We start from the raw sequence: 57,671 nt of genomic DNA on the forward strand, positions 1-57,671 counted from the left end.
AGGGTAAAATCATCCGGCCAGATGCAAACGGCTATCCTGTTGCTGTGACTCCCCCCCCACCGCCTGCCCCTACCCGTGCGGAGTTGTACACGGCAAAGCAGGCGGAAATACGCGACGGGGCAGAAACAATCCTGACCCGACTGGCTACCGAATACGGCGCGCTGGAGCGCCAGACATGGGATCAGCAGGCGGCGGAAGCCGATGCCCTGCAGGCGAATCCGGACGCACCCGCACCGCTGGTGCGTGCCATTGCCACCGCGCGTGGCATGCCACTGGCAGACCTTGCCTCTCGCATCCTCGCCAACCGTACGGCATGGGTGGCTGTGTCGGGCCATGTGGTAGGCCAGCGGCTGGCTTATCAGGATGCGCTGGAAGCGACCAAAAACATGGATGATGCTCAAGCGGTGGAAGCAATTACAACTCTTAATCCGGTGTTTTTGTTGCCTGAGCCTCAAGGCTCGGTTGCGACGTAATCCACGGCATCGGTATTGCCGATGCTCACCGTTCTTTCACAATCAAATAGCGAAGATAAAAGAAAACCGGCTGCGCATACTGCACAGCCGGAATCACCATAAGGAACAGGCGGGGGTGCACCAACACCCCCACTGGCGCGATGTTAGCCCATCGCACCACGGCCCCCTGAATGGCTGTAACCATTCAGAAAGATAACCCGCTGCTCCAGTCGTCTGATCAGACTAAGCAGGGTTGTACCCAAGGGCCAAGCCAACTGACAAGAAAAAATGAGAAAAGAAATTCGCTGTGAATGTTGTAATCGGCTGTTAGCGAAAGGTACGGCTGCTGACCTTGAAACTGTTTGCCCACGTTGTGGAGCTGTTTTGGTTATCACGATGCAGAAAGTGGTAGTCCGCCGTCCTTCCCAAAAGAGTAGCTGGCGTAAGTAATACACCTATTGAGCGCCCAGAGCGCCAGCATAAGAAAGCCATGAGCTTCAGAAATAGCTTATGGCAAAAGCATACCATCCGCCTAAGTTAAGCGCGTATTTGCCGCCGCAGACACTTAACCCAGGATATATTCTAGGCAAAACAGGCCCGCAGGGCTTTGGGTGCAGCTCTTTTTATGTCGCACAGCTTCCAAGCAAAGATGCAAGGTCAATAATCACCCAATTTCATTACTCACATAGAGTTGTGAATAACTCATACCTGCATTTGGGGGTATATTTAGAGGGAGCACTGGAAGGGGTTTTGCAACTTGGTTACGCCTTACAGCCGGCCCGCGCCGGAGCCATTGTACAGGGCACTGTGCAAGGGCAATACATGGAGTTGAACCGTATGTGGTTAAGCGACCATGCCCCACGAAACAGCGAAAGCCGAGCGCTTAGTTACACAATTAAATATATACGGCGAGCTTGCCCTAGTGTTGCTTGGATACAAAGCTTTGCGGATGAACGCTGCAAAGGGCTAGGAGTAGTCTATCAGGCCGCAAACTTTTTATATTGCGGATGCCACACCACAGACTTTTACGAACTGGATGGGGAATTTTACCATAACATGTTGGTAACACGAAAAGACGTAAAGCGGGGGCTGCACTTGCAAGCGAACCTGCACCGGGCTGCTAAGCACAGCTACCGTCAATTCCGCTATATTTACTTTCTGAAACGTGACTGGATGAAACGCCTAAATAAGACCATTCAGCCTTACCCCAAACCAGCCTCTCAATAAAATGTAAATAAGGCAGCTTTTTCGATCTGGAGAAGCTGCCTTTTTAGTGCCAAGCTACATGCTACGGAATGCCAAATCGCGCGCCGCCTTACATGGGGTATTCCTGCCGGTATGACGGCTGGTTTTGACCCACCAGTTTGACCCAGTTGACGCGGATAGGGCTTCTGGTGGTCATATTGACCCGAAACAGCAAGAAATATATTTTAAAAAACAAAAGGATTACAGCGTGTTAGCTGCAACCCATTCATTTTTTCTGGTACCGAGGGCGAGACTCGAACTCGCAAGGGATTGCTCCCGGCGGATTTTGAGTCCGCTGCGTCTACCAATTCCACCACCCCGGCATTTGCGAGATGGTTCTAATAGGATGGACAGGGGGGAGCTGTCAACAATTTGATGGAAAAAAGCGTGATAAAACGAAGAACGCTGTTGGGCACAAATAGAAACTTGCCAAAACAGGAGATTGCAACGTTGGGGGAGAGGCTTTTCGGGCATCCTTTAGCATTTTTATGTTTACATAATTGTTTATTTTCAAGCCGCAGTGCGCTAGTAGACACTTTTCCATTATGCAGCGCGTCCGGCACAAGTGCCGGAGTGTATCTTTCTGGCGTTTTTTAGTGAGGTTTGTGCTGTGGTTTTTCCTACCGGTTCGCTTGTTAACCTGATTGCCATTGTGGTTGGTAGCCTTGCTGGTATTTTGCTGGGTAACAGGCTTCCTGAGCGTGTGCGCGCGATTGTATTTTCCGGCCTTGGGTTGGCTACCATGGTAATCGGTATGCAGATGGCGCTGAAAACACAGAATCCGCTTATTCTGGTGTTCAGTATTTTGCTAGGCGGTATTACAGGAGAACTGCTCCAGCTTGAGGCAGGGCTGAATAAACTGGGTGAAAAGCTGAAAGTACGCCTGAAATCAAACAATGCCCGCTTTGTGGATGGTTTTGTTTCTGCCACACTGTTGTTTGTCATCGGGTCCATGGCAATTCTTGGACCTTTTGATGAAGCTCTGCGCGGGGATAAAACGCTTTTATTCACCAAGTCTATTCTTGATGGTTTTGCCTCTGTCCCGCTTGCGGCAAGCTTTGGTTCGGGGGTTATTTTTTCTGCTGTGCCAGTATTTTTGTATCAGGGGGCATTGACTATTTTTGCAGGTTTTCTGCAGCCACTGCTTACCCCTGCGATGATGAATGAAATTATCGCCACGGGCGGACTGATGATTTTGGGAATTTCGCTGGCTCTTCTTGATATCAAGCGCATTCCGCTTTCCAACCTGTTGCCTTCGCTTGTGTATGCAGGTGTGCTTGCATACTTTTTTATGTAACCTGCAAGTTTCAGCGTTATTGAAAAACACCCGCGGCAAGGCCATTGCCGCGGGTGTTTTTTGTGGTTTTCAAGCACGGGACAGCCGCAAGGGCTTAAACCACGCTGTGTTGCATATTTATTTGCAGTTTTTTTTTCATTCCCTTGCACTTCTGATGGGAGACATTATCATTAAACGTCCGGCAGATAATTGCAGCATGCCATTCAGCCTGCCAACACGGAGTAATAATGAGCAAACCCTGCATTCATATAGAAGGCGCCCGTCAGCACAATCTTAAAGACCTGACGCTTGATATCCCCAGAGATGAGCTTGTGGTTGTGTGCGGACCATCCGGTTCCGGCAAGTCCACCCTTGCTTTTGACCTTGTATACGCAGAAGGGCAGCGGCGTTATGTCGAGTCACTGTCAGCTTATGCCCGTCAGTTTTTGCCGCAGATGGATAAGCCGGATGTGGATAAGATAGAGGGGCTTTCTCCCGCCATTTCGCTGGAACAGCAGTCCACCACCCGCAATCCGCGTTCTACAGTGGGTACCGTTACAGAAGTATATGACTTCCTGCGTGTTTTTTATGCTCGTCTGGGCACTATGTATTGCCCTAAATGTGGCAAGCCTATTGCGGCTCGTGCTGCGGATGAAATCATCGCTGATATTCTGGCCATGGAGCAGGGCACCAAGTTTATGGTCATGGCTCCGCTTGTGGAACATCAGAAGGGCACCCATGCTGACCGCCTGAAAAAACTGAAAGCTCAGGGTTTTGTGCGTATCCGGCTGAACGGTGAAATAATGACTCTGGATGAAGTGCCGCAGCTGGAAAAAAACAAAAAACATAATATTGATCTGGTGGTTGACCGACTTGTTCAAAAAGATGGAATTCGCGGTCGCCTTGCCGATTCTGTCGAGCTGGCACTGAAGTTCGGTGAAGGTCGTCTTATTATCAGCGTCATTGGCGGAGAAGAGCAGATTCACAGTACAGAATCTGTCTGTCCTACCTGCAAAATCAGTCTGCCTCCGCTCAGCCCGCAGCTTTTTTCCTTCAACAGTCCGCAGGGCGCCTGCCAGCGATGCTCCGGTATCGGTAGTGTGGATTACTTTGAATCCAATCTGCTGGCCCCGAACAAAGGACTTTCACTCGCCAAAGGGGGCTTGTTGCCGTGGAAAAATCCCAAGGTGCTGGAACGCTACGAAAGTGCGTTGAAAACATTGGGAAAAGCGCATGGTTTTACGTTGGATACCCCGTTTCGCGAGTATAGCGAAAAAGCATGGGATGCGCTTTTCAGCGGTGATAAAGGTGCCGAGTGGCCGGGTGCTGTTACTTTGCTTGAACGTGGCATGCACCTTGGCCAACAGTGGCGTGATGAGCTTTCGCGCTATCGCCAGTCCCGTCCGTGTCCGGCCTGCGAAGGAGCCCGCCTCAAGCCGGAGTCGCTTGCTGTACGCGTGGATGATCTGAATATTTTTGAATTTTGTTCTTTGTCCATTTCCCGCGCACTGGAATGGCTGGGGCAGCGTAGTTTTGCAAAGTCGCAAGCCATCATTGCCGAGCCTTTGCTGAAAGAACTGACTCACCGCCTTGGCTTTATGGAGAATGTAGGTCTCGACTACATTTCTCTGGGGCGGAACATGTCCACGCTTTCAGGTGGTGAGGCGCAGCGTATCAGGTTGGCGTCACAGCTTGGTTCTGGTCTTGTGGGCGTAACGTACGTTCTGGACGAACCCTCGATAGGGCTGCATCCCAAAGATAACGAACGCCTTATCCGTACGCTGCGAAATCTGCAGAAGCGCGGCAACACCGTGCTGGTTGTGGAGCATGATGAAGCCACAATTCTTGAAGCAGACACCGTGGTTGAGCTGGGCCCCGGCAGTGGTATGCTGGGAGGCGAGATTGTTTTCAATGGTACGGTAAAGCAGTTGCTTAGCGAATCTGACTCGCTTACCGCCCGTTATCTGCGCGGTGAAATGTCCATTCCGCTGCCGGAAAAACGGCGTACGGGAACAGGGAACATCGTGTTGCGAGGTGTAACCACAAACAACTTGCAGGATATCGATTGTGAAATTCCGCTTGGAGCGCTTACCTGCGTTACCGGCCCTTCCGGCTCAGGTAAAAGCTCTCTTGTGGTGGACTCGCTGTACAAGCACATTGCGCTGCACCAGTCCATTAAAGTCGATAGCCCGGGGCAGATTCGCGGCATTGACGGGCTTGATAGTATTGAACGCCTTGTCGCTATTGATCAGACACCTATCGGGCGTACCCCGCGTTCAAACCCCGCAACGTATACAAAAATATTTGATGAAATCCGTAATATTTTTGCCATGACGCCTGATGCCCGCAAGCGCGGATACAAGCCGGGCCGTTTCAGTTTTAACGTACGCGGCGGACGTTGCGAGGCTTGCGGCGGTGACGGGCAGATTCGTGTGGAAATGCACTTTTTGCCTGATATTTATGTCACCTGCGACGTATGCGGTGGCAAACGGTATAACCACGAAACCCTTGAAGTGCGCTATAAGGGGCTTAATATTGCCGATGTGCTGGGCATGACCGTCCGTCAGGCAAAGGCGTTTTTTGAAAACTATCCGGCGCTTGAACGACGCCTTGCCGTGCTGGAAGACGTGGGACTTGAATATCTTCGTCTTGGTCAGCCCGCGACAACGCTTTCCGGCGGTGAAGCACAGCGTATCAAGATTTCGCGTGAACTTGGAAAGCGCAGCCTTCCGGGTACGCTGTACATTCTGGATGAACCTACAACGGGCCTGCATATGCACGAAGTGGGTAAGCTTATCAGGGTGCTGCACCAACTGGTGGACAAGGGTGCTACCGTGGTAGTCATTGAGCATAACACCGATGTGATTATGGCGGCTGACCATGTGATCGACCTTGGGCCCGGCGGTGGAGAATACGGCGGGCGCATTGTTTCCAGTGGTACGCCGGAAGCAATTATGAAAGACCCTGAGTCTGTAACCGGAAGCTTTTTGCAGCATGAAGCTGCGGTAACGGTCGACAAGAAAAAAGTATAACGCCGCGTATCGTACTGCCGGCAAGGCTGGCTGCATGACGTTTGTCGCCCGCAACGGACTTTGGTTCGTTGCGGGCGTTTTTATATACTTTTAAAAATGCTTATTTATTATTTATTTTATATATTGTTAGGGCTATGTAGGGGGCGTGCTTTTGATGCGTATATGGGTATTATTACTATTAATTATTTTGTAATTATCAGAGAGCAAGCGATCGCCACGATATAGATATGTCAACAGAAATGGACTATTATGTGTTAGATATGTTGCACGGTGATCAAGCATGCTGCAATAGCCTGAGTGCTTTCCGGCAGAGCCATAGATAGAGGTCTTAGTTTCGGCGGAATAATATAGTCAAACGCCATGTTGTCGTGATGGTTTGTGATGAATGACAAATAATGTTATATCTGGTCTTTAGTTTCGTGCTTGCGGGGTACATATGCTTTGATATAAGCATACCCTCTTTGTTTATTGTTTTGTAACATTAGATTTTTTTGTTGTTGCGGGGTGACGATGAGAACTTCCGGTTCTATTAAAGAAGTGTATAGTGCACTGTTTGTAGACTTTGACAATATCTATACAAGGCTGGCTGAACAGGACCCTCAGTATGCCTATCTGTTTGCCACAGACCCTCAACGCTGGCTGCGCTGGCTGGAGTTTCATGCTTTGCGTATGTTGCATGGCGACGGGGTAAGGCGACGGATTCTAAAACGCTGCTGTTATCTTAATCCGCAAATTTTTCAGGAATTCAGACCGCACTTTGTAAGAACAGCATTCAGTGTGACTGACTGTCCTCCGCTTACCAAACAAGGCAAGACCAGTGCAGATATACATCTTGTAATTGATGCTCTGGATGCGTTGTCTCACCCGACCTATTTTGACGAGTTCATCATCCTTTCAGGAGATGCGGATTTTACGCCGCTGCTTATCCGCCTGCGGGAACATGCCCGTAAGACACTGATACTTTCTGTCGGCTTTACCTCGCCTGCATATGCGGCTGCCAGTGCATGGCGCATTCGCGAAGATATGTTTATCGGTGAAGCCTTAAGAGATCAGGAGGTCGAGCAACCCGTAGCCAAGGTTGTCAAACCCGCAGAGGATGATATTGATGAGATGGCCCGACGGGGTGCGCAGCTCGTACGGGAGTACATGCAGAAGCAGCCCAAACCTGTTCCGCTTGCAGTACTTGCCTATATGGTGCGCAAAGAGCTGGGGCTAGATCAGGACTGGATGGGCGAAGGCAAGTTCATGCCGTTTCTGGAGCGTATGAATCTTACCGAGTTTACGCATTCGCAGCAGGTACCCGGATACTTGTATGATCCCATCCGCCACGAACCGCCCAGAGAAGATGAAAATATCGTGGCTTTCAGGAATAAATATCCTGAAATGTTCGAATTTGCGCAAAGGGTACACCGTAAGACAGATCATCCTGTGCTAATGCCGGAACATTTTATCGGTCTGCTGCACTGTATTGCCGATGAGCTGGAGGAGAATGAATTTTCTTTAACGCAGACCTCGCGTAACGTGCGTGATCGTTGTTCATCCAAGGGCTTGCCTGTTGCGCGTTCGCATGTAAACTGGCTGTTGGTAGGCATTGCCCGCGGGGGGTACAAATACGGCCAGCTCCACCGTGAAAACGTGAAGGAAATGGCAAAAGCGGCAATAAAAAATGCGCATGATATGCTTATGCTGGGCAATTGGCATCTGACCAGAGAAGAAGAGTATATGCTTATGTCCTGGTTGTATCCGAAGTGTGCTGGTCAGCAGGAAGAGGGATCTTCCGGTGATTGCTGTATCGACGAAGATGCAGAACGATAAGTTGTAATCGGGCTGTTGCTTGGTCAAAAGAAATTGTTCAGGCCGGAGGGTGTTCTCTCCGGCCTGTTTTTTGTGTTAGTGAGGAGCCTCGCCCCATACTTCCTTCAGCCGGGCATCGCGTCCGCAATTGTACCGGTAGAATTTATACCGCAGCGGATTTTTGGTGTAATAGTCCTGATGATACTCTTCAGCAGGCCAGAAGGTCTGCGCTTCCAGCAGCTCTGTGGCAGGTTTCTGTGTCAGCCTTTTAGTATACAGCAAATCTTTGATAGATGCTTCTGCATCTGCTTTCTGGCTGGGAGTATGCCAGAATATTGCGGCACGGTACTGCTCGCCCTTGTCGCAAAACTGGCCGCTGCTGTCGTATGGATCAACATTTCGCCAGAAGATGTCTACCAGTTTGCGGTAGCTGACTTTTTGGGGGTCATACACCACCCTGAGAGCTTCATAATGACCTGTTGAGCCTGCGGAAACCTGTTTATATGTAGGGCTGTTTACATGTCCGCCGGTATATCCGGCTATGGTTTCCACGACACCTTCTGTTTTGTCATAGGGGGATTCCATGCACCAGAAACATCCCCCTGCAAAGGTTGCATAAGCAAGCCCCGGCGGGGGGCTTTCCGGTAGAGCCTGTCCAGCTACTGCGAGGGAGGCAATGCAAAGTTGCAGTGCAAATGCTGCTGTAATTACTGATAGAGTCGTGCTGTATTTCATAACTGAGTCCTTTAGCTGAAGCGCCTGCTGCTTTTACAAAAGCACGGCATGGATGCCTCCATTCCGCAGCTCCGATTCAAAAAGGCATGGGTAGTTGCGGTAAACCGAGGGTACGTTCACTATAGCATGATTCAGCAGTAAAGAAAGCTGCAGCTATTGGCTGCTCCAGAGCATAGCCAGACGGTCCGTCTGTTGCAGCAATATGTGTATGTATTCGATCTCCATTTCAAGCATCTCGTCGTCGTTACGGCGCAGCCACTCGCTGACCCAGGCAAACCGTAGTGCGGCAATGCGTAGCGGCAATGCTTTGACCTCCTGCGCTGTCAGCACGCCATCCCGCAAAAGATCGGCAGTCAGCGCCAGTACAAAGTCTTTTTCCAGTGCGCTGGGATGCTCGAAGCCTGCGCAGCCGATGCAGTTAGCCGCATCGTACAATACATCTTTCACCCCGCAGAATTCCCAGTCGATAATGCCGGCCAGGCCTTTTTCACATGGCTCGTCAGGGGTGGGTGCTTGTCCCCATATAATATTGATCGGGTGCAGGTCGCCGTGTGCCAGAGCCTCGCGGTGTGTGGTTGTCGCAGCAACCTGTGTGGCACCTGCCAGAGGCTTCAGTCGGGCGTATACGTGCGGTCTGCGGGATTCGATAACGTGCATGAGGGAGGCGATATACCTGTCCAGCGGCGGAGTGGGAGCCTGCATTACTCCGTTTGTTACACTGCGTGCCTGTTGCAGAAGGTTGATGAACGAGGCTACCGCATGTCCGCGCCATCCGTCGGCTATATAGTCAGGGCGCGGTAGCTCTGTGCCCAGAATAAACGGCGTAAGCTGCCACGCCGCACCTTTTATGCGGGCAATAAAAGCCTGATGTTCAGGATTTCGGGCTGTTCCTTCCAAAGCGGCAGGTGCCGCAACAGCTGGTACTCCCGCAAGTTCAAGGCCGGAGAGCATACGGGCTATTTCTTCGCGGCGGCGAGCCTGAGATGCGGCAAGCCTTTCAAGCATCCACAGTTTTCCGTTCACGTCTTCTATAACTGTGCGCTCTATGCAGCGCTCAGGGCTGCCGGGGATGGCGTATTCTGCGGCGACCCTTGCAAAAGATATATTCCATTGAGTCAGAATCTCGTTCATAGTGTATCCTTCACTGGTTGTTCCAGCGTGCACACATTGCCTTGATGCTTTGTTTGTTGTCCAGACAAAAAACTGGAGAATCGCTCCGGCTGTTGCACTATGCACCGCGTTGATTCCTGCAGGCTGTCGGGGTATGTTCTTTGCCCGTCAGTACAGGATGCTATCTGCCAACACAGGAGTTGTTGTGAGTTTTTCCCGTTTCCAACTTCATACCAGCCTGCTGGAAGCCATTGATGCACGTGGTTTTGTTCAGCCTACCCCCATTCAGAAACAGGCAATTCCTCCGGCTTTGGCCGGAAAGGATGTTCTGGGCCTGGCTGCCACAGGCACAGGGAAAACTGCGGCTTTTATGGTGCCTTTGCTGAACAGGCTGATGTGCCAGCCGGAATCGGAGCGGGGAACGTTGCGTGCTTTAGTGGTCGGCCCCACGCGTGAACTTGTCGCACAGATTTATAATGAAGCCAGAATGCTGGGCAGGCATTCGCGGTTGCGTTTTGCCACCGTGTACGGCGGCGTGGGCATGCATGCCCAGACGTTGCAACTGCGTGCCGGTGTGGATGTGCTGTTTGCCTGCCCCGGCAGGTTGCTGGATCATGTGCGGCGCGGCCATGCCGACTTGTCGCAGGTCGATGTGCTGGTGCTGGATGAGGCGGATATGATGTTCGACATGGGTTTTTTAACCGATGTGCGCGAAATTTTACGTCTCACCCGCCAGCGTTCGCAGACTATGCTGTTTTCCGCCACCATGCCGCAGCCACTGCGCGAACTGGCAGAGGAGAGCATGACCCGCCCTGTTACGCTTGAAGCAGACAAGCAGGCTGTGGCTTCAACGGTTGATCATTATCTGTGCCCTGTGTCCCAGCATCTTAAAACTCCGCTTTTGAAGTACGTTGTACGACAGTTTGCTAACCAGTCCATGCTTGTATTTGTGCGCACGCGTCATGGCGCGCGGCGTTTATGGCAGCAGCTGAGTAAATCCGGCATTGCCGCCACATGCCTGCAGGGCAACCTGTCACAGGGGCGCAGGCAGGCTGCGCTGGATGGCTTCCGGCGCGGAACCTTTCGCGTAATGGTGGCAACGGATATCGCCGCCCGCGGCATCGATGTCTCGCAGGTCGGCTATGTGATTAATTATGATTTTCCTCCTTCTGTGGAGGCATGCGTGCATCGTGCGGGGAGGACAGGCAGGGCGGACCATTCAGGTGTGGCCCTGACTTTTGTGACGGAAGAAGACGAACCGCTGGTGCGTACGCTTGAACGCGTTCTGGACGACAGGCTGGAACGCTGGTGGATTGAAGGGTTTGACTATACTGCATTGCAGAGAACTCCTTCTGCCCGTCCTGCAAAACTGCGCCGCGAACCTCGTCCCCCCCGTGTGCAACGTGCCCGTAAGCAGATGGAAGATGCCGCCAGAGAGCAGATGGCTGCTGCCAGAAAGGTTGCGCCTCATGCCGGTCAGGTGCCGGAAGGACAACCAGACCCCAATGCGGCAAAGCCCGCTTTCCGCATCGTGCCCAAGGATGCACCGGCTCCGCTGAAACCAAGGCCGGGGCAATATGTGATGAATCCGGAGCTGCTGGCACCGCAGCGAAAGCGTCGGGGCAATTCTTGAGGCTGCCTTACGCATTTGGTATAGCCAGTCGTAATATGACAACATCGCTGACGGAGCCGGTTTTCAGAAGCTCTGAAACAAGCTGGCCGGATGCAGTGACAAAATAACCATGGGAGGTACGCCATGCCGTCTTTTGACGTAGTGAGCAAAGTTGACCTGCAGGAAGTGGATAACGTGGTCAACAACGTGAAGAAGGAAGTTGATACCCGCTACGACTTTCGCGGATCAAATACCGAATTGAATTTTGACAAGGGCGCTACAAATATCAGCATCGTATCATCTGACGATATGAAAATGCGGGCTATTCAGGAAATGCTGCTGGCGAACTGCGTTCGTCGTAAAGTGGACCCCAAATTTCTGGACTTTGAAAAGATCGAACCGACCTCAAAGGGGATGGTAAAACGGGTGGTTGCGGTGCGTGACGGCATTTCCAAGGAAATTGCCCAGAAGATCGTTAAAAAGATCAAAGCGTCCAAGCTGAAGGTTCAGGCTGCCATTCAGGATGAGCAGGTCCGCGTGACGGGCAAAAAGATTGACGACCTGCAAAGTGTTATTCAGTTACTGCGTGAAGATGATTGCGGCGTACCTTTGCAGTTTATCAATATGCGTTCCTAACCGCAGGCTTTCGGGCAACGGCAGCGTTGCCGGTTATGCATAAAAGAAAACAGCGCGGCTCTTTTTGTAACAGGAAGACCGCGCTGTTTTTTTGTATCTGATTAATAGCGGATGTCGCGCACCTCATCAGCGTATAGTTCGAGGTCGTTTTTCGCACCCTGCTTGTGATCCTCCGGATACAGCAGGGCGGACATATAAAAAATGGAACCGATGCGCAGTGCATTCGATGCACTTAGGGCGAAGCGGTTCAGCCGCTCCTGTACGGATCTGGCAATGGCGTCCGGTAATGCGGTTACGTAATGTTCCGCATCATCAGGCAGCGCTGCGAGCAGTTCCGCCTTTTGACTCAGCAAAGCTCTATAGCCAGCCTGATCGTTTTGTTCGTGCAGAACCTCGTTGGCATGTTGCTCGATGGTGCGTATATGGCGGGCTTTGTCTTCTAAAAAAGTAGCCAGAGCATCCACAGGGTGGCGCTGGCGTTCGGAACCGGCTTCGTGTGTGGTCATTGCAAGCCTTCCTTGATTAAATGATTTACCCGTTGATCCTAATCGGTTGACGGTGTTGCGGCAAGAGTAAAGCGCTTTATAGCGGGTAGTTCTTGCCGTACTACCTTGATACAGGCTACAACCGCCCCCGCCGGACAAAAGCGTTTCGAGGCAGAAAAGGAGTTTTTATGGCGCTTATCAGCGTACGCGATGTTTTATTGAATTTATATGGTCCGCAATTGCTGGACGCAGTGACCGTGCAGGTAGAGCAGGGGGAACGGGTTTGCCTTATGGGCCGTAACGGGCAGGGCAAATCGACGTTTCTCAAGCTGCTTGCAAGAGAGATTCAGGCAGACTCCGGTCAGATAATCCGCGGGCAGGGCGTACGCATAGGTTTTCTTGCTCAGGACGTTCCGCAAGGCATTACCGGTGATGTATACACCGTAGCGTGCGGAGGATTGGGCAAAGCAGGAGAAGCGCTTGCAGCCTATCATGAGGCCATGCGTTCATCTTGCAGCGATAGCAGCCAGACAGCCTTAGAGGCGGCTCAGATTGCCATGGATGCAGCCGAAGGCTGGGAGCGGCATGGTGATATTTTGAGCGCACTTAACCATCTGCAACTCGACCCTGATGCCGACTTTGCCCAATTGTCCGGCGGTATGAAGCGCCGCGCCATGCTGGCCCGTGCTCTTGTCAGTGACCCTGACCTGTTGTTGCTGGACGAACCTACCAACCATCTGGATATCAAGTCCATTGCATGGCTTGAAGAATACCTGCTGCGCCGTTCCCGTGCGCTGGTGTTCATTACGCACGACAGATCATTCCTGCGTCGTGTTGCTACCCGTATTATCGAGTTGGACCGCGGTAAGATGGCCGACTGGAGTTGTGATTACGATACGTTCCTTGATCGTAAACAGGCCCAGCTGGAAATCGAAGAAAAAGAATGGGCGAATTTTGACAAGAAACTTGCTCAGGAAGAGGTCTGGATTCGTCAGGGAATCAAAGCCCGCCGTACACGCAATATGGGCCGCGTTCGCGCATTGATTGCTATGCGTGATGAACGCAGAAAGCGCCGCGAACGGCAGGGCTCTGTCAGTATGCAGGTGCAGGAGGCCGAGCGCAGCGGCAAGCTGGTTATTGAAGCGAAGAGTATTTCCTATACATGGCCTGATGCCGTAGCAGCGACTCCGCCTACTATTAAAGATGCCTCAGTTCTTGTGACCCGCGGGGACAAAGTAGGCATTATCGGGCCCAATGGTGCGGGCAAGACAACGTTGCTGCGCCTTTTGTTGGGCGATCTGCAGGCGGATAACGGTACAGTCCGACACGGTACACGACTGGAGGTTGCCTACTTTGACCAGTTGCGTAACGTGCTGGATGATGAAGCAAGCGTGCGGGAAAACGTGGCCGAAGGCAATGACACGCTGGAGATCGGCGGCGTGCGTAAGCATGTGGTCGGCTATCTGAAAGATTTTCTGTTTGAGCCGGACAGAACCATGATGCCTGTAAAGGTGCTTTCCGGCGGAGAGCGCAACAGGCTGCTGCTGGCAAAATTGTTTGCGCGGCCTTCCAACGTTCTGGTCATGGACGAACCCACAAACGACCTTGACCTTGAAACGCTGGAACTGCTTGAAGAATTGCTGGGAGAATATTCCGGTACCGTTCTTATCGTCAGCCACGACAGAGCCTTTTTGAACAATGTGGTCACGTCTACCATTGCTTTTGAAGGTGGAGGCGTGGTGAACGAATATGTCGGCGGCTACGATGACTGGCTGCGTCAGCGCCCTCAACCGGTTGAGGACGATTCTACCAGAAAAGCAGACCCCGAAGCCCGTAGGCAGGCTGCCAAGGAGCGTCAGGCGGGTAAGCCCCGTAAGTTGACCTTTAACGAGCAGCGCGAACTGAAGGCATTGCAGGATGAGCTGGCGGCATTGCCGCAACGGATAGAAGCTCTTGAAGCAGAGCAGGCAGAAGCGGAAAATGTTTTGGCAGACCCCGCATTGTACACAAGCAATCCTGATAAGTTTAATGAACTGACAAGCAGGCTGCCCGACATTGAAGAAGAACAGCTGGAATTGTTGGCGCGCTGGGAAGAGGTGGAAAACCGCATTGCAGAGTTGAACGAACAGGCCGGATAGTTTTTTTCCTGATGCTGTTGTTACGGCGACGGCCTGCCGGTCATGGTAACTGCGTTATGCCAAAAGTATATTTGCTTTTGGTAATATGAGCTTTCGTATCTGCGCTACGAAAATGGGTAATGAAGCCGCACTTGTAAATACGAGTGCGGCTTTTTGTTGACAGGTGCAAAAGACTCGTTTATCAATTTATCAACTTAGCTTGATATAGTGATTTACGGCGTGTGACATTAAATGCAGTGTTCCGGCGGCGTCGACCGGAAGGTAAGAGGTGAAGGGATTACCACACTGCACCTTCTACGGGGAGGAAACCACCTTGAATAAGCCATCCGCAGTGGCACTTTTGCCACTACTATTTTTCCTTGCATTATTTATAGGCACCGGTGCCGTGCTGACCGCCAATGGCACCAATATGGCATTTTACCAGCTCTCGGCAGCTGTCGCCATTCTGCCTGCCATTGCCATCAGCCTGATACTGGGCAAAGTGCGTAACGGTCAGCGTCTGGAAAAGCAGCTTGCCGTGTTTATCGAAGGGGTGGGCGACAGCAACATCATCACCATGTGTATTATCTACCTGCTCGCGGGTGGGTTTGCTTCTGTCGCAACTGCCATCGGCGGCGTCAGCTCTACTGTAAATCTGGGGCTGGACCTTGTACCTGCTTCATTTGTTTTGCCCGGTCTTTTTCTTATCGGCGCATTTGTTTCCACTGCCATGGGTACGTCGATGGGAACCATCGCCGCTATTGCTCCCATTGCAGTCGGCGTTGGCGAGCAGACAACTATCGGTCTGCCGCTTCTTATGGGGGCTGTGCTTGGTGGAGCGATGTTCGGCGACAACCTTTCCATGATTTCTGACACTACCATTGCCGCAACCCGTACTCAGGGTTGCGAAATGAAAGATAAGTTTCGTGTGAACCTGTATATCGCGCTGCCTGCTGCAGTGCTGGCGGTAGTCGCCTTTGCGGTGCTGGGTGCTGATGGCGCGGTAAAGACGGCTGGCGACTATAGCATCCTTAAGGCTCTGCCGTACCTTATCATCCTCGGCATGGCTGTTGCCGGTGTGAACGTGTTCGTGGTGCTTGCTTCAGGTATTGTGTTTACCGGCGCAGTAGGTCTGCTGACTCTGCCCGAGTATTCACTGCTCACGTTCTCGCAGGATATTTTCAACGGCTTTAAGGGCATGCAGGAAATCATGGTTCTTTCCATGCTTATCGGCGGGCTGGGTGAACTTATCCGCACTCAAGGTGGTATCAAGTGGCTGCTGGAACGTATCGATGCTTTGACAAAAGGCTCAAAGAGCAATCCGCAACGTACCGGCGAGCTGAGTATTGCCGGCCTTGTTTCGGTGGCGGACGCCTGTACCGCAAACAACACCGTTGCCATTATTCTTACCGGCGGCCTTGCTAAAGACATTGCAGACAAGAATAACATCGACCCGCGCCGCAGTGCGAGCATTCTGGACATATTCTCCTGTGTATTTCAGGGTATTATGCCTTATGCAGCGCAAGTACTGCTGGCTGGTTCCATCGCGGCCATTTCGCCAGTGGAAGTGGTGGGCAGCAACTATTACTGCTTTATTCTGGCTGGCGTAGGTCTTCTGGCAATTATCTCCGGCAAGCCGAAGCTGAAGCCCTAAACAGGAAATACTCCTGACAAAAAAGAAAAGCCGCTCATTCCGGGCGGCTTTTCTTTTGAAAATTTTTTTAAAAAATGTATGTAAAAATAGCATATTATCTTCTCTCATTAAATTAACTCCAAAAAAAATCAATTTTCCCCCTTTTCAAACACAAAAGGGGGATTATTATCCACTGCAGCCAAGCATCGCAGTGTGATGCGTACAACGTTACTATACGCGATGCCTTCATCAGCGGCGTTACTTATGCCGTTTTTTAACGTGCCTGCTTTGGCATGTACGTGGGTGGATGCATTGCTTCCTATTAGCACTCGCGTAAGGCGACTGCTAAAAATAGGCAAAAAGAGCTAAATAATCTGGAGGTTAGGAAAGTATGAACCTGAAGCCTTTAAGCGATCGTGTGCTGGTTAAGCGCCTTGAGTCTGAAGAAAAGACTGCAGGCGGCCTGTTCATTCCCGACACCGCAAAGGAAAAGCCCTCTCGCGGTGAAGTTGTTGCAGTAGGTCCCGGCAAGGCTGCTGACGACGGTAAAGTAATCCCCATGACCGTCAAAGCCGGCGACGTGGTACTTTTCAACAAGTACGCCGGCACCGAAGTGAAGCTGGATGGCGTTGATCATCTGGTTATGCGCGAAGACGACATTCTCGCAATCATTCAGTAACTGACTTTCCCACAGACTTAGTCCTATCCTTTTCAGGAGGAGATGAAATATGGCTTCCAAGGAAATTATTTTTGATACCAAGGCTCGCGAAAGACTGGCTCGCGGCGTAGACAAACTTGCTAACGCCGTTAAGGTAACCCTCGGCCCCAAAGGCCGTAACGTAGTTATCGAAAAGTCCTTCGGTGCTCCCGTTATCACCAAAGACGGTGTTTCCGTTGCTAAGGAAATCGAACTGGAAGATAAGTTCGAGAACATGGGCGCACAGATGGTTAAGGAAGTTGCTTCCAAGACCTCTGACATCGCCGGTGACGGTACCACCACTGCGACCATTCTGGCTCAGGCCATCTACAAAGAAGGCGTAAAGCTGGTTGCTGCCGGTCGTAACCCCATGGCTATCAAGCGTGGTGTAGACAAGGCTGTTGAAGCTCTGGTGAAAGAACTGGGCAACCTTGCCAAGCCCACCCGTGACCAGAAAGAAATCGCTCAGGTCGGCACCATTTCCGCTAACTCCGATACCACCATCGGCAACATCATTGCCGAAGCCATGAGCAAGGTTGGTAAGGAAGGCGTTATCACCGTTGAAGAAGCCAAAGGCCTCGAAACCACCCTTGACGTTGTTGAAGGTATGCAGTTCGACCGTGGCTACCTGTCTCCCTACTTCGTGACCGATCCTGAAAAGATGGTCTGCGAAATGGACGATCCCCTGATTCTCATCAACGAGAAGAAGGTTTCCAGCATGAAAGACATGCTGCCCGTTCTGGAGCAGGTTGCAAAGATGAACCGTCCCCTCATGATCATCGCTGAAGATGTGGACGGCGAAGCTCTGGCTACTCTGGTAGTTAACAAGCTGCGTGGTACCCTGCAGGTTGTAGCCGTTAAGGCTCCCGGCTTTGGTGAGCGCCGCAAGGCTATGCTGGAAGACATCGCTGTTCTTACCGGCGGCCGCGTGATCTCCGAAGACATGGGCATCAAGCTTGAAAACGCTACCGTTGCCGACCTTGGTAACGCAAAGCGTGTTGTTATCGACAAAGAAAACACCACCATCGTTGACGGTGCCGGTGATGGCGAAGCCATCAAGGCTCGCGTAAAGATGATCCGCGCTCAGGTTGAAGAAACTTCTTCCGACTACGACCGCGAAAAACTGCAGGAACGTCTGGCCAAGATCGTTGGCGGCGTTGCAGTGATCAACGTTGGCGCAGCTACCGAAACCGAAATGAAAGAAAAGAAAGACCGCGTTGAAGACGCTCTGAACGCTACCCGCGCTGCCGTTGAAGAAGGCATCGTGCCTGGCGGCGGCACTGCTCTAGTTCGTTGCTCCAAGGCGCTTGACGATGTTAAGCCCGCCGACGACGACGAAGCTGCAGGCGTGACCATCATCCGCCGCGCTATCGAAGAGCCCCTGCGTCAGATTGCTGCTAACGCCGGTTTTGAAGGCTCCATCATCTGCGAAAAGGTGAAGGAAGGCAAAGACGCTTTCGGTTTCAACGCTGCTTCCGGTGAGTTCGAAGACCTTATCGCTGCCGGTGTTATCGATCCCAAGAAGGTAAGCCGTATTGCTCTGCAGAACGCTGCTTCCGTAGCTTCTCTGCTGCTTACCACCGAGTGCGCAATCGCCGAGAAGCCCAAAGAAGACGCTCCTGCTGCTCCCGCTATGGGCGGCATGGGTGGCATGGGCGGCATGGGCGGCATGTACTAGTCTTACGACTGGTCGCACCAACCGAACCCGTAAGGGCCGGAGCATTTGCTCCGGCCCTTTTTTGTTTGTTGTAATCAGGCTGTGCTGTGTGTGGCGACTGTTTGCAGGTGGCGAGCTGGTATTCTTAAGTTGTTAGCGTAGTTGCGCATGGGTGTGTAATATAAAAAGGACTTGGCATTTGTGCGGGGGATTGGGCTGCATTGTGCGTGATGCTTATTGATGGCAAACGCGGGGAAATGCAGGTACGTTTTTTAGTTCTGTGGTTTTCTGCTATACTATACGGCGCGGTAACATCGCTTGACGAATGAGTAAACGTAAGGGCAGAGAGAAGCAGGGAGAAATTAAGCTATGCACAAAAGAGCACTACTGTTTGATTGGGGCGGCACTCTGATGGAGAATATGCCGTGGTACATGGGAAAAGAACAGGGGTGGTCAGAAGTCCCCGCTACGCCCCATGCAGAAGCAACTGTGCGTTCGCTGGCTCCGTACTGGGTTACCGGACTGGCTTCCAATGCAGGCGAATCTGATGAAGCCGAAGTGCGAGTCTCACTGGATACGATGGGCCTTGGGAATGTGCTTAACCGGATTTATACCTTTCGGCTTGTGGGGCGTCCTAAACCGCAGCCCGGATTCTGGCATTATGTATTGCGTGATCTCGGCCTGCGAGCGGAATCAGTTGTCATGGTAGGTGATGACTACATGGCAGATATCTGGGGGGCAAACCAGTTGGGGATTCGAGGAGTATGGTTCAACAGGCGCACTAATGAACGGCGGGAAGGCAAGCTCTACACTACCATGTTTGATTTTCGTGAGCTGCCGGAGTTGCTGGCAGGGTTGGGTTTTACGGATGTTACCGGCTAGTTACGTAAAGGTGCTTGCGAATGCATTCTACACAGTCTGGTTGGCTGCTTCAGGTGTTGCAACCTTTAGTAAAACAGTTTTCCATTCAGTATCCCTGATGGCTACCGATAGCTGACTGTAGCGCTAGTAAATTTTTGAAATTGCACCGTTGCACCATGTTTCGCTTAGGTTGCGGGGGGAGATTCGTAGAACGTCAGCTAGGTAGCGAAAAGGGTGAAGCCCGCAATGGCTTTTTGTGGTGTTGCCTCTTTTTTAGTTCTTGTGAGTTACGCAGCAGAACTTAAGCAGGCTGTATTTTTCCATAATGAGTATGGATAATCACCATAAGAAGTATTTTGGCTTACATGTTCCTGCCGGTTTGACGAGCGGCTTCAGCTTGTTGATGTATTTTATTATTATCACTCATAACAAGACAAGGGCCGACAGCACCTTCCTGTCGACCCTCTGCCATAGGCGTATGTAAAGCGCTCTTGTACTAGACGATTCTACCGAATGAATGAATGATATTCTTGCGATACGCACGCGAGCGCCAGACAGCTTCTGCACCTTTTTCCGCAATTTCGTCACTCAGGATGGAACGCAAAACACCGCACTGAGCCTCTGTAAGGCGCAGCAAGGCAATATCCCCCAGTAGTTCCAGCGGATCGGAATACGTGTCCGGCATATTGGCCGTGCAGTCGTCATGATAAAGAAAGTACACGATTCCTTGCGCGTTGCTGTTAACTACTTGTTCCAGATAATCCTTCATGATGTTTCTCCTGTTGCAGCCCTTTAAGGCGGCGGGAAGCTCTGCTTCCGGATTTTAGCATGGTTGTTTTTTTGCGTGGGCGTGCAAGTTCCGTAAATCCACCCACCTGCGGCACTGTGTGCCCATATAAAAAGCCTCTCACCGTGGTGAGAGGCTTGGGGGCACATGGTCGAGAAACTGTCCGACCTCATGGCACCGCGGCGTCTCACCGTGGCTGGCATTGGCACCTTTCCCTTCGGGTAGGTTGCCGGACGGTCAACGGGCCAGATCCCTCTCGTCCTCTGCATGAGATGGGGTATGATTCGCAAAGCTCAATAAAAAAGTCAAGCACTAAATCCGGAAAAGCTGATTTTTCAGTTAAACATAGTAGTTGTGCTAAGAAATACGCTTTGGTTTAAAGTGGCACTGTCTGTGGTTGAGTACTCAGTCTGCCTGCCGGCAACAGCTTTAAAATGTTCAAATTTTATGTCAGCCGGTTTGCATCGGGCACGGGTTGCTTGCAGTAGACTTGTTGCTGGGGCTATAACCTGTTGCGCAGGCACAGCAAGCGGTTGTGCCGTTCTGAGTTGTATTTTTTAAGCATAAGGCGTCATCACGCATGAGTATATTTTCTGCAAAGCAACGTATGGGACTGGCTGCGGCCATTATGGCAGCCAGTATTTTTCTTTCACGCTTTATGGGCCTTATCCGCGATAAAGTTATTTCGTACTTTCATGGGGCCACAATTGAATCGGATATTTATTTTGCGTCATTCGTGGTGCCTGATTTTTTAAACTACCTTCTTGCAGGTGGATATTTTTCCATCACGCTTATTCCGCTTCTGGCTGCACGGTTTGAAAAAGATGAACAGGACGGCTGGCGTTTTTTTTCTGCCGTGACAAGCTGGATTACACTTTCTGCGGCGTTGCTTACCGGTGTTGCATGGATTGCAGCACCGCAACTTGCGGTTATTGCCGCTCCCGGATTTGATGCTGCTTCAAGTGCGCGCCTTGCCTACTTTTTACGCATCATTTTGCCGGCACAGGTATTTTTTCTGGCTGGAAGCTGTTTTACCGCAATGCTGTATATGCGGCGACAGTTTGCCGTGCCCGCGCTGACCCCGTTGATTTATAATGCCTGTATTATCGGCGGTGGACTTTTGGGAATCCGCTCCGGTATGGAAGGCTTTTGCTGGGGAGTGCTGGCAGGGGCCGCTTTGGGAAGTTTCGCATTGCCGTTCTGGGCCGTACGTTCCGGCGGGCTTAGGCTTTTTGCCGTGCTGCGCCATAAGGGTGTTCGGACATTTGCTCTGCTGGCATTGCCGCTGATGATAGGTCAGTCTGTTGTTGTGCTGGATGAGCAATTTGTACGTATTTTCGGCTCCATTGCAGGGGAGGGGGCAGTAAGCCTGCTGAACTATGCGCGGCGTATCATGCTTGTTCCGGTAGGTGTGGTTGCGCAGGCGGCCGGAGTAGCCTCTTATCCATTTCTGGCCAGTCTTGCCGCCAGCGGCGATGAGCAGCGTTTTACCGATACGTTGGGTTCCGCGCTGCGTAATACCATGCTGGTTATTATTCCGGTTTCCGTGTGGATGATTGTTGCGGCCGAACCTACCATGCGCCTTATTTTTCAGCAGGGCAGCTTTACCGCTTTGCAGACTGCGGCTTCAGCACCGTTACTGATGGTTATGCTGGCAGCTGTACCCTTGTGGGGCGTGCAACAGGTAGTAGGGCGGGCTTTTTATGCACGTCAGGACACTGTCACACCGGCTGTGGTAGGCACGGTGGCCACTTTGTGCGGCTTGCCCGCTTACTGGCTGCTGGCGAAATATGAGGGTGCTTTTGGCGGCGCTATCGGTGTAGCCATCGCCGGATGTCTGTCTGTTGCGTTGTACACTGTCATTCTTTCTTCGGTCTGGGCCCGAAGGTATGGCGGCGGGGTTTTTAGCACTATGTCTCTATCCGCATTACGGGTGGTGTCTGCCTGTCTGCCTGCCGCCGTTGCTGGCTGGTGGGCTATGGGCGTAGCTTCCGGTTCGTTGCTGGTGCTATTTAAACAGCCGGTACATCCGCTGTGGGATGCTTTTGCAGAACTCGCAGCTAGCGGGCTGGCGTTTGGTATTGTGTTTCTGGTTGCTGCGCATTTTGTCGCACCAGAGGCCAATCGGATGCTGGGTTCAATTGTGAAGAGAATTTTACGACGCTAGTATTCTGTATCCATTGCGTTTTTAAGCGTTGCGGCTGTGGCTGCAGCGCTTTTTGTTTATGTCCTGTGTTTGAAGAGCGAGCGTGTTAATTGTTCGTGGAGTCGCGTAGCTGTATAGTGATACTTGGTTGAGTTTACCTGAAGGGGCCTGAAATGGCCTGAGTTAGCCGGAAGTTGTTTTTGCAATGAGCCTTCTTCTGTGGTGGGAAAATTATCAAAAACGCCTGAAAAAAAGGAACTGTAATGCCTGAACTTACTGCAATGAAAGGATCCTCTTTGCGTGTCGGGGACGCGACGTTGAATTACGTAACGAGCGGTACTGAAAACGGGCCTACTGTTGTAGTGCTACATGGTGGCATGGGCTGCTTAAACGACATTGCGGAATTGGTACGCTGCATTCCTGAAGATATGCGTGTAATCGCCATGGAGTTTAGGGGCCATGGCCGTTCAACTCTCGGATCAGAGCCGCTTTCGTATGCACGTTACCAGCATGATGTCGAAGCTGTTCTTGAGCATCTGGGCGTAGAGCGGTTTTCCGTGGTCGGGTTCAGTGACGGTGGAATTGTCGCTTACAGGCTTGCTGCTGCACATCCTGATTCGGTGAAGAGAATAATAACGCTGGGCGCGCAGTGGAGGCTTTCTCCCGATGACCCGTCGCTTCCTTTACTTCAGTCTTTAGATAGAAATATGTGGCTGGAAATGTTTCCAGACGCACTTGATTTGTACGAAAGCCGGAATCCGGAGCCGGACTTTGATGCTTTGCTGGCTGCCGTGCGGGATTTGTGGACTGATCATGGGCCGTCAGGGTATCCCGCGGAAACGGTGGCGCAGATTACCGCTCCTTTACTGATTATCCGTGGCGATAATGATCCGCTGTTTTCGGTGGAGGAAGCTGTGGCCTTACAGGCAAAAGTAAGCGGTGCGGCTTTATTGAATATACCTTTTGCAGGGCACGAAGTTCATAAAGAGGCGGAGCAGATTGTAGGCATGTACGTATCTCGCTTTCTGGCTCTGCAATCTTAGCCCCTAGCTCCATACAACGGCGGGCACCCCAAAGAGGACGCGTCTGTATGTAAACTATGAGGTGCTGGCAGTTGCATCAGCAACGTGCTATTGGCAATGCTCTTGAACGTCTTTGAATGTAACACTTTTCATTTTATTTTTGCTTTGGAGCACCTGCCATGACGTACACCTTCCCTTTCACCGGTCATACTATGCTGCTGCCGGAAATAGTTCGCGCTGATAATTGCGAATTGTATGATGCTGCCGGAAATCGGTACCTCGACCTTGAAGCTGGCGTATGGTGTACATCTGTCGGGCATGGTCATCCTGCAGTAAAGAAAGCCATAAGCGAACAGATGGAACGGATAGCGCATGTAGGCTTTTGCTACACTTCGCAAGTTGTAGAACGAGCTGCTGCCGAAGTGCTTAACGTGACTGGGCATCCGGATGGGAAGTGCGTTTTTTTATGTTCCGGCAGTGAGGCCATTGAGTACGGCCTGCGGGTTATTCGTGCCCTGTCGGATAAACCGAAGATTTTGACCATGGCGGACTCGTATTTTGGTGCATACGGTGATGCCGCAGGAAAAGAGACAGAGCGTTGGGTCGCATTTGACTGGTTCGGCTGTGAGGGGTGTCCATCAGCGCATTGCGGTGCTGATTGCGCACGCTGGGCTTCCATCCCATTTGAGTCGATCGGGGCTTTTTTGCTGGAACCGGGAAGTTCTTCCGGTATGGTGAGTTTTCCTCCCGCAAAGTTATTAGCTGCCATAGGCCGGCAGATGGTTGCGCAGGATGGTTATGTGATGATTAACGAAGTCACAACGGGAGTGGGGCGCACTGGTGCATGGTTCGGTTTTCAGCATTACGATTTGCAGCCGGATATTGTTGCGCTTGGCAAGGGAATAGGTAATGGCTATCCCGTCAGCGTGACCTCCATGGGTGCGCGGGTTGTGGACAGGTTGGGTGGACGGCCCGTTGCGTATGCCCAGTCTCATCAGAATGATCCGCTAGGCGCTGTTGTTGCCGAAAGCGTAGTAACAACCATTCGGCAGGAAGAATTGCTGGAAAAGGCGCAGCCGCTTTCGACCCTCTTGCTGGAGGGGCTTCGAGCGGTTCAGGCTGAGTCAGGCAAGATTGCAGCGGTGCGGGGGCGTGGGCTTATGGTTGCTGTGGAACTGACTGATGACGGAGACCATGCCGGTGCCGCTGTTCTGCATGAACGTCTTGTCAGGGCAGGGTATATAGTGGCACATCGTCCGGCTTCGCAAGTGCTGCGTATTGATCCGGCTCTGACTATTGCTGCTCAGGATATTGAGCTGTTTCTTGAAGCGTTTTCACGGCTGGTAAAAGAGTTGTAGTCTGGCGGATGCATAGCGGCGTGGCTCCGCATGTGACACTCTTTTGTCTATGAGCCGACTGTGAGTCGGATTTCGGCATGGCGTATGCTTTACGCTGCCACTGCGTGCATTTTTCAGTATAATGCAGTCTGGCTGAGAGCTCTTTTGCGGTAAGGCTACGCAGACCTGTTGAAGTATATTAGCGTAATACTGCTTCCCGTTGCCGGTTTACCGGTCATTTTTTCCGTCTTTTATGACGGTGGATAGAAACATACGATGCAACAACTACTAGAAATAAAAATTGATCCTGAAGATATTCATAAAAGCGGGGCAATACGCCGCGCGGCTTTAAAGAAAGCCGGAATGCCGGACACGCCGGATATTAATGTGACAGTGCGCAGGCGCTCTATTGATGCCCGTTCGCGCAGGCCGCAGTTTACTTTTCAGGTTGTGGTCGGCCCGCAGGAGGCTCTGCCAGAGCCTTCTCTGTTTCGTCCGGTACCGCTGGGCGATAAGCGCGTTGTTGTGGTGGGGGCAGGCCCTGCCGGTTACTATGCGGCATTGACTCTGCTTGAGCATGGCATCCGGCCTGTTGTGCTTGAACGGGGCAAGGACGTGAACGCCCGCCGTAAAGACTTGAAGAAAATTTATACCGAAGGGTTAATTGATCCGCATTCGAACTACTGCTTCGGCGAGGGTGGCGCAGGAACCTATTCGGACGGCAAGCTGTATACCAGAGCAACCAAACGCGGCAACGTGGCACGCGTACTCGATTTACTTGTTGAGCACGGAGCATCGCCCGATATCCGTATTGATGCACACCCTCACTTAGGGTCCAATGTGTTGCCCAGAATCGTAACAGCCATGCGCAACGCCATTGAGGCATGCGGTGGTGAGGTGCGCTTCGGGGCGCATGTGGATGACTTTATATTGGACGATAACCGTATTACCGGCGTGCATCTGGCGGACGGTACCACTGTCAAAGCGGATGCGGTAATTCTGGCTACCGGTCATTCTGCGCGGGATATTTTTCATCTGCTCCATTCCAGAAGTATCCCCATCGAGGCAAAACCGTTTGCTCTTGGTGTACGCATCGAGCACCCCCAAGCGCTTATAGACAAAATTTTTTATCACCACTCACCAAGGCATCCTAACCTGCCAGCTGCAAGCTATCGCATTACAACGCAGGTGGACGGGCGCGGTGTTTTTTCTTTTTGCATGTGTCCGGGCGGCTTTGTTGTGCCTGCCTCCACTGCACCGGGTGAACTTGTGCTGAACGGTATGAGCTTGGCAGCGCGCAATGCACCATTTGCCAATGCGGGACTGGTGGTGGAATTGCGGCTGGAAGACATGTGTAAAACAGGTGATCCGCTTGAAGCCTTGGCTTTTCAGGCTGCGGCGGAAAAAGCCGTGTTCGAGGCAGGTGATGGTGCGACTCAGCGCGCACCGGCCCAGCGTGTGGGCGATTTCATCAAGGGAAGCGTCTCTGCTGATCTGCCCAAAAGTTCCTATATCCCCGGTGTGTACTCTGCCCCTCTGCACGACCTTTTGCCGGAATTTGTAGCCTCACGCTTGCGTAAGGCTTTGCCTGCACTGGGCAAAAAGTACAAGGGGTACGATTCCAATGAAGCTAAAGTGATTGCAGTGGAATCCCGTACCAGCTCTCCTGTGCGTATCATCCGTGACCCGCAGACGTTGGAGCACCCCGCCGTGCAGGGGCTTTTTCCTTGTGGCGAAGGCGCAGGCTACGCGGGTGGGATAGTCTCCGCCGCGATGGATGGTGAAAAGGTGGCAACCGCAGTAGCTGCGGCGTTAAGATAGTCCCTTTTATTCTCCAGTATTCAGGGCGCTATGGCTTTCACCGTAGCGCCCTTTTTTTATTGCAAGGGAAGGCCGTAGCGGGTCTTGTGCAGGCTGAGCAGGCGGGGCCATCATTCAACGTAGCTATAATACCAAGAAACCCCTTGAAAACTATAGCGAACGCAATATTACCTTTTCACCTTAACGTTACTTTTGACCTGATTACCTGCCTTCGTCTTTGTGCTTTGTTTTCTCCTGCTCCTCTTCCAACGCCGCTTCTGTTGCTGCTGCAATTGCTTTGGGCGGCAGGTCTTCTATATTGCGGGAATCCAGTTCGGGAATGTGTACAGATACGCGCTTTGATGCAAAGCGGATACCGCGCTTTTCAAACTCACGACGCAACATGGTAAGAACCTGTTTGCGTATCTGGAACTGCCCTCCGGGAATGGTTTTAAACTTGATACGCATCAGCAAGCCTGTTTCGTCAATTTCACGCACACCCTGAGACTTCACGTCTTCCAGCAGCAGCTTGCCAAGGTTTTCATCTTCACGGATGGCCGCGTTAATGCCTTTCGCAATTTTTTTGATTTCTTTTGGGTCGGTGTCGTGCGTTACGTGAAAGCGTAACTTCATGATGCACCAGTCGCGGCTGAAGTTGGTAAGCGACTTCAGGGATCCATATGGAATGATATGGATGGCTCCGCGCGGGTGGCGCAGTCTGAGTGCCCGTATGGAAATGTGCTCTACATTGCCGCGGTGCGTTCCTGTGTCGACATAGTCTCCGATACGGAAGGCATCATCCAGTAGAAAAAATACGCCGGAAAGAATGTCTTTAACCAGAGTCTGCGAACCGAAGCCGATAGCAAGACCTACAATACCGGCACCAGCCAGCAATGGGCCGATGTCGATGCCAAGCCCGCTGAGGATGATGAACAGTGAAGTTGTGCATATGGTGATGAGCAGCAGCTTGCGTAACAGTGTAAGCAGGGTGGCCTTGCGTGAGCCGCCCGCTCCGCCGCCATCGTCGTTGTGCGCGGCTCCGTCGCCGTGTTCGTCTTTCAGCTTACGGTCAATGACTGAGCGGAAATACTCCCAGCACAGGAAGCCCAGCGTCATGGTAATGAAGATGCTGAATACAGCCTTTGTAAACTTCATCCCGACCGGCAGTTCAATACCCCACACATGAAGCAGGAAGAATACCAGTGACAGCACCAGCATTACGCGCAGCAGTTTGTGTGCGGTGCGTAGGTGGCGTTGCGCCTCGGTAGCGTTTTCTGCTGTCTGCTCCGGTACATCGGCAGCGGCATCATGCTCTGTTTTTTGCTCTTCGGTTGCCACCTCAGGCGATGTAAGAACAGCTGATTGCAGTCCAAGCGGCTCTGCAGGGGCAGAAGGCTCTTCCTCACGGTTTGATTCCGGCATGTTTTGCAATGCGGTTTCAGGTGCGGCGGGCTTACTGCCCAATGTCATACCTGCAATGCTGTCCAGCAAAGTGGCTACAGGCAGTGCTATAAAGCTGAGCAGGATGGCATTTTGCTGGTTTGGCGAAAGGTTGATGTACGAGATTATGCGTAACACGCTGAGTACCACCACATAAAAACCAGCCAACCAGTGCCAGTTTGCGGCGATTGCAAGCTCCGGATTGCCTGTTGCGTGATAGATATGTTCACGCACAGGACCACGGTAGTAAAAGATCAGGTACAGAATGCCGCTGACAGAGAAACACAGCACAATGCTTAGTAACAGAGAGGCCAGTTGCTTAGGCAGGCCGTTGGCAGCCAGCAGCATGACGGCGGTGTCTGTAATTACAGTGAAGGTGAAAATCGCATACAGCCACTTTTTTATGTGCGCAGCGGCCGCGTCGCCCATGGGAAAAAGCCTGAGGTGTCCCGCATGGGGGATAAGGAGCAGCCGGATAATTAGCAGAAAGAGCCTTAACCGTAAGACCGGCACCATAAAAAATGAAACGGTAAAACGCACGGGAACCAGCGTGCTGCCTGCAACGGCGGCCGCAGGCACAGCAACCAGTGCAAACGTGATGATTCCTGCAAAGCCGACCATAAACAGACCGGACGCTTTGGCAATTTTTCCGAACCGGCTTTCATTGTCTCCTCGGAGCAGTTTTCGGCGTAAACCATGCAGTACTTTCAGGGCGGCCAGTTCTGCCAGCCAGGCAACACCGAATACACATATAGTCAGAAATATAATGAGGGGCAGACTTACCGGCGTCTCTTGCGTTTCATTGCCAGAACTTACGGGTGATTCTGACTTTCCAGTTTGATGAGCTGCTGTCGTGTGCGGTAATGAAGTGGCAGGGGCAACAGATGGGGGGGCAGACAGAATGCTACCTTCTGTTGAAGGATTTTTTTCTGTACGGGTTTGCAGATTCCACAATGCCCCATTAATGTATTCAGCCAGTTGTGGCCACATGCCGACGGCAATGGCTCCATTTCGAACGGTTTCGTCTGCAAGGTCTGAAAAATTATTGATGACCTTGGTGAGCTTTTCTTCAAATGAAGGTTTGGGCTCCGGTTGCGCTGCCAGTGTACTTTCTGCAGCCTCAGTTGTTTCAGATGGTTGTTCGCCGGATTTTTTAAGCATAGATGCTGCCATCATGGCAGAAGACGCCCGGGCTGCGTCATGTGCTCCAGAAATATGGGTAAATGGTAGATACAGCACTATAAAAAAGGCTGCCATAGGCAGAAGCAGGAAGCGGGCGGGAGAGTGGAGATAAGCCATAAATCTGGTGGAAGACGTAAGGGTATTGTCCATAAGCTTGCATCAATCCAACGTAAAATGTGTATACTGTAGCTCTATGTATCACATTTTGTGGTAACTAATCCATTTTATAATTAAAACAAAAAGGGCACTATTTGGTGCCCCTTTTTAGCGTACAAGTTGACTATTGCTCCAGTCCGCCGGAACCGGAGCTGAACATGGTGCCTGATTCGGACTCCATTTCCAGTGTGGACAACTTTTCATCCAGCCAGTCGTAAATGGCTCGTGCTGTTTCGTAATTCAGCAGTACTTTTGAATGAATGTGGCGCACTACGGTTTTGTCTTCCGTCTCCGCGGGAACCATCTCATGGCCGATTGCACCGTCATGAGAAACAACACGCTCGGACCATTCAGGAATTTTGTCGCTTTCGGAATAGAAATTCATTTCAATCTCGCCGTGGGGATTGATTCCGCCCCAGACGCCGTGCGCGTATTCCAGTCGTGCTTCTTTGTCCTGCTTATATTCATAGCGTATTTTAATGGGGAAACGGGAATCCTGAGTCATGTTGACGCTCCTTGGAGTGAAAATATGTAAACGGCGCGAGTCGGCTACAGCGATGTATCAACCAGTCTTCCGGTATATAGTTCTGGTGACGAGGCAGGAGTAGGGCGTGTCAGCGGACCGGAGTGCGGGGGCATCTGCCCCTGTTTGACACGCTTTGAAAAACCGGCCTGGTGTGCGGTCTGAATGTCGCTTACCGTATCATTAACGATAGCCTTTGCGTCGCTCAGCAAGGGGGAATAAGGCGCGGGCAGATAAGGCGGATCCCATAACGGGCCGCGGGGTACTCTGACCAGCGGCAGGATATACATCCTGCCGGGCGGAAAGTGCTTTGTCACATTAAAGTTCAGAAGCGGAGGGATGTATTGCTTCATGCCATTGCCTCATGTGTCCAACACGTTTGACTGACCGGAATTAGGTTGCGCTTCTCATAATCTACGGGAGTCATCTTGCCAAGTAAAGCGTTGCAGCCTGTCGCCCATATGCATGGACTTGACTGGTGCGCGCTAATCGCGCAAAGTCGCCATTCCAAACGTAACTACACTAGCCTCGGGAGATCCGTATTATGGCTGAACATACCAGTGAAGCAGTTGAAGTAACTCCGTACTTCGATGTGGAAATGTTTATGGGCGTTGCTCAGGAAACCCGCATCGGCGGCCAGATGATGGATCGCCTTGTGGATTGCTGGGAAAAGTGGAGCAAAGAGCTTACGGTGCGCCGCGTCAAGGCCGGTAAGATTGAATACCTTGTGGTATGGCTGGGCGAACCGGTTGAAGTGGAAGTGGATGGTCTGTGGGAGAAGTCTCCCAGCGAAGCACATTTGTACAACTCTCTGGCGCAGTCCATTGTCATGGCTGCCGTGCACGAAATTCTGCCCGAAGTGCAGGATGCAGGATGTGCTCCCGGTCCCAAACCTACAGAGGCGCTTAAAGACGCTCTTGAGGCTGAAGGCATTCCTTACAACCTCAGCGAAACAGCCCTCAGCCGCCGCTATGCAGTGGTAACCCACTACCCCTTTAAGGGCGGGTGCGAAATCTGCTACCTGCTGCCCAACTGTCCTAAAGGAAACGGCGACAACAGCTCGTCTACCATTGTGCTGCCCGGCTTTGAGTCCGGCATGTCATAGTTGCCTGTTTTTTGATGTCGCTTTTGCAGCCGTGCACCGCACATTTGCGGTTCACGGCTTTTCTCATGTCCGGTGATGTTACATCAGGCCTGTATGCAGGTTACTGTCAACGTGATAAATTCCCCTTCTTTTTTTCTGAGCAGAGTCACGGCCTCAGCTGCAGATTGAATTTTTCCGTCTGCCTGAATGGTTCCGACCTCATCTGCTGAAGCTTTATCAATCATGTCGGCAAGCATGCCGGATTTGACAGAGACGCCGTTTGCAAGCAGGCGCATTGTGTGGTGCTGCATAATCAGGTTGAACAGAACAACTTCGACCATACCTTGCATTTTCTGGCCTGTGCTTGTTGCCGTATGAGTAATGCCGCCACGCAATGCTGCATAAGGACTGTTGCGGCGCATGGCCACTCCTGCGGCCCCCGGTAGAGCAGAAGCTAGTGCCATGCGGGCACCTGATGGAACGGTGGCAGTATCAATGTCATCAACAGGATGGCCATCCAGAAAGACCGTTTCAATTCGTTCCTCAATGTAATCGTTTGTAAATCCTAAGCTTTCTTCTAAAACACAGCGAACAGAGCAGTTAACTGCTGCGGAAATACGAAGTCCGGACTGACCCATTTGACGCCAGTAATTGTTTGCTGACTGTGGAATTGAAATAGAAATGTTCATCTTGGTAGTCCTTGGTAATTTTTAGTTCGTTTAAGGCCTGATTGTATTCTTTTAGGTTAAAAATAACTTAATAGAACCTGTGAGAGCTGATAATCTCTTTGACATGATATTTCACGCGGTTGTAGTGTTCTGCTATCCCTAGAGGTACCCCAATAGCCCCGCTAGGGGCAATGGGCAATCGGAACTGTGGGCTGTTCCGACCATTAGTGTGCTTGGACTAACACAACGAACTAAGGGGCTTAAAATGCCAAAGATTCTTCGCATCAATACTAAAGAGCGTACTTTTCGCTACGAAGAGCCGGGTAAATACGCCGGCTTGGGTGGCCGTAACCTGACTTCGCGTCTTGTGCTGGAAGAGGTTCCTGCCGACACGCACGCACTAAGCGCAGACAATAAGCTTGTTGCCGCAATCGGCCTGCTTTCGGGCACTGCTGCTGCAAACTCCGGCCGTATTTCTCTGGGTGCAAAATCGCCTCTGACCGGCACCATCAAGGAATCCAACTCCGGTGGTACGTTCTGCCAGAAAATGGCCCGCCTTGATATTCTGGCCCTTGTGCTGGAAGACAAGCCTGAAGATGACGCCCCTTTCTGCAAGATCATCATCACCAAAGACGGCGTAAAGTTTGTTGATGCTGGTGAAATGGAAGGCAAAGGCACTTACGAAAGCATGGATATGATTGCTGAAGAATACGGCAAGAAGGTTTCCGGCATGATCATCGGACCTGCCGGTGAATCCTGTCTGACCGGAGCCTCTATCCAGTTCTCTGACCCGTGGGGCCGTACTGCCCGTGCAGCAGGCCGTGGCGGTCTGGGTGCTGTCATGGGATCTAAAAAGGTTAAGGCTCTGGTGCTGGACGATACCGGCGGAGAGCGCTTTACCTACGCTGATCCTGAAAAGTTCAAAGCCGCTTCCAAGCGTTGGGCAGAAATTCTGCGCTCGCATCCTGTTACCGGTCAGGGCCTGCCCGGATTCGGTACCGCTATTCTGGTAAACATCATTAACGAAGCTGGCGCGTTCCCCACCAAAAACTTCCGTGATGGTCGTTGCGACCATGTAGCCGGTATCAGCGGTGAAACCATTGCCGAGTTTATCACCAAGCGTGGTGGCAAGACGAAAGAAGGCTGCCACGCCGGCTGTGTTATCCAGTGCTCGCAGAACTACGTTGACGAAAAGGGCGAATACCTTACCTCCGGCTTTGAATACGAAACCGTATGGGCCTTTGGTGGTAACGCTCTGATCAAAGACATCGACGAAATTGCCAAGCTGGACCGTCTGTGCGACGACCTTGGCGTTGATACCATTGAAATCGGCAACACTGTGGCTATTGCCATGGATGGCGGCGTGATTCCGTGGGGTGACGGCAAGGCTGCGTATGAGCTGGTAGACCGCATCCGCGACAAGAAAGACGCTCTTGGTAAAATTATCGGTAACGGTGTGGCCTTTACTGCTCAGGCTTTCGGCGTAAGTCGTGTGCCTGTAGTAAAAAATCAGTCCATGCCTGCTTACGACCCCAGAGCCGCAAAGGGTGTGGGCGTAACGTATGCGACCACTACTCAGGGTGCCGACCACACAGCCGGTTACGCTATCTGCCAGAACATGCTGAAAGTCGGTGGCGATGTGAACCCGCTCGGCAAAGAAGGGCAGGTCGAAACCTCCAAGGCTCTGCAGATTGCCACTGCCACCGTGGACTCACTGGGCCTGTGCCTGTTTGTAGCTTTTGCGGTTCTTGATACCGCTGACGCTGTGCAGTGCATCTGCGACATGGTATCCGCACGTCATGGCATCGAGTTTACCGGAGATGACTTCGGCGCACTTGGTATTGCGACTCTCAAGGACGAAATCAACTTTAACAACGCTGCCGGTTTCACCGCTGCCGATGACCAGCTGCCTGCCTTCATGATGAAGGAAAAGCTGAACCCCCACGGCGTGGTATGGGACTTCAGTGTTGAAGAACTGCAGGCTGCCAAAGTGCAGTAACTGTCGCAACCTACATAAAGAACAATGGGCCGGATTTTCCGGCCCTTGTTTTTTGCTCTGTCTGCATGGCACAGGCTGTGGTTGCAGGATGGTGTGAAGAATTCAGAGAGTTACATTCTGAAATGTTCTGTCATTCAGGTCGAAAAAGAGAATGCCCTTCGCGTGGGGTTTACCGGTAAGAATCTTCACGGCTTCGGCACATTGCATAGCTGCTGCACATGCAACGACAGGGGCGGGCGTACCTAAAGAGTCTTCCACAGGTGTCGTGCTCGCGTCGCCTGTTCCCAGAAGCTCTGCCGGTCCAGCCTCATCCGGCAGGACAACGCCTACGTAGCCGGAAAAACCTGCCACAGCGGCGGTGACCATGGGAACACCGGCTTGCTGGGCGGCTTTTTGCAAAGTAAGGCGGGTTTGCAGACCGCCAAGTGCATCAATTACCAGTTGTTTGCCCTTGATGTGTTCAGGCAGACTTGATGCATCCAGAAACTCGTTTACAACCAAAACTTCAACGGCAGGATTGACTGCCGTTGCATGATCTTTAGCCGCCTCTGCCTTTGAACAGCCAAGCCTTTCTGTGGAACTTAGCAATTGTCTGTTCAAATTGCTTGGCTCAAAGGTATCCCCGTCCGCAACAGTAATTTTGCCCACTCCCAGCCGGGCAAGCATATCAAGGACATGTCCTCCCAAACCGCCCGCGCCGACTAGCAGTACGTCAGATTCGAGAAGGCGTAGCTGGTCTTTGAGAGAAAGTTGGCTGGTGTTTCTGATGTAGCGCTCGGGTAGAATGCCCTGCGAAAGAGCGGCGCGCTCAATATCTTTGGTGTGGCAACCAATTTGGTGGGCGATATTTTTTGTAACCGACAGTGGAAGTCTGCCCCCTGAGGCAAATTTGTGAATCAGGGATGTGGCGGGGTCCGCCTCCGGATGCACTCCATTTGCTCGGGGTGCGCTTACAATAGTATCGGCGTGGGTGGATGGCACAACCTTTGGGCTGAGGTTAGGAACAGAGCTTTCTGAGGCATCTTCTGTCTTCGTTCCGGCATCTTCAGGCGCAATGGAAACAGGGTGCTCGGGCACTGCTCAGCCCCCGCCTACAGCAGGGAACAGGCCAAGCCTGTCGCCGGTATTAAGCAGGGCATCAGTGTCAACATGCAGCCCGTTGATGAAGATAATTTTTACATCCTCTTCGGCAATGCCGAGCCGGGTCATGACTTGTGCCACAGTTGTACCTTCCGGCATTTCCAGAGTGTTGCCTTGCGGAGAGTGACAGGAGAGGGTGGCAAAACATTTTACTTCTATATTCATGGCTACAGCCCTTCAATCGTTGCAATAAACATGGTCAGACGCGGGTCGCGTCGTTCAATTAACTTCAGGCATGTGTCTACGCATTCTGGGCAGAATGCGCTTCCTTTCTTTTCAGTAAGCATCTTGCGGGCATAGTCAAATGGATGCGCCGGTCGCCACGGGCGGTGTGAGCAGATAGCTTCAACGGTGTCCGCAACAGCAAGAATACGGGCTTCGGGCAGAATCGCATCGCCGGACAGGCCATGGGGGTATCCGCTGCCGTCCAGTCTTTCGTGATGCTGTAGCACCATTTCCGGTATAGGCAGTTCAAAGGGCACGTCTTTTAAAATATCATATCCCATCTGAGGATGCTGGCGGATGAACATCATCTCGTTGGCATCAAGTGCGGAAGGCTTTGTCAGAAATTCAGAGGGGAGTCCCATCTTGCCCACATCATGGAGTAGTGCAGCCAGCCGTACTGCTTCGAGACCGTTGTGATCCATGCCCAGCTCCTGCGCAATGGCAGGGGCGATTATGGCAACTCTGTGCTGATGAGTGCCTGTGTAGGCGTCCTTCATGTTAATGACGGTGCTGAGCGATTTGACTGTGGCAATAAGGATTGCCTCGGTCCTGTCATTGGCAAGTTGCAATTCCCGCGTGCGACGCTTCACCATCCGTTCCAGCGTCTCTTTGTATTCTGCGCTTTCCCGCATGGACTGAGCACGGCGCAGTCCGGAGTTTATGGCATCCTCCAGATTCTGCATTTCGCGTATGGGCTTGGAAAGAAAGTTCCATGCACCGCATTTCATTGAGCCTACAGCTTCGTCAATGATACCGGTACCGGAAACAACGATAATAGGGGTGGTCGGGGACTGGGCAGATATGCGGGAGATTACATCGAGCCCGTTCATGCCTGGCATGTTCAGATCAACGACAACAGCATCGGGCCGTTCTTCTTCGAATATTGCGATTCCCGAAGCTCCATCAATAGCTGATAAGAAAATGAAACCAGAATCTTCAAGGTAGCAGCCTATATTGCGAAGAATAACAGGGTCGTCGTCTATTACCAGAATGGCAATGGATTGGTCAGTCATTGTTCCGCCGCGCTTAGTTTCAGAAAGTATCTCATGTTATACTATCTGTGAAAACCTTGCGATGCAAGACGTACAACAACACCTGTCATGCAAAAATAGCACGGATGAAAGGCCCGCTTGCATCACTACGCAGTGTAATGTGCAATACTGCGGGGAAGCCGTCTCCGTTCTGCTTTCTTCCCCGGGCTGTAAGGCGCAGCTGTGTATCCGGCAGCGGAAGCTGTCGGGTGTGCTGTTGCAACGTATCAATAGCCTCTTGCAGCTCTTGTTTACTTTCCGGCTGAAGCAGATCATGGAGCCGTAAAGAAGAAATCTGCGTACTGGGGTTCAAAGCAAACTGCCGGACAAGCGCACCGGTGGCAGAAATAAGCTGGCCGTCCAGAGTTGCATCAACAATACTTACGGGCAACTGATCCAGCTTTGCGCGCTGTCTGGCTTCGTTTTCTCTGAACAGGCGATATAGTTCAAAGCTTTCTATGGCGTTGGCACAGTGCTTGAGCGTTATGGATAACAAAGACAGCAGAATGCCCGAAAGGTTTCGTTCCGAGCGGGGCATCGCTCCGACAAACATGCCGCGGGTGCGCGATGATGTGGCCAGAGCCTGCAGAACCAGCCTGTGCTGGTTATCGCGCGAATAAACTGTGATCGGCCTGTTTTCGCGCAGGGCAAGGGCAAATACACCGGTATCAATAAGGTGTTCCAGCTCGTCATCCACCACAGAGCGGAATTCTTCCGGCTGACAAAGAGCCACAGAAAAGTCGGAGGATGACTCATCTACAAGGTAAAACGCCATAGCTGAGAAGCGTACCAGCTCGCCGACACGTTCCATGGCTTCGCGCAGCAGTGAAGAAGGTTCGTGCAGCTTGTTGATACTGGTTTGAAAGTCCCCGAGATTCGAGGCCATTTCCAGAACATCAAGCGTAAACCGTGCCTGTTCTTCCAAATTGCGGAGCCGGGCCTTCAGGTTGGCCTGACTGAATGGTGTTTCGTTACTCATTCAATTCAAAAAATCTTATTATTTCGTGAACCTGATAGTCCATTTGCGCCGCAGCCTGTTCAAGTGCTCCCACGGGAAGACCGAGCAGGTCCCATGTGGCTTTGTTCAGGCTTGGCACCAGCACTTCGCCGCTGGTACCGAACTCCATTGTATGTGCCAGAGTGTCAGCGACACTCATTATGGCTGCTTCCAGACCGCCTTGCCCGCTGCCGGGTTTGTGGTGCAAAGCGACATTGCGTTCCAGTGATACCGGACAACGCCATTCCTTGAGCAATCTTCCGCCCAGCGCGTCATGCCCGAACCCGAGGATCTCTCTTTCAAGGCTGCGCATAGGCACACCGCGCCTGCGGGACTCTGTAAGAATATACAGAGTATGGTCAGGCATCAGGCGATATGCTGCCAGCCTGCCAATGTCATGCAGCAGACCTGCAACGAAAAAGCGTTCTGTATTAGGCATGCGGTGCAGGCTGGCAAGCAGTTTGGCAGCGACCCCACATGCTACAGAATGCTCCCAGAACGAGCGCATGTCTACGATGTTATTGGGCAGTCCTTTAAAAAAAGTAGTTACTACAGCTCCCATTGCAAGTGATACAAGCTGGTTGCTGCCGATTACAGTTACAGCCCGGGTAATGGTGTCCACTTTGGCCCGCAGGCCGTAAAACGTACTGTTTACCAGACGCAGCAGCCGTGCACTCAGGTCAGTATCGTTCGCAATAACTTCAGCCATATCTGTGGCGGAACTGCGCGGGTCGTTAACTACGTCTACAAGGCGATGAAATACCGGAGGCAGTGAACCCAGCTTAAGGTCACCCCGCATAAGATCACCCAGCGCAACGGGCTTTGACGGAAGCGGCACAGGCGGTAACGTGTTGTATTCAGGAAACGGTTCAATGGGGTCAGAGCCCTTTGCAAGGGCGGTAACGCCGCACTGAATCAGTGTCTTGATTGTTTCGTCTTCAAGGTCGTTAAGTGCAAAACGCTTGAGCACCCTTTCGCGGGCGGCTTGAACACGTTCCGGCGACAATGCTCCCAGCGCGTCACCTGCCAGCTCTTCTGCTTCTACGCCTTCAATGGCAACTTCTGCAACGCCCCAAATTTTAAATACACGCAGGTGTTTTTCTGTAACAGCCTCGCCGGCGGATAATAACTTTCTGCCGTTGCTGTCTTTGACGTCTTCAGAAAGAATCATTCCTGATTTGAGTAATGAGACGTTGATCCTGCTCATAAATAGATACCAATAGTAATAACGTACGTAATTGTAAAAAATACATACGAGTTGTTGAGGGAAGTAAAATTTTTAAGATGTTTAACGTATCATCTGGTAGTAACCGAGGTAGCCGCTTGTGGCAAGTGGCGTGTTTCTCATCGTTATACGTGTTTCCTTTCTTCCGCTTTTTAGTGGATTCTGTTAGACGTGCCGAAGCATCCGGCATTTGTACCGGAATCAAAGATTAACCATAAAGGTGCGACAGGGGCTGGTATGAGTATCCTCGACGTGATTTTTGCGCTCATCGGTGGATTTTTTCTGATCCGCGGACTGTTCCGCGGCTTGATGATCGAGGTGGCCGCCGTGGCCGGTCTTGTGGGCGGCTTTTTTCTGGCTAACGCATATTATACCGAAGCCGTGCCGTATGTAGGCAGGTTTGTTTCGGCGGGTTGGTCGGAAATTGTATCGTACGTTTTAATTTTTCTGGGCGTCATGGTGCTGTGCACTCTGGTTGCCGTGGGCTTGCGCAAAGTGCTGGAAGCCACAGGCGGCGGCCTGCTGGACAGCATCGGCGGGGGCGTTGTCGGTTTTGCCAAGGGCTTGATTATCTGCCTTGTCATTTTTGCCGTACTTACTAAATTTGTCCCCGATATGCAGTTTGTGCAGGAATCCAAAATAGCTCCTTATCTGGCGCGCACAGCTGATATGGTAGAGCAGTATATTCCTGAAAATACCTTTTAGCATTTTTGCCTGCGCATTTTTAACTGCGTGTAGCTGAATTATATATAACTTTATAACCACTCAAATTTGTTATGACTACTGATGCAGTAACCACTCCGTTGCAGGAACTTACAGAGGTTTTGGAATCGTTAATCGGTCCCGGCGGTTGCCCGTGGGACAAAGAGCAGACTCCTGAATCTCTTTGTGACTATGTGCTGGAAGAGGCTTTTGAGCTTGTGGACGCCATTCGTTCCGGCAAAGCAGCTGATGTGCGTGAAGAGCTGGGCGATGTGATGTTTTTGATGGCGTTTATCGGCCGCCTGTATCAGGACAAAGCCGGTTTCTCGCTGAACGACGCCATGTCTGACGTTGCCGCAAAGATGATTCGTCGTCATCCGCACGTGTTTGATGAAGTGACCTTCAAAAATAAAGAAGAACAACTCAAAGCGTGGGAAGCTATCAAGCGTTCGGAAAAAAGCGATGGCGAAGGTCGGCCCAAGGGCATTTATGACAGTCTGCCTGCCGGACTGCCGCCGCTTCTCAAGGCTTACCGCCTGCACTCTAAGGCTGCCCGCGTAGGTTTTACCTGGCCTGAGGATGAAGATGTTCTCCGTCAGGTCGAATCAGAACGCCAGGAGTGGGAAGAGGCTTTGGAAAGCGGAAGCAGGGAACAGCAGGAAGCTGAGTTCGGTGACTACCTCTTTACGCTGGTTGAACTTGGCAGGCGTAAGGGGATAAAGGCAAACGCGGCTATCGGCGGAGCGAACGTCCGTTTCTTGCAACGCTTTGAAGCTATGGAAGCCCTTTGTCGCGAGCGTGGGCTAGACTTTCCCTCACTCTCTTTTGAAGAAAAAGATGCCCTCTGGAACGAGGTAAAGCTGCATGACAGCAGCAAAAATACATAAAAGACTTCAGTCGTCAGCGCGAAATGCCGGCGTTTCCGGCAGACAGCGCTCCTCTTTGACTGCTTGTACCCGAAAAAATGTAAGCGCTCCTGTTGGCAACGGGGGCGCTTCTGTGTCTGTTGCAGATGCCCTCAACCCTGTGGTGTCTGATGGATGGGCCGTGTGTCGGTTTAAGGGATGCACTGTTTATATTGAGACGTGCAGTAAGCAGAGTAAAGAGTATGGTTCTGAACATAGCGCTGTCTGGCGGCGGAACTTGTTGTCTTCTGCACAAGAAACCGCAGCTGTTCATACAACCTGCAGCCATCCTGCAAAGCTGGAAGCTTCGACTGAGATATTCAACCGCCCCGATGTTTGCATGATTGCAGCAGCCGTCCGAGGCTGGCTGCTCCGGCGTTCCATTGACAGCCGGTTGCAGGATTACGCAACCTCTCTCGGGATTGACGATTTGCATGCAGCTTTGTTTCAGCTAGCAGGTAGAACCGGAGCGAAGAGCGGGGTGGTATACGATGAAAATATACTTGAGCAGTTGTTCGAGTATATTCTGTTTCCGGATGAAGAACTGTGCCTGCGTGTAGAGCAGTGTGTCATCGCAGCTGAGGCGGATGGGCGTGAAGTGGCGGAGGGCTGTTGCGCCGTACCCGCAGATATGGTCTCGGCTGTGTGTCGCCACCTGTCAGATGCAGAGGCTGTCATTTCATTGCCTCTGGCTATAGTGAACGAGCCGGAAGCGGGTTGCATACACGTTGCTGTTGCATTAACGGCGCTGCAACAGCTTGTAGCTCGTTTGTGTGTTGGCCGCGTTATTCCTGCCTGTGTGCATGCCTGTACGATGTGCGTAGGCACAAGCACAGCACAGGAAACCGAAGAAAGCCTGGCGGATGATAGTTCCTTGCGCCTGTATGCAATGATCAGGCAGCTCATCCGGCGGTCATCTTTGCAGTTTACGCCGTTCCGGTGTTTTATGATTCAGTGCTATCTGGAGGCTGTTCCACATTCATTCCCGCAATTTTTGCAGGGACTGCGTATCTGGCTTGCCCTGCTCGAACGGGTAGCTCCTTTGCCTGGTAATCCGCAACAGGCGGAGTCCGATCTGTTTTCAGCACTGTCCAAGCGCAGGGCCCGACTCAATAAAACCTTGAGGGATGGGCAGGAGTTTGAACAACGTCTGCGCAGATTCAATATGGAAACCTTGATGATGCAGGGAGTACGGCCTCCGGCAGCAGACCCTGTAATAGTCCGTGAAGAGATAAGCGTGCTCGACAGAGTGTGTATTGCTCTGTTTCGCTGCATGCCAAGTGGGGCGGAGCTGTCAGAGCATGATCTGGGTACGTTTGGAGTCTCTGGTTCGGACTATGCCGGAAACGGGCCTTTTGACCCGAAAACGGAAGTTATGGCTTTGATGCGGACTTTATCCTGATTATCAGGCTGCGAGTTATTTAAAAGCCCCTGCATGGGGTTCATGCAGGGGCTTAGCTTTTTGAAGGGGATGGAAACTTACACCATGGTATCAATGTGTTCTCCCAGTCCCTGAATGGCAACGCCTGTTTCTGTCTGCGCTCCACTTTGCCGGGATTCGACACGGTTCAGATTGTTCTGATCTTCCTGCGTCATTTGCTGTTGTTGTGTCTGACGCTGGGCTTCGAGAACATTTACAATGCCCTCTGCCCCGCCTTTGGCTTCATCAATGCGCATAAGCACCTCCAGACCTTGGTTTTGGGTTCTGGTTATAATTACAGCCTACGAAGTTCTTATCGGCGTGTGCGCCGGATACTTTAGGTGAAAAATAAAAAAAGAGGCCGCCCCGAAGAATCAGGGCGGCCTCGGTGACGGCAAGGCCGCCCGAGGCTGTGGCAGTGGACATGCGTACGTCATGCCACTCCGGAGACTGAGCTGACTACAGCCTGAATAAGTCTGCCGCTTTCATTGTACACCGGCGATGCCTCAATGGCGACAAGTTGTCTTGCAACCTTAGGGTCTTCCAGTATTTTGTGCTGCAACTTTCTTCGGCTGATGTCTTTGGCAGCGTCTGCAAGCGACACTGCCGTACTCTCCCGGGCCACCTGCACACCGGGAAGATGGAGAGTGCTTCCTTCCATGGTATGCCTCCCCACCCTCTTTTGAGGGTGTGTTACCATCTTATCGGAGGCTCCTGTGCTTTTCTTTAACTCTTCATGGTCAGGTCTGTTGTTCTGTATGCATTTGCAATGTAGTGTTGTCACATCGTCTGTATTTTAACGCTTAGGAGGCTGAAGATGCTACTGCCGGAACGAGAAGCGCGGGAAAAATTCTGTCCGTTTATGCAGCCCAGAGATGCTCAACCGGCTTTTTGTCTGGGAGCACAGTGCATGATGTGGCGGTACAGACAAAAAAGTGCAAAAAGTCAAGATGACGAAGGATATTGCGGAGTTGCAGGTAAGCCTATGGGAGCACTTTAATACGCAGAGTTTCAGGTCGCGGTACCTGTAGTCAACCTGCATGGTAATATCTTTGTCATTGGATGTGGCATGCACTTCTGTACCGGATATGGCTTTTTTTTGCGCTAGGCGCTTTATTCCCCATTTGAATTAGGGCAGTATGCCTGCTGGCAAAGGCTTTGCCCCTGCCTTGACTACTGCTTATTTTTATGAGGTTTATTACTTACATGACATCTGAATCAGAAAATAAATCAGAAATAACGGCGGAGAATGCATCGTGCGAAACTTCCGCATCCGGTAATACATCCGGTACTGGCGCTATGCCATTTGATGGTGTTCTGCCATCCAACAGAATTTACGCCGTGTCGCTGATTATTCTGTTGTTGTTTTCGTTGTGGCTCAGCTACCGGTTGCTGGAGCCATTTTTAAATACGTTTATTATGGGTATTGTGCTGTCTGCCATCTGCTATCCGCTGTACAACTGGATATTGGAAAAGACCGGTCATCGCAGCCGTACTCTGGCCTCACTGGCGGTACTTCTATTTGTCTGCTTTTGTATCGCCTTGCCTTTGTTCATTTTTATTACGGGGCTTATCCCGCAAGCCGTTCAGAGCGTGTCAGCCTTGAACAACTGGATGAATCATACTGATTTTGACCAGTTGCTGAAGGGGAGTACCCTTGACCCTTACCTTAGCTGGGTACGTCAGAATCTTCCCTTTATCGATCTCGGTAAGCTTGATCTGCGCGCAGAACTGCTCGGAGTATCGCGAAAGATGGGGCAGGGGCTGCTGGAAGGCGGAACCTACCTTCTAGGCAATGCACTTACATTGCTGTTCCAGTTTTTCCTGATGCTGCTGATTGTTTTCTTTATGTTGAAAGACGGCAAAAAGATGCTGCAAGTTGTTAAGTATATGTGCCCGCTGCATGAAGATCAGGAAGATGCGATTTTGCTGAACCTGCGTAGCGTAAGTAAGTCGGTGCTGGTAGGCGGTTTGCTGGTAGCAGCTTTGCAGGGTCTTGTAGGGGGAATAGGCTTGTGGCTGGTGGATATTCCGGCTCTTTTCTGGGGAACGGTGATGGGCTTTGCCTCGCTGGTACCTGTTGTCGGAACCGGACTGATCTGGGTGCCTGCATGTCTTTACCTGCTACTCATAGGCTCATGGAAGGCCAGTCTGTTTTTATTCATCTGGTCGGCACTGGTTGTTGCCAGCATAGACAGCTTCCTTCGTCCTTACTTCATGCGCGGCGGCGCAGGCATGTCCACTTTCTTTATTTTTATGTCCATACTGGGCGGTATCAAGGTCTTTGCCATGGCCGGTGTTTTATATGGTCCGCTTATCCTTAGCTTTACCATGGTGCTGTTAAAACTGTACGGTGAAGAGTTCAGCCATGTTCTTTCTAACCGTTCGGTATCACGGGGAGAAGCAAAAAGGCAAAAGAAGGCTCTGGGTGCGAAATAGCCCTTGGTAGATTGCTTGCCTGCATTAGCTTTTTTCGTTATCAATATCCCTTCGCACTAAGCGAATGATGTGCCGTCCCCCCCTGGCACATCGGGGAATCCATGAAATTCGATGCTACTTTGGTGTGTCCTCAGAATACTACTGAGGACACACTGTCGCTATTGTCTGCTGTTTATGGCTATAACATGAACGGTATCGGCGTGTTTACCCGTGCGGGTGTTCTGATTTACGCAAATGCTGCATGGCAGCTGCATGCCGGCACCGGTACTGATTCTGTTACTTTTACCGCTCTGACTGTTGGCTGTGAGTCTCTTTTTGCGTCTTTCGTAAATGGTTCACGGCAAGAGTGGAGCGGAAGCCTGCCCTTACATCTGCCTTCCGGGCGGCGTGTTTTCAGCGCCAGCTTGCGTTCTCTCGAGCCCGGCTTCTTTCCTGAAAAATTTATTGTTGCCGAAATAACACCGCAGCACTCAGAGAGTTCTGCTCATGCTTGCTGTACATGCCCTTCATGGCACCTGCCGGCCCGTTTGCACAGCGTTCGCGAAAGCGTAGAACACCGCCTTACGGTTCTTTTTTCTGTATTGCAAAAACGAACGGGGTGTACATCCGCTTCGTTGTGGCTTGCCGGAGGAGAAAAAGGGGCACCTGTAACTGTTGATCATCCCATGCCTGTGAACGGTGTGCCTGCGTCGCGTCTGTTCGGCCAGAAGTTTGCCGACTATGTGGTGGGCAAAAAAGATACTGTGGCTCTTGATAGCGAAGGCCTTACCCGCCTGACATCTCAGGGCATATTGCCGGAAGGGATGACGTTGCCGGACTCCATATTGGCAGCTCCGCTATTTACTTCGGACGGAGATGTTCTGGGTGTGCTTACTGTGTGTCGCAGCGGTGCCGGTGCGCGCTTCGGTATGACTGAAGCGATTTTTTTACGTAATGTTGGCAGCGTACTGGCTGCGGTAGAACGTATTCATGCCAACGAGAGGGCACTGCGGGAGAGTGAAGCACGCTTCAGGGCCGTTTTTGACAACGCCGGACTTGGCATTGCCCTGCTGTCACCACAGGGAAGAGTGAAGCAGATAAATCAGGTCATAAAATCCATGTCCAGCCTGCCTGAGTCTACTTTGCTTGGCAGACACTATTCCGAGTTTTTGTCTGCGGCGGATGCGAGGGTTGCAGATGGGTTTTTCAAGGCAATTCATCATGGTTCCGAAGAAGTGCTGCATATGACCTGTGCCGTACAAAGGATGTATGCTTCGCTCGTGTGGTGCAAATTGACAATGAGTTCAGTGCGCGACAACGAAAGCGAATTGCAGAACATCATTGTACAGGTAGAGGATGTCACGGAGCACAAGCGCGAAGACGAGCGCATCACCTTTATGGCCTATCACGACGTTCTTACAGGGCTTCCGAACAGGGCGCTTTTTCAGGACAGGCTGCAAGGTGCGTTTAACAGAGCGCAGCGGAATAGCGATTTTACTTTTGCAGTGTTGTATATGGACATGGACGGCTTTAAGACTGTTAACGATGCCATGGGCCATGATGTAGGTGATATGCTGCTGGGTATGTTTGCAGAAAGAGTGAAAAACTGCCTGCGCAACGTAGATACCCTTGCACGCCTGGGGGGCGATGAGTTTGCTGTTTTGCTGGATGATGTGCCGGAGATTTTACAGGTTACGCATATTATCGAGCGCATTACTGAAGCTGTCTCCAAGCCTTTTGTTTTAGACGGGCGCGAAATCAAATGCGGTGTGAGCATAGGGGCGGTACTGAAAGGGCAGGAATATTCGTGCAGTGAAGATTTGCTGCGTGAAGCTGACTCTGCAATGTACAAGGCAAAGCGTACAGGCACAAACCGGTATGCGATTGCCGGAACGTCGGACGAAGCGAAAGCTTTGCGGATGCAGCGAGGCGAAGAAGAATTACTTGCTGCTTTGAAATTCGAACAGATGGAGTTGTTCTTTCAACCCGTGGTATCTTTGCGAACGGGCAGGATGCATGCTGCCGAGGCTTTGTTGCGCTGGCGTCACCCCCGTAAGGGGCTTTTGCTGCCCGGTGCATTTTTACCATTGGTCGAAAGTGCCGGTTTACAGTTTGAGCTTGATGCGCATGTACTTAGTCTGGTGGCAAAATCTCTGGATACTCTTGTTGCAAGGGAAAAAGAGTTCGGTTTGCAGCGTATCGCGCTTCATGCAAACATTTTAAGTACAACACTTCGAAGACCTGACGTGGTTGATGACTTGCTTACTCCGCTGCGGTCCGGTGGTGTTGACCTGAGCCGTTTATGTTTTGAAATACGTGAATGCCTGTTAGTCAACTCGGCTGCTTCCGTGGCCGAAAGCCTCTGGCAGTTGCGGGATGCAGGCATACAGATTGCTCTGGATGGCTTTGGTACCGGCTATTCTTCCTTGGCTATGCTTCGTCGTTTTCCGCTCTCGCTTATCAAAGTTGACGGAACGTTTGTGCGGACATCAGACAAAGATAATGCTGCACGGGGCATTGTACGGTCGTCTATGAGTCTGGCAGAAGGGTTCGGCCTGACAGCTATTGCCGAGGGCGTTGAAATGCCCGAACATGCCGAGTTGTTGCGCGATATGGGATTTGCCATGGCACAGGGAACCTATTTTGCTTCGCCCATGCCTTTGCAGCGTTTGCTGAGAATGTACGAACGGCAGGAATCATTTCCGGTTGTAGCCGGATAGAGTGTATGCATGAACGCGCGCCGTCAGGATTCTGAGGGCGCGCGTTTTTCAATAATATTAACCTACTGTCGAGCAATAGCTCTCAGTCGCAATTAATCACTTGCCTTTTTTACTCGCTATTACCATTCGTCAGTGCCGCTGTGCTGTGCAAACAGCTCGGCCTGAACAAGCCGCAACGTCTCAAAATCATACCGGCCCTTCAACTTGCCGTGCGCAGCAGTAACTCCGCCTGCTGCGACTGTTTCGCCCAGTGTTTGTCTTATAGTAGCCATCTCTTCCGCAGGCAGCTTTACCACATCGTCTACAGTTAACTCTCCCAGCCTGATACATTTTACCAGATGGTTACATATCGTTGCGGGCTTAAGTGATCGCCTTTCCGCAACAGTCTGCATATTGCCAAGTTCTCTGAAAAGGGAGAGCGTTTCGCGCATGGTGTCGGTCAGCCCTTTGCCGGTCGTTGAAGTCTGTCTGGTCTTGCGCTCCGGCATTGGCGGCAGATTTTCCGGCCTGCCATGTGCTGCTTCGTGGGCGAGTAACGTATCTAAAAATTCCTGACCGAACAGGCTCAACTTTGCGCGGCCAACGCCGTGGACACAGGCTAGCTCGTCTGCGTTAGCGGGGCGAAAGCATACCATTTCAAGCAACGCTTTATCGGGGAACACTGCATAGGGAGGAACATCCCGCTCTTGTGCCATTTTTGCCCGCAACGACCGTAATGTGTCCCAAAGTTCCTGTGCTTCAGGCGTAGCCAGAGCATGCTGCAGTGCTTCATCTGCCTGTGTCTTCGCAAGCGCCCGTGCTGCACTGCGTCCCAGAATGTCTCTGCGGAATTGAATGTTGCGTTCGCCGCGCAGTACCTGCCAGCTTTCATCCGTCAGGCGCAAGCCGCCATGTCCGTCAGCATCCGTGCCCAGCAGGCGCAGGCAGGCAAGCTGGCGGAACACGCCTTTCCATTGTGACGCGCCGAACTCTTTTCCGCAGCCGAACGTTTTTAAATCGTTATGACCGTGGCTGCGTACCCTGTCCGTCAGCTTGCCGGTAAGAATGTCGGTGAGATGTGCTGCCCCGAAGCGCTGCCCTGTACGGTACACGGCACTAAGTGCTTTTTGTGCGGCTACTGTGCCATCCCACGTTTCAACAGGGAACTGGCAGGTATCGCAGTTGCCGCAGGCGTCTTTGTCATGCTCGCCGAAGTAGCCCAGCAGCACTTTTCGCCGGCATGCCGTTGTTTCACAAAAAGCCAGCATTGAATCAAGCTTACGTAATTCTACAAGGCGACGGGGACTGTCTTCTTCGCCTTGCCCGAGCATACGGCGCAGCTGCACGACATCGGCAAGACCGTATGTCATCCAGGCGTCGGCGGGCAGTCCGTCACGCCCTGCACGGCCTGTTTCCTGATGGTAAGCTTCAAGGCTTTTAGGTGGTTCAAGATGTGCTACAAAGCGTACGTTGGGCTTATCCACCCCCATGCCGAACGCAACTGTCGCCACCATGACCAACCCCTCTTCGCGCATAAAGCGCTCCTGATTATGGTGGCGTTGAATGGCGTTGAGTCCCGCATGGTAGGGCAGGGCGGGAATGCCTTTGGCTGAAAGCCACTCGGCTGTTTCCTCTACCTTTTTACGGCTCAGGCGATAGACTATGCCTGCTTCGTCTTTATGGCGTGTCCTGATGAAGTGCAGGAGCTGCTCAAGGGGCTTGTCTTTGGGCAGAATGGTGTATGAAATGTTAGGGCGGTCAAAGCCGGTGGCAAAAATTTTTGCATCGTGCAGGTCAAGGTGCTCGATTATGTCCCGCCGGGTGGGGCCGTCTGCTGTTGCTGTAAGTGCAATACGGGGCACGTCCGGAAATTTCTCATGCAGAACTGTCAGGCGGGTGTATTCCGGCCTGAAGTCGTGCCCCCATTGTGAAACGCAGTGGGCTTCATCTATGGCAAACAACGCAGGTGTGATGCGTTCTAACAGTCCCATGAAAGAAGGCTGAACCAGACGCTCCGGCGCAACATATACCATGTCCAGCATACCGCTCAGCAGACGGGCTTCAACTTCCCGTTGCGACTCGATGGACAGACTGGAGTTGAGACAGGCTGCTTTTACTCCCATCTGCGTCAGCGTATCTACCTGATCCTGCATAAGCGCGATAAGGGGCGAAATGACAATACCCGTGCCCTGCCGGATGATGGAAGGAATCTGATAGCAAAGAGACTTGCCGCCACCGGTAGGCATAAGTACCAGTGAATCGCCACCGGAACCGGTGTGTTCGATAATATCTTGCTGGAGTCCTTGGAAGTCTCGAAAGCCGTAAGTGGTTGTAAGGACTTCTTTGGCGGAATCAATAATAGATGGTTCTGGGAACGGTAAAGTAGGTTGCGCTGTCATGACCGGCGCACTGTATCATTGGCTGACGTATCCGAAAAGGGGCAAATACAGCCTTGGATATAAGCCTGTTCGCCGCGGAGGGGCAGGATTTGTGCTGAGCGTAGCAGGGGTTGCTTTAGGGGGGGCTGCGTTGCGTGTATTCAGGCCCGGCGGCAAGATGTATCAGGCGGACTGTTCTTTCCAATGCATATGAAAAAGCCAGCCGGAGTCACAATGGAGTTTGCGTAAAGGCAGCGATGCATCGGTCAGCGGCGGTGCATCGGCTGCTTCTGCAGCTGTGACGGCTTTTGGGGTGCAGCGGCAACCAAGGCCATAGGGCGGAAGGTACTTAAGCAGTTCGGGGTGTGATGCGGGGAGAACTCTGCCATCTAGGGCGACACAGCACTCGCATGGCGGGGGCAGGTCAGGATGTTTGGTTTTGCAGCAGCCTTCTGAGCCTGACAGGCAGGGAATATCTTCAATCTGTACTTTCAGGTACAGTGACGGGTTATCAAGTAGCGTCTGCATCACTTGCAGGTCGCGCTCTTTGCGCTTCAGGCACAGATCCATAAAGGTATCAATGTCGTCCTGCTCGGCGTCATTTTCCTCGAACAGAACCCATATCACCTGCCCAGTCAGGCGGCTGTACAACGGATGTTTGTCGGAAAGCTGCTTAATGTCCATATTATCGGCCTGAAAAGCGGGCACGGCTGACACCGTGCCCGCATCGTATTATTTTTTCTTTGTTTTCAATCCCAGCGCAAGGGGCAGGATATCGTTGATATGTTCTGCATGATGCACGTCAATTTTACGCAGCAGGTCAGCAGGAATATCTTCCAGATCCTTTTTGTTCTGGTGCGGAATGAACGCGTTGGTAATGCCGCGTGCAACTGCTGCCAGAATTTTTTCCTTGATGCCGCCTACAGGTAACACCCGTCCTCGCAGGGTTATTTCACCTGTCATGCACAGATCGCTGTTGACCGGCTTGGCGGTCAGGGCAGAGATGAGCGCCGTGAGCAGGGTCACACCGGCAGAAGGGCCGTCTTTAGGAGTGGCACCGGCAGGAACGTGAATATGGATGTCCAGATTGGAAGAGAATTCAGGGTCAACGCCCAGCTCTTCCGCATGGCTGCGCACGTAGCTTACAGCTGCCTGTGCACTTTCTTTCATCACGTCACCCAGCTGGCCGGTAAGGGTTAATTTACCTTTACCCTTCATGGTGCTGACTTCAACATTCAGCACTTCACCGCCGTAAGGCGTCCATGCAAGGCCCAGAGCAACCCCAGGCAACAGTTCACGTTCTTTCTGCTCGTCGATGAAGCGGGGCGCGCCGAGGAGCTTTTCAAGCACCTTGGCTGTTACTCGGAAAGGACCATCTTCTCCTTCCGCCTTGCGGCGTGCCAGCTTACGGCATACGGAGCCCATTTCACGCTCAAGGTTACGCAACCCTGCTTCACGGGTATACTCTTCAATGATTTTGATAATAACCGCATCGGCAAGCTGTACATCTTCTTCCTTCAGGCCGTTTTCTTCCGCCTGACGCGGCAGCAGGTAGCGGCGGGCAATTTTAGCCTTTTCCTGCATGGTGTAGCCGGGGATGCGGATTATTTCCATGCGGTCGCGCAGGGGAGCCGGAATGGTTTCCAACTGGTTTGCCGTACAAATGAACATGACTTTCGAAAGGTCGAAAGGCACATTCAGGTAGTGATCGCTGAAGCTGAAGTTCTGTTCAGGGTCAAGCACTTCCAGCAGGGCTGAAGAAGGATCGCCGCGGAAATCAGAGCCTAGCTTGTCGATTTCATCCAGCATGATAACAGGGTTGCGAGTTCCCAGCTGCTTGATGGTCTGGATGATACGGCCGGGCATAGCGCCGATATACGTGCGGCGGTGCCCGCGGATTTCAGCTTCGTCGCGCATGCCGCCCAGTGAGATGCGTTGGAACTTGCGCCCCAGCGCTCTTGCAATGGAGCGTCCCAGAGACGTCTTACCTACGCCGGGAGGGCCGGCAAAGCACAGGATCGGCCCTTTGGACTTGGGATTCAGCTTGCGTACCGAAAGATATTCAAGAATACGGTCTTTGACTTTTTCCAGCCCGTAGTGATCTTCATCCAGAATGGTCTGGGCCTTGGGGATATCAATGCGGTCGCGGGAGAGCTTTTTCCATGGCAGTTCGGCAAGCCACTCAAGGTACGTGCGTACTACTGTGGCTTCGGAAGATTCCGGATGCATGACCGAAAGGCGGCGCAGTTGCTTGTCAGCTTCTTTGCGTACGTCTTTGGGCAGACCAGCTTTTGCGAGTGACTCGATAAGCTCATCCATATCCTCGTCGCCGTCCGGACCTTCGCCCAGTTCGCGCCGGATGGCTTTCATCTGTTCACGCAGGAAGTAGTCTTTTTGCGCCTTGTCCATGCCCTCTTTGGCCATATTCTGGATTTTGGCCTGCATTGCAGCCACTTCCACTTCCTTAACCAGCTGATCGTTCACAAGATTCAGCCGCTCGTCAGGATCGGTGCATTCCAGAATTTTTTGTGCGTCTGCCACTTTCATGCGAAGGTTGGCGGCAATCAGGTCGGCAAGGCGACCGGGCTCGTCCACACCGTTCAACACCGCCATGATGTCGGCAGTGGGAACGCCGCGCAGGGACAGAATCTTTTCGCTCTGTTCACGGGCAGAGCGGATCATAGCTTCCTGCTCTACCGTCAGAGGACCGGATTCCGGTTCTTCGATAGGTTCCACTTCTGCAAGCAGGTAAGGATCTTCGGAAGCAAAGTTCTTCACCCGTGCACGGCTGATGCCTTGTACCAGCACCTTAAGACGGCCGTCAGGCATTTTGAGCATGCGCATGATCATAACAACGGTGCCTGTTTTGTGCAGGTCTTCACCGGTAGGATCGTCTACGGCTTCGTCGTGCTGGGTGCAGATCATCATGTAGCGGCTGCCGTTAAGGGCTGCGTCCACTGCCTGCACGGATTTTTCTCTGCCTACAAAAAGGGGCAGAATCATGTAATTGAAAACAACAATATCCCGAACTGCCAGAACCGGAAGTTCCTCGGGAAAGTCGTTCAAAAGTTCACTCATATGTTCGGCCGCTTCTTCGATAGATGGGCCGCTTTCTTGTATCTCGAGGCTGTCGGCGTCGTGTTTGTCGCTCATGCCCTCTCCTTGCATAGATTGGCGTTACGGCGTTGCCGGTGGCAACCTGACTTTGTAAGTACTTGTCTGCATGTGTGCGGTGCTACAGTTAGGTCGCTTTGCCGGTGCAGAAAAAGTTTATCAGTCGTTTATCAGAAATTCGTTTTCAGTTGCGCCCGATGATTGTAATCGCTTGCAGTCCACCTGTGTCACTTTGCTGAATAAAGGTCCCTCGTTGAGGGCCTCCACCAAATCACTCAGTTGTTCTTCCAGACCGGTAGCTTCCAGTTGTACCGTGCCGTCACTGCAATTTTTCACCCAGCCGGACAGGCCCAGTGAGGTCGCTTTCTTCTGTGTCCAGTAACGGAAGCCAACTCCCTGTACTCTTCCGTGCACTGTGCAGCGTATCCGCTCCATGGGCCCCCTGCGCGTATCTGCGTGTTACAAACGGTATAACCACCTGCTTTGATGTCTGTTAAAAAAGCCCGTCTTCTTTCAGGCTGTAGTGGCCTTCTTCCGTTACAATAACATGGTCAACCAAAGTCATACCCAGTGCCGCGGCGGAACGGGCTACAAGTTTTGTTACTTCCACATCTGGAGCAGAGGGTCTGGCACTGCCTCCGGGGTGGTTATGCACCAGAATCAGTCCGCTGGCTTTAAAGCGTAATGCTGCCTCCATTAGGTCGCGGGGGTATATGGCAGAGGCGTTAACAGTGCCCTGAGTTGCTCTTTCCCATGCCAGCAGTCTGTTTTGTCTGTCCATATAGGCAACCCAGACTTCTTCATGTGCGCAACTGGCAAGACGAATACGTGCCATATCCGCAACGGCCTTCGATGATACCAGCGTCACACGTTCACGCAAGGGAGATTCGGCATACCGTGCAATAAATTCCCGCAATAGCAGCCATAAATTTTCCATGGAGGGGCCGAAGCCTTTTTCTGCCAGCAGCTCCTGCGGACGTGCATCCATAACTCCCCGCAAAGACCCGAAACGAGCCAGCAGCCTTTTGGCAAGTGGCTTTGTATCCTGTCTTCGCAGAACCATGCCAAGAACCAGCTCGAGAATTTCGTAGTCAGCCAGTTGCGTGGCATCCTTTTTCAGTTTCTCGCGCAGGCGCTCTCTATGACCATGATAATGTGGCTCTTTGACCATAATAAGCAGTTACCCGCTGGATGCAAGGCTGTAAAGCCGCTTTAAGGGATAAAAAAGAGGAAAAAACAGTCTAAAACATGAAAAAATGTATAAAAACTGTTGTCGTGGACAGGAAACGCGTGTGTATGGTTGTTCGCTACTGCTTTTGGGGGCTGAAAAGAGCGAGTAATCCGCCGATAAGCGCTTCCATAGCTTGATCCGGAGAGCGCTCACCTGATTTGATGCCTTTTTCTGCCTCAAGAGCAAGATCCCACATCCGCATGATACCGCGGAAGCGCAGTTTCTGTGCTGTCTGTGTTTTTGCCTGCAACACGGCAGGAGGCAGACGGACAGGTTCTCCGGTAAGCAGCTGCCACATCATACGGGTTTCACGTTGCAACATGCCAAGAAACTGGAAGACCAACCCGTCATTGGCCGACTGGCTGGACATGACCTTGCGCCACACCATGTCATGTTGCCTGCCCGATTGAACTGCACGGATGAAACCGAAAATGTCCAGTTCCGCGGAGTGGTCGCCCAGTGCGGAAGTATCCGCAGATATGACGCCGTTTTCATCGGCTAAGAGTGCAAGTTTTTCCAGCTCATTACGGGCTGATGTCGCATCACAGGGGAGTGCCGCGCATATGGTTTGCAGAGCGGACGGAGCAAAGTTGACTCCGCGCTTTTCGGCCCAGGCTTTAGCAAAGCCCTGCATGTTGCGCTCGTCAAGTCCGGCAGACTCCCATACCCAGCCTTTTTTAGCGGCAAACTTCCAGCAGGGTGTTTTTTGGACGGCAGCAGGAACTTTGGCTTTGCCTCTTTCAAAAGCAACTTCAAGGCACAAAAAAGCCCAGGAAGACGGGGTGGCCTGACTGAGTGCCGCACTGAGCTTTTTCCAGTCATCGGTGAGCAGGTTTTGCGCATTACGGACGATCAGAGCCTTAGGTGTGGCAAAAAGCCCCTGAAGGGTAAGGTTTTCCCAGAACTTAGGCGGTAACCCCTCATCTCCCCAATAGACGTGACGTTCCCATACTCCGTCGCTGAGGGCATGTGCTGTCAGTTGCGATTCGATACGGTCGCGGATGAGTTGTCCATCGGGGCATACCAGAAAGCTGAATCCGTCTTTTGCCATAAGTGCAGGCTTTGCATAGTTGCTGGTTACATTGTGAAAACGCCCGGAGAACCGAGTGGCCTCCGGGCGTTATATACGATAGCGGACGGGCGCGGGTCTAGAAGCTGTGGCGCATTCTGTCCACAATGTACTGTGTGGCTTTACGCACAGCGCTGTAAGCCGCCTGCTGGTCAGTTCCTGTAAAGGTTCTGAATGTTTCGCTGACAGAAGTAAAGCCGGAATCCCAGATAACCGTATTGGTGTTCTCATCGTATACAGCCGCTTTCATTATGACTGATGCGCTGAATAACCGGTTTGTGTCATCTGTGTCTGTTGCACGGCCTGATATGGTGATCTTATCTACCACAACGGCAATGGAATAATCCGTACGGCCGCTGTCGCGCCATGTTGCCATGTTGCGGTTGGTGATTTCATCACGCATCTCGGCCCGTACCACTGAGCCAACCCATGCATAGAGAGAGGGGTTTTCCACTTCTCTTATGCGGATGGTGCTGTCCGGGCTGCCAAAGACAGAAGGTTCGTCTCCGGACAGCCTGTAGCCGCCGCAACCCTGCATCAGCGGGATTACGGCAAACAGGGTCAGGCATAGCGTCAGCATACGCATGCGCTGAATGACAGGGCCTTTTCCGGCGTAAGTATACTTAGTTGGCGACCACATTGACCATTTTCCCGAGTACTACAATTACCTTACGGATAGTAAGTCCTTCGGTGTGGCGTACCACGTTGGCTTCTTCAAGTGCAAGCTTTTCCAGCTCTTCTTTGCTGATACTCGCAGGAACATTGAGCTTGGCACGCAGTTTACCGTTGACGGAAATGGGGATAACCAGCTCGTCCTTGACCAGAGCTTTTTCATCATACTCGGGCCAAGGTTGTCCTGCGAGCATATCTGTATGACCCAGCTGTTCCCACAATTCTTCGCAGATATGCGGAGTAATGGGGGCAAGCATGGCGAGCACAGAAGATACCGCAGAACTAAGAACCCGCTTGCCGCCTTCGTCCGCGCCCAGCTCTTCACGGGCAAGGTACAGGGCGTTTACCAGTTCCATAACGGCAGAGATCGCCGTGTTGAACTGGAAGCGGTTCTGAATGTCAGCACCGGCTTTTTTGACGGCCGCGTGTTCTTTATAGCGGATGTCTTTGGCCGTGCCGTTGATGCAGTCGGCTTCAGTGCTGGAGCAGGGCTGCATGGAAGGCATGCCTTCAGGCAGGTCTTCCACCAGACGCCAGACACGGTTGACGAAGCGATTTGCTCCTTCGATACCGGATTCAGACCAGTCGAAGTCACGTTCGGGCGGAGCCGCAAACAGGCAGAACAGCCGGACAGTGTCGGCACCGTAGCGAACTATCATTTCAGAAGGTTCAACGGTGTTGCCTTTAGACTTGGACATTTTTGCGCCATCCATCAGCACCATACCCTGCGTAAGCAGGTTCTCGAACGGCTCGTCCAGTTCAAGGTAGCCGCAGTCGCGTAGCGCCTTGACAAAGAAACGAGCGTACAGCAGGTGCAGAATGGCGTGTTCCACACCGCCGATGTACTGATCGACAGGCAGCCAGTACTTCAGTGCATCAGGGTTGAAGGGCGCATCATCTTTCTTTGCATCGGTGTAGCGCGCAAAGTACCACGAAGATTCCACAAAGGTATCCATGGTGTCTGTCTCGCGACGGGCTTTTTCGCCGCATGCAGGGCAGATGCATTCGTGGAAGCTGGGCGTATCGCCAAGGGGCGAACGTCCGTCGGTGTGCGTCTTAATGTCCAGAGGAAGCTGTACAGGCAGATTTTCTTCCTTTTCAGGCACAATGCCGCACTTGTCGCAGTAAATGATGGGAATCGGCGCGCCCCAGTAGCGCTGACGGGAGATGTTCCAGTCGCGCAGACGGTAGTTGACCGTACGCTTGCCTTTATTGTTGGCTTCCAGCCAGTCGGCGATTTTAGCTTTGCCTTCTTCGTTGGCAATACCGGTAAAGTCGCCGGAATTCACCATGATGCCTGCAGTTGTGTAGGCTGCTTCCATGGTAGCCGGATCAAGAGTTTCACCTTCAGGCTGAATGACAACGTTAACAGGCAGGTTGTACTTGCGGGCAAACTCAAAGTCGCGTTCGTCATGAGCAGGTACCGCCATAACGGCGCCGGTGCCGTATTCCGCCAGAACGAAGTTGGCAACGTAAATCGGCATCTTTTCGCCGTTTAGCGGGTTGATGCAGTACGCGCCGGTGAATACGCCTTCTTTTTCCAGCGTATCAGCCGTACGCTCGATGCGGTCCATGTTGCGGATGCGCTTGACGAAATCGCGAACGGTTTCAGCCTGTTCTTTGCCTTCAATAAGTGTTTCCACAAGCTCATGCTCGGGAGCAATGCTCATAAAGGTAGAGCCGAACACGGTGTCGGGACGTGTCGTAAATACCGTAATGGACTTTTCGCTGTCTGCAATGGCGAATTCAATTTCCGCACCCACGGATTTGCCGATCCAGTTGTTCTGCATAGTCAGAACACGGTCGGGCCAGCCGCCGGTCAGCTTGTCGAGGTCTGCAAGCAGCTCTTCTGCGTAAGCCGTGATTTTCAGGAACCACTGTGCAAGGTCGCGCTGTTCGACAACAGAATCACAACGCCAGCAAAGGCCTTCCACAACCTGCTCGTTGGCAAGCACGGTATTACATTTGGGGCACCAGTTCTGGGCTGCTTTTTTTCGATAGATAAGGCCTTTTTCCATAAACTTGAGGAAAAAGAGCTGTTCCCATCGGTAGTATTCCTTGTCGCAGGTCGCAAGCTCGCGACGCCAGTCATACGAATAGCCGAGCCGCTTGAGCTGGCTGCGCATGTTGTCGATGTTGGAATACGTCCACTTTGCAGGGTGCGTATCGTGCTTGATGGCCGCGTTTTCGGCAGGCAGGCCGAACGCGTCCCAGCCCATGGGGTGTAGCACGTTGAAGCCCTGCATGCGCTTGAAGCGGGCGACCACGTCGCCGATGGAGTAGTTGCGGACGTGCCCCATGTGGATGTTGCCCGAAGGGTAGGGGAACATCTCAAGCACGTAGTATTTGGGTAGATCAGAGCTGTGATCGCTGTGGAACATGCTCTTGTCTTCCCAAATCTGCTGCCACTTCTCTTCAATGGCCTGAGGATTGTACTTCATAGCCGTGCTATTCCTTATGTCTAGATGTAATCGTTGTACGGGGTAATGTCAGAATCAGTATTTGCACGTCAGAGTGCCTGCTTCCAGAGCCTTGGCTGCCGCGTCCAGAATGCCGTTTATGAAGCTGCGTGACTTCTGGTCACCGAACTGTTTGGAAAGCTCAATACCTTCATTAATGGCCACCTTAGGTGGTACATCAGCGCGGTACAGCATTTCATAAACGGCAAGGCGCAGGATGGTCAGCTCGATTTTGCCGATGCGTTCAACACGCCAGTTCTGGGCAAATCGGGTAATGACTTCATCCAGTTCTTTCTGGTTTGTCCACGTGCCTTCGATCAGTTCCCAGGCAAAGCCCACGGGGTGAGCTTCTCCGCCACGGTCACTCACATCGGGAGAGGCGCAATACGCATCGCGCAGCTCTTCGATGTCTGATGCGGGCGAAAAATTAAGCCCGTAAAGAACCTGAAACGCGAGAGCCCGGGAAGAGCGACGCGTAGAATTGTTAGCTTTAGCCATGC

48 protein-coding genes, 1 tRNA gene and 1 riboswitch are annotated in these 57,671 nt (G+C 52.1%); of the genes, 24 read left to right on the top strand and 25 right to left on the bottom strand.

Annotated elements, in window-relative coordinates; translation table 11 throughout:
- The 3 genes from ACK5LI_RS04205 to ACK5LI_RS04215 all read left to right on the top strand — a co-directional run.
- A partial coding sequence (locus tag ACK5LI_RS04205; RefSeq protein ID WP_416946542.1) for a hypothetical protein occupies positions 1-473 on the top strand: 473 nt, incomplete at its 5' end.
- Between the two features lie 267 nt (positions 474-740).
- The gene (locus ACK5LI_RS04210) at positions 741-902 is read left to right on the top strand and encodes a Com family DNA-binding transcriptional regulator (RefSeq protein ID WP_416946544.1); all 162 of its coding nucleotides are present in this window, start codon (positions 741-743) and stop codon (positions 900-902) included.
- A 60-nt stretch (positions 903-962) separates the two neighbouring features.
- Positions 963-1,679: a hypothetical protein gene (locus tag ACK5LI_RS04215; RefSeq protein ID WP_416946546.1), complete on the top strand. Its 717-nt coding sequence runs from the start codon at positions 963-965 to the stop codon at positions 1,677-1,679.
- Between the two features lie 254 nt (positions 1,680-1,933).
- Here ACK5LI_RS04215 and ACK5LI_RS04220 read toward each other — a convergent pair.
- Positions 1,934-2,020, bottom strand: a tRNA-Leu gene (locus ACK5LI_RS04220).
- A 287-nt stretch (positions 2,021-2,307) separates the two neighbouring features.
- On the opposite strand from ACK5LI_RS04220, the gene ACK5LI_RS04225 reads away from it, so the two are divergent.
- From ACK5LI_RS04225 to ACK5LI_RS04235, 3 genes are all read left to right on the top strand, one after another.
- Positions 2,308-2,994, top strand: a complete 687-nt coding sequence (locus tag ACK5LI_RS04225) for a DUF554 domain-containing protein (RefSeq protein ID WP_416946548.1) — start codon at positions 2,308-2,310, stop codon at positions 2,992-2,994.
- Positions 2,995-3,221: 227 nt separating this feature from the next.
- A complete protein-coding gene (gene uvrA, locus ACK5LI_RS04230; RefSeq protein ID WP_416946550.1) occupies positions 3,222-6,005 on the top strand; it encodes an excinuclease ABC subunit UvrA in 2,784 nt (927 codons plus the stop codon).
- Between the two features lie 510 nt (positions 6,006-6,515).
- Positions 6,516-7,820, top strand: coding sequence for an NYN domain-containing protein (locus ACK5LI_RS04235; protein WP_416946552.1), 1,305 nt, complete (start codon positions 6,516-6,518; stop codon positions 7,818-7,820).
- A gap of 75 nt (positions 7,821-7,895) precedes the next feature.
- On the opposite strand, the gene msrA is transcribed toward ACK5LI_RS04235, so the two are convergent.
- Positions 7,896-8,534 (bottom strand): peptide-methionine (S)-S-oxide reductase MsrA, encoded by a 639-nt coding sequence (gene msrA, locus ACK5LI_RS04240; RefSeq protein WP_416946554.1) that lies wholly within the window; start codon positions 8,532-8,534, stop codon positions 7,896-7,898.
- Between the two features lie 153 nt (positions 8,535-8,687).
- Entirely contained in the window at positions 8,688-9,665 is a 978-nt protein-coding gene (locus ACK5LI_RS04245) for a phosphotransferase (protein ID WP_416946556.1), read from the bottom strand.
- 184 nt (positions 9,666-9,849) lie between these two features.
- Here ACK5LI_RS04245 and ACK5LI_RS04250 point away from each other — a divergent pair, with 184 nt between their 5' ends.
- Entirely contained in the window at positions 9,850-11,277 is a 1,428-nt protein-coding gene (locus tag ACK5LI_RS04250) for a DEAD/DEAH box helicase (RefSeq protein WP_416946558.1), read from the top strand.
- Between the two features lie 123 nt (positions 11,278-11,400).
- Positions 11,401-11,892 carry a YajQ family cyclic di-GMP-binding protein gene (locus ACK5LI_RS04255; protein ID WP_416946560.1) on the top strand — a complete coding sequence of 164 codons (492 nt, stop codon included), beginning with the start codon at positions 11,401-11,403 and terminating at the stop codon, positions 11,890-11,892.
- Positions 11,893-11,993: 101 nt separating this feature from the next.
- Here ACK5LI_RS04255 and ACK5LI_RS04260 read toward each other — a convergent pair whose 3' ends face one another.
- Complete coding sequence (locus ACK5LI_RS04260) at positions 11,994-12,398, bottom strand: hypothetical protein (RefSeq protein ID WP_416946562.1); 405 nt, start codon at positions 12,396-12,398, stop codon at positions 11,994-11,996.
- 167 nt (positions 12,399-12,565) lie between these two features.
- On the opposite strand from ACK5LI_RS04260, the gene ACK5LI_RS04265 reads away from it, so the two are divergent.
- The 5 genes from ACK5LI_RS04265 to ACK5LI_RS04285 all read left to right on the top strand — a co-directional run bounded on the left by ACK5LI_RS04265 (position 12,566) and on the right by ACK5LI_RS04285 (position 19,363).
- Positions 12,566-14,515, top strand: coding sequence for an ATP-binding cassette domain-containing protein (locus ACK5LI_RS04265; protein WP_416946564.1), 1,950 nt, complete (start codon positions 12,566-12,568; stop codon positions 14,513-14,515).
- A gap of 268 nt (positions 14,516-14,783) precedes the next feature.
- Positions 14,784-16,148: a Na+/H+ antiporter NhaC family protein gene (locus tag ACK5LI_RS04270; protein WP_416946566.1), complete on the top strand. Its 1,365-nt coding sequence runs from the start codon at positions 14,784-14,786 to the stop codon at positions 16,146-16,148.
- Positions 16,149-16,518: 370 nt separating this feature from the next.
- Positions 16,519-16,806 carry a co-chaperone GroES gene (groES, locus tag ACK5LI_RS04275; RefSeq protein WP_416946568.1) on the top strand — a complete coding sequence of 96 codons (288 nt, stop codon included), beginning with the start codon at positions 16,519-16,521 and terminating at the stop codon, positions 16,804-16,806.
- 49 nt (positions 16,807-16,855) lie between these two features.
- On the top strand, positions 16,856-18,502 hold the full coding sequence (gene groL, locus ACK5LI_RS04280; RefSeq protein WP_416946570.1) for a chaperonin GroEL: 1,647 nt from the start codon (positions 16,856-16,858) through the stop codon (positions 18,500-18,502).
- Between the two features lie 348 nt (positions 18,503-18,850).
- Positions 18,851-19,363, top strand: coding sequence for an HAD family hydrolase (locus tag ACK5LI_RS04285; protein ID WP_416946572.1), 513 nt, complete (start codon positions 18,851-18,853; stop codon positions 19,361-19,363).
- 475 nt (positions 19,364-19,838) lie between these two features.
- Here the strand turns inward: ACK5LI_RS04285 and ACK5LI_RS04290 are convergent, their stop codons facing one another.
- Entirely contained in the window at positions 19,839-20,111 is a 273-nt protein-coding gene (locus ACK5LI_RS04290; RefSeq protein ID WP_416946574.1) for a hypothetical protein, read from the bottom strand.
- 184 nt (positions 20,112-20,295) lie between these two features.
- Positions 20,296-20,403, bottom strand: a riboswitch (SAM riboswitch).
- A gap of 306 nt (positions 20,404-20,709) precedes the next feature.
- Here ACK5LI_RS04290 and murJ point away from each other — a divergent pair.
- The 4 genes from murJ (at position 20,710) to ACK5LI_RS04310 (ending at position 26,455) form a co-directional block, all read left to right on the top strand.
- The gene (gene murJ, locus ACK5LI_RS04295; protein WP_416946576.1) at positions 20,710-22,296 is read left to right on the top strand and encodes a murein biosynthesis integral membrane protein MurJ; all 1,587 of its coding nucleotides are present in this window, start codon (positions 20,710-20,712) and stop codon (positions 22,294-22,296) included.
- Between the two features lie 242 nt (positions 22,297-22,538).
- Positions 22,539-23,318 (top strand): alpha/beta fold hydrolase, encoded by a 780-nt coding sequence (locus tag ACK5LI_RS04300; protein WP_416946578.1) that lies wholly within the window; start codon positions 22,539-22,541, stop codon positions 23,316-23,318.
- A gap of 158 nt (positions 23,319-23,476) precedes the next feature.
- Entirely contained in the window at positions 23,477-24,655 is a 1,179-nt protein-coding gene (locus tag ACK5LI_RS04305; protein ID WP_416946581.1) for an aspartate aminotransferase family protein, read from the top strand.
- A gap of 255 nt (positions 24,656-24,910) precedes the next feature.
- On the top strand, positions 24,911-26,455 hold the full coding sequence (locus ACK5LI_RS04310; protein WP_416946583.1) for an NAD(P)/FAD-dependent oxidoreductase: 1,545 nt from the start codon (positions 24,911-24,913) through the stop codon (positions 26,453-26,455).
- A gap of 201 nt (positions 26,456-26,656) precedes the next feature.
- Here ACK5LI_RS04310 and ACK5LI_RS04315 read toward each other — a convergent pair whose 3' ends face one another.
- The 3 genes from ACK5LI_RS04315 to ACK5LI_RS04325 form a co-directional block, all read right to left on the bottom strand.
- Entirely contained in the window at positions 26,657-29,206 is a 2,550-nt protein-coding gene (locus tag ACK5LI_RS04315; protein WP_416946585.1) for a mechanosensitive ion channel domain-containing protein, read from the bottom strand.
- A gap of 130 nt (positions 29,207-29,336) precedes the next feature.
- Positions 29,337-29,717, bottom strand: coding sequence for a hypothetical protein (locus ACK5LI_RS04320; protein WP_416946587.1), 381 nt, complete (start codon positions 29,715-29,717; stop codon positions 29,337-29,339).
- Between the two features lie 44 nt (positions 29,718-29,761).
- Positions 29,762-30,088, bottom strand: a complete 327-nt coding sequence (locus ACK5LI_RS04325) for a hypothetical protein (protein ID WP_416946589.1) — start codon at positions 30,086-30,088, stop codon at positions 29,762-29,764.
- Positions 30,089-30,279: 191 nt separating this feature from the next.
- Between ACK5LI_RS04325 and ACK5LI_RS04330 the strand changes: the two genes are divergently transcribed.
- Entirely contained in the window at positions 30,280-30,840 is a 561-nt protein-coding gene (locus tag ACK5LI_RS04330) for a hypothetical protein (RefSeq protein WP_416946591.1), read from the top strand.
- 83 nt (positions 30,841-30,923) lie between these two features.
- Here the strand turns inward: ACK5LI_RS04330 and ACK5LI_RS04335 are convergent, their stop codons facing one another.
- Entirely contained in the window at positions 30,924-31,508 is a 585-nt protein-coding gene (locus ACK5LI_RS04335; RefSeq protein WP_416946593.1) for a hypothetical protein, read from the bottom strand.
- 244 nt (positions 31,509-31,752) lie between these two features.
- Here ACK5LI_RS04335 and ACK5LI_RS04340 point away from each other — a divergent pair, with 244 nt between their 5' ends.
- Complete coding sequence (locus tag ACK5LI_RS04340) at positions 31,753-33,486, top strand: aldehyde ferredoxin oxidoreductase family protein (protein ID WP_416946595.1); 1,734 nt, start codon at positions 31,753-31,755, stop codon at positions 33,484-33,486.
- 102 nt (positions 33,487-33,588) lie between these two features.
- Here the strand turns inward: ACK5LI_RS04340 and ACK5LI_RS04345 are convergent, their stop codons facing one another.
- The 5 genes from ACK5LI_RS04345 to ACK5LI_RS04365 all read right to left on the bottom strand — a co-directional run bounded on the left by ACK5LI_RS04345 (position 33,589) and on the right by ACK5LI_RS04365 (position 38,086).
- Entirely contained in the window at positions 33,589-34,563 is a 975-nt protein-coding gene (locus tag ACK5LI_RS04345) for a HesA/MoeB/ThiF family protein (RefSeq protein ID WP_416946597.1), read from the bottom strand.
- Positions 34,564-34,566: 3 nt separating this feature from the next.
- On the bottom strand, positions 34,567-34,791 hold the full coding sequence (locus ACK5LI_RS04350; protein ID WP_416946599.1) for a MoaD/ThiS family protein: 225 nt from the start codon (positions 34,789-34,791) through the stop codon (positions 34,567-34,569).
- Positions 34,792-34,793: 2 nt separating this feature from the next.
- Positions 34,794-35,864 carry an HD domain-containing phosphohydrolase gene (locus ACK5LI_RS04355; RefSeq protein WP_416946601.1) on the bottom strand — a complete coding sequence of 357 codons (1,071 nt, stop codon included), beginning with the start codon at positions 35,862-35,864 and terminating at the stop codon, positions 34,794-34,796.
- An 85-nt stretch (positions 35,865-35,949) separates the two neighbouring features.
- Complete coding sequence (locus ACK5LI_RS04360) at positions 35,950-36,861, bottom strand: histidine kinase (RefSeq protein ID WP_416946603.1); 912 nt, start codon at positions 36,859-36,861, stop codon at positions 35,950-35,952.
- Complete coding sequence (locus tag ACK5LI_RS04365) at positions 36,854-38,086, bottom strand: HDOD domain-containing protein (protein WP_416946605.1); 1,233 nt, start codon at positions 38,084-38,086, stop codon at positions 36,854-36,856. Before ACK5LI_RS04365 ends, ACK5LI_RS04360 begins: the two co-directional genes overlap by 8 nt.
- A gap of 255 nt (positions 38,087-38,341) precedes the next feature.
- On the opposite strand from ACK5LI_RS04365, the gene ACK5LI_RS04370 reads away from it, so the two are divergent.
- The 3 genes from ACK5LI_RS04370 to ACK5LI_RS04380 all read left to right on the top strand — a co-directional run bounded on the left by ACK5LI_RS04370 (position 38,342) and on the right by ACK5LI_RS04380 (position 41,113).
- On the top strand, positions 38,342-38,809 hold the full coding sequence (locus ACK5LI_RS04370) for a CvpA family protein (RefSeq protein ID WP_416946607.1): 468 nt from the start codon (positions 38,342-38,344) through the stop codon (positions 38,807-38,809).
- A 71-nt stretch (positions 38,810-38,880) separates the two neighbouring features.
- Positions 38,881-39,693, top strand: a complete 813-nt coding sequence (gene mazG / locus ACK5LI_RS04375; protein ID WP_416946609.1) for a nucleoside triphosphate pyrophosphohydrolase — start codon at positions 38,881-38,883, stop codon at positions 39,691-39,693.
- A 259-nt stretch (positions 39,694-39,952) separates the two neighbouring features.
- Positions 39,953-41,113, top strand: coding sequence for a hypothetical protein (locus ACK5LI_RS04380; RefSeq protein WP_416946611.1), 1,161 nt, complete (start codon positions 39,953-39,955; stop codon positions 41,111-41,113).
- 77 nt (positions 41,114-41,190) lie between these two features.
- Here the strand turns inward: ACK5LI_RS04380 and ACK5LI_RS04385 are convergent, their stop codons facing one another.
- Positions 41,191-41,388 (bottom strand): hypothetical protein, encoded by a 198-nt coding sequence (locus tag ACK5LI_RS04385; RefSeq protein ID WP_416946613.1) that lies wholly within the window; start codon positions 41,386-41,388, stop codon positions 41,191-41,193.
- Between the two features lie 176 nt (positions 41,389-41,564).
- Positions 41,565-41,792, bottom strand: a complete 228-nt coding sequence (locus ACK5LI_RS04390) for a hypothetical protein (protein ID WP_416946615.1) — start codon at positions 41,790-41,792, stop codon at positions 41,565-41,567.
- Positions 41,793-42,337: 545 nt separating this feature from the next.
- Here ACK5LI_RS04390 and ACK5LI_RS04395 point away from each other — a divergent pair.
- Both ACK5LI_RS04395 and ACK5LI_RS04400 read left to right on the top strand, forming a co-directional pair.
- Positions 42,338-43,570, top strand: a complete 1,233-nt coding sequence (locus tag ACK5LI_RS04395) for an AI-2E family transporter (RefSeq protein ID WP_416946617.1) — start codon at positions 42,338-42,340, stop codon at positions 43,568-43,570.
- Positions 43,571-43,671: 101 nt separating this feature from the next.
- Complete coding sequence (locus ACK5LI_RS04400; RefSeq protein ID WP_416946619.1) at positions 43,672-46,269, top strand: putative bifunctional diguanylate cyclase/phosphodiesterase; 2,598 nt, start codon at positions 43,672-43,674, stop codon at positions 46,267-46,269.
- A gap of 119 nt (positions 46,270-46,388) precedes the next feature.
- Here ACK5LI_RS04400 and recQ read toward each other — a convergent pair whose 3' ends face one another.
- From recQ to nusB, 9 genes are all read right to left on the bottom strand, one after another.
- Positions 46,389-48,647, bottom strand: a complete 2,259-nt coding sequence (recQ, locus tag ACK5LI_RS04405; RefSeq protein ID WP_416946621.1) for a DNA helicase RecQ — start codon at positions 48,645-48,647, stop codon at positions 46,389-46,391.
- A 162-nt stretch (positions 48,648-48,809) separates the two neighbouring features.
- The gene (locus ACK5LI_RS04410) at positions 48,810-49,310 is read right to left on the bottom strand and encodes a hypothetical protein (RefSeq protein ID WP_416946623.1); all 501 of its coding nucleotides are present in this window, start codon (positions 49,308-49,310) and stop codon (positions 48,810-48,812) included.
- Positions 49,311-49,358: 48 nt separating this feature from the next.
- A complete protein-coding gene (lon, locus tag ACK5LI_RS04415) occupies positions 49,359-51,779 on the bottom strand; it encodes an endopeptidase La (RefSeq protein ID WP_416946625.1) in 2,421 nt (806 codons plus the stop codon).
- Between the two features lie 120 nt (positions 51,780-51,899).
- Positions 51,900-52,175 carry an acylphosphatase gene (locus tag ACK5LI_RS04420; protein WP_416946627.1) on the bottom strand — a complete coding sequence of 92 codons (276 nt, stop codon included), beginning with the start codon at positions 52,173-52,175 and terminating at the stop codon, positions 51,900-51,902.
- 58 nt (positions 52,176-52,233) lie between these two features.
- Positions 52,234-52,911 (bottom strand): JAB domain-containing protein, encoded by a 678-nt coding sequence (locus ACK5LI_RS04425; protein WP_416946629.1) that lies wholly within the window; start codon positions 52,909-52,911, stop codon positions 52,234-52,236.
- Positions 52,912-53,047: 136 nt separating this feature from the next.
- Positions 53,048-54,022 (bottom strand): DNA polymerase III subunit delta, encoded by a 975-nt coding sequence (gene holA / locus ACK5LI_RS04430; RefSeq protein ID WP_416946631.1) that lies wholly within the window; start codon positions 54,020-54,022, stop codon positions 53,048-53,050.
- 97 nt (positions 54,023-54,119) lie between these two features.
- Positions 54,120-54,680 carry an LPS assembly lipoprotein LptE gene (gene lptE, locus ACK5LI_RS04435; protein ID WP_416946633.1) on the bottom strand — a complete coding sequence of 187 codons (561 nt, stop codon included), beginning with the start codon at positions 54,678-54,680 and terminating at the stop codon, positions 54,120-54,122.
- Positions 54,664-57,153, bottom strand: a complete 2,490-nt coding sequence (leuS, locus tag ACK5LI_RS04440; protein WP_416946635.1) for a leucine--tRNA ligase — start codon at positions 57,151-57,153, stop codon at positions 54,664-54,666. The genes lptE and leuS overlap by 17 nt, the downstream gene beginning before the upstream one ends.
- A gap of 54 nt (positions 57,154-57,207) precedes the next feature.
- Complete coding sequence (nusB, locus tag ACK5LI_RS04445; protein WP_416946637.1) at positions 57,208-57,669, bottom strand: transcription antitermination factor NusB; 462 nt, start codon at positions 57,667-57,669, stop codon at positions 57,208-57,210.
- Between the last annotated feature and the right edge of the window lie 2 nt (positions 57,670-57,671).

Origin of the sequence: Oleidesulfovibrio sp., from assembly GCF_047973035.1 — a bacterium.
Taxonomy (GTDB): domain Bacteria; phylum Desulfobacterota; class Desulfovibrionia; order Desulfovibrionales; family Desulfovibrionaceae; genus Oleidesulfovibrio.

Coding starts and splice junctions, on each gene's coding strand:
- ACK5LI_RS04210 (WP_416946544.1), top strand. CDS start 741: ATGAGAAAAGAAATTCGCTGTGAATGTTGTAATCGGCTGTTAGCGAAA.
- ACK5LI_RS04215 (WP_416946546.1), top strand. CDS start 963: ATGGCAAAAGCATACCATCCGCCTAAGTTAAGCGCGTATTTGCCGCCG.
- uvrA (WP_416946550.1), top strand. CDS start 3,222: ATGAGCAAACCCTGCATTCATATAGAAGGCGCCCGTCAGCACAATCTT.
- ACK5LI_RS04235 (WP_416946552.1), top strand. CDS start 6,516: ATGAGAACTTCCGGTTCTATTAAAGAAGTGTATAGTGCACTGTTTGTA.
- msrA (WP_416946554.1), bottom strand. CDS start 8,534: ATGAAATACAGCACGACTCTATCAGTAATTACAGCAGCATTTGCACTG.
- ACK5LI_RS04245 (WP_416946556.1), bottom strand. CDS start 9,665: ATGAACGAGATTCTGACTCAATGGAATATATCTTTTGCAAGGGTCGCC.
- ACK5LI_RS04255 (WP_416946560.1), top strand. CDS start 11,401: ATGCCGTCTTTTGACGTAGTGAGCAAAGTTGACCTGCAGGAAGTGGAT.
- ACK5LI_RS04260 (WP_416946562.1), bottom strand. CDS start 12,398: ATGACCACACACGAAGCCGGTTCCGAACGCCAGCGCCACCCTGTGGAT.
- ACK5LI_RS04265 (WP_416946564.1), top strand. CDS start 12,566: ATGGCGCTTATCAGCGTACGCGATGTTTTATTGAATTTATATGGTCCG.
- groES (WP_416946568.1), top strand. CDS start 16,519: ATGAACCTGAAGCCTTTAAGCGATCGTGTGCTGGTTAAGCGCCTTGAG.
- groL (WP_416946570.1), top strand. CDS start 16,856: ATGGCTTCCAAGGAAATTATTTTTGATACCAAGGCTCGCGAAAGACTG.
- ACK5LI_RS04285 (WP_416946572.1), top strand. CDS start 18,851: ATGCACAAAAGAGCACTACTGTTTGATTGGGGCGGCACTCTGATGGAG.
- ACK5LI_RS04290 (WP_416946574.1), bottom strand. CDS start 20,111: ATGAAGGATTATCTGGAACAAGTAGTTAACAGCAACGCGCAAGGAATC.
- murJ (WP_416946576.1), top strand. CDS start 20,710: ATGAGTATATTTTCTGCAAAGCAACGTATGGGACTGGCTGCGGCCATT.
- ACK5LI_RS04300 (WP_416946578.1), top strand. CDS start 22,539: ATGCCTGAACTTACTGCAATGAAAGGATCCTCTTTGCGTGTCGGGGAC.
- ACK5LI_RS04305 (WP_416946581.1), top strand. CDS start 23,477: ATGACGTACACCTTCCCTTTCACCGGTCATACTATGCTGCTGCCGGAA.
- ACK5LI_RS04310 (WP_416946583.1), top strand. CDS start 24,911: ATGCAACAACTACTAGAAATAAAAATTGATCCTGAAGATATTCATAAA.
- ACK5LI_RS04315 (WP_416946585.1), bottom strand. CDS start 29,206: ATGGACAATACCCTTACGTCTTCCACCAGATTTATGGCTTATCTCCAC.
- ACK5LI_RS04320 (WP_416946587.1), bottom strand. CDS start 29,717: ATGACTCAGGATTCCCGTTTCCCCATTAAAATACGCTATGAATATAAG.
- ACK5LI_RS04325 (WP_416946589.1), bottom strand. CDS start 30,088: ATGAAGCAATACATCCCTCCGCTTCTGAACTTTAATGTGACAAAGCAC.
- ACK5LI_RS04330 (WP_416946591.1), top strand. CDS start 30,280: ATGGCTGAACATACCAGTGAAGCAGTTGAAGTAACTCCGTACTTCGAT.
- ACK5LI_RS04335 (WP_416946593.1), bottom strand. CDS start 31,508: ATGAACATTTCTATTTCAATTCCACAGTCAGCAAACAATTACTGGCGT.
- ACK5LI_RS04340 (WP_416946595.1), top strand. CDS start 31,753: ATGCCAAAGATTCTTCGCATCAATACTAAAGAGCGTACTTTTCGCTAC.
- ACK5LI_RS04350 (WP_416946599.1), bottom strand. CDS start 34,791: ATGAATATAGAAGTAAAATGTTTTGCCACCCTCTCCTGTCACTCTCCG.
- ACK5LI_RS04355 (WP_416946601.1), bottom strand. CDS start 35,864: ATGACTGACCAATCCATTGCCATTCTGGTAATAGACGACGACCCTGTT.
- ACK5LI_RS04360 (WP_416946603.1), bottom strand. CDS start 36,861: ATGAGTAACGAAACACCATTCAGTCAGGCCAACCTGAAGGCCCGGCTC.
- ACK5LI_RS04365 (WP_416946605.1), bottom strand. CDS start 38,086: ATGAGCAGGATCAACGTCTCATTACTCAAATCAGGAATGATTCTTTCT.
- ACK5LI_RS04370 (WP_416946607.1), top strand. CDS start 38,342: ATGAGTATCCTCGACGTGATTTTTGCGCTCATCGGTGGATTTTTTCTG.
- mazG (WP_416946609.1), top strand. CDS start 38,881: ATGACTACTGATGCAGTAACCACTCCGTTGCAGGAACTTACAGAGGTT.
- ACK5LI_RS04385 (WP_416946613.1), bottom strand. CDS start 41,388: ATGCGCATTGATGAAGCCAAAGGCGGGGCAGAGGGCATTGTAAATGTT.
- ACK5LI_RS04390 (WP_416946615.1), bottom strand. CDS start 41,792: ATGGAAGGAAGCACTCTCCATCTTCCCGGTGTGCAGGTGGCCCGGGAG.
- ACK5LI_RS04395 (WP_416946617.1), top strand. CDS start 42,338: ATGACATCTGAATCAGAAAATAAATCAGAAATAACGGCGGAGAATGCA.
- ACK5LI_RS04400 (WP_416946619.1), top strand. CDS start 43,672: ATGAAATTCGATGCTACTTTGGTGTGTCCTCAGAATACTACTGAGGAC.
- recQ (WP_416946621.1), bottom strand. CDS start 48,647: ATGACAGCGCAACCTACTTTACCGTTCCCAGAACCATCTATTATTGAT.
- ACK5LI_RS04410 (WP_416946623.1), bottom strand. CDS start 49,310: ATGGACATTAAGCAGCTTTCCGACAAACATCCGTTGTACAGCCGCCTG.
- lon (WP_416946625.1), bottom strand. CDS start 51,779: ATGAGCGACAAACACGACGCCGACAGCCTCGAGATACAAGAAAGCGGC.
- ACK5LI_RS04420 (WP_416946627.1), bottom strand. CDS start 52,175: ATGGAGCGGATACGCTGCACAGTGCACGGAAGAGTACAGGGAGTTGGC.
- ACK5LI_RS04425 (WP_416946629.1), bottom strand. CDS start 52,911: ATGGTCAAAGAGCCACATTATCATGGTCATAGAGAGCGCCTGCGCGAG.
- holA (WP_416946631.1), bottom strand. CDS start 54,022: ATGGCAAAAGACGGATTCAGCTTTCTGGTATGCCCCGATGGACAACTC.
- lptE (WP_416946633.1), bottom strand. CDS start 54,680: ATGTGGTCGCCAACTAAGTATACTTACGCCGGAAAAGGCCCTGTCATT.
- leuS (WP_416946635.1), bottom strand. CDS start 57,153: ATGAAGTACAATCCTCAGGCCATTGAAGAGAAGTGGCAGCAGATTTGG.
- nusB (WP_416946637.1), bottom strand. CDS start 57,669: ATGGCTAAAGCTAACAATTCTACGCGTCGCTCTTCCCGGGCTCTCGCG.